This window comes from Comamonas sp. A7-5, assembly GCF_039581385.1.
Taxonomy (GTDB): Bacteria; Pseudomonadota; Gammaproteobacteria; order Burkholderiales; family Burkholderiaceae_C; genus Comamonas; species Comamonas thiooxydans.
Window position 1 is genome coordinate 340,077 of sequence record NZ_JBCPWO010000003.1, and the last position, 56,203, is coordinate 396,279.

Annotated in this window: 50 protein-coding genes (2 of these 50 only partly in view); 23 read left to right on the forward strand and 27 right to left on the reverse strand. The window is 63.0% G+C overall.

Annotated features, from left to right (window positions below; all coding sequences use genetic code 11):
• The 5 genes from AAIL67_RS07080 to AAIL67_RS07100 all read right to left on the reverse strand — a co-directional run.
• On the reverse strand, positions 1 to 240 hold the 5' end (the start) of the coding sequence (locus tag AAIL67_RS07080) for a UTRA domain-containing protein (RefSeq protein WP_280040683.1). It extends 510 nt beyond the left edge of the window; 240 of the gene's 750 nt are visible here — the first part of the coding sequence; it begins with the start codon at positions 238 to 240; its stop codon lies off the left edge, out of view.
• Between the two features lie 237 nt (positions 241 to 477).
• A complete protein-coding gene (locus AAIL67_RS07085; RefSeq protein WP_063662563.1) occupies positions 478 to 1,263 on the reverse strand; it encodes an amino acid ABC transporter ATP-binding protein in 786 nt (261 codons plus the stop codon).
• A complete protein-coding gene (locus AAIL67_RS07090; protein WP_063662565.1) occupies positions 1,260 to 1,910 on the reverse strand; it encodes an amino acid ABC transporter permease in 651 nt (216 codons plus the stop codon). The genes AAIL67_RS07085 and AAIL67_RS07090 overlap by 4 nt, the downstream gene beginning before the upstream one ends.
• Positions 1,911 to 1,930: 20 nt before the next feature.
• On the reverse strand, positions 1,931 to 2,764 hold the full coding sequence (locus tag AAIL67_RS07095) for a transporter substrate-binding domain-containing protein (RefSeq protein WP_343483663.1): 834 nt from the start codon (positions 2,762 to 2,764) through the stop codon (positions 1,931 to 1,933).
• Positions 2,765 to 2,828: 64 nt separating this feature from the next.
• The gene (locus AAIL67_RS07100) at positions 2,829 to 3,692 is read right to left on the reverse strand and encodes an NAD(P)-dependent oxidoreductase (protein ID WP_343483664.1); all 864 of its coding nucleotides are present in this window, start codon (positions 3,690 to 3,692) and stop codon (positions 2,829 to 2,831) included.
• A 238-nt stretch (positions 3,693 to 3,930) separates the two neighbouring features.
• Between AAIL67_RS07100 and AAIL67_RS07105 the strand changes: the two genes are divergently transcribed.
• Positions 3,931 to 5,124, forward strand: coding sequence for a CoA transferase (locus tag AAIL67_RS07105; RefSeq protein WP_280040688.1), 1,194 nt, complete (start codon positions 3,931 to 3,933; stop codon positions 5,122 to 5,124).
• A gap of 5 nt (positions 5,125 to 5,129) precedes the next feature.
• Positions 5,130 to 5,909 carry an enoyl-CoA hydratase-related protein gene (locus AAIL67_RS07110; RefSeq protein ID WP_063662573.1) on the forward strand — a complete coding sequence of 260 codons (780 nt, stop codon included), beginning with the start codon at positions 5,130 to 5,132 and terminating at the stop codon, positions 5,907 to 5,909.
• A 410-nt stretch (positions 5,910 to 6,319) separates the two neighbouring features.
• Here AAIL67_RS07110 and boxA read toward each other — a convergent pair whose 3' ends face one another.
• The 3 genes from boxA to boxC all read right to left on the reverse strand — a co-directional run bounded on the left by boxA (position 6,320) and on the right by boxC (position 10,855).
• A complete protein-coding gene (gene boxA, locus AAIL67_RS07115; protein ID WP_343483665.1) occupies positions 6,320 to 7,621 on the reverse strand; it encodes a benzoyl-CoA 2,3-epoxidase subunit BoxA in 1,302 nt (433 codons plus the stop codon).
• Positions 7,622 to 7,729: 108 nt separating this feature from the next.
• A complete protein-coding gene (gene boxB, locus AAIL67_RS07120; RefSeq protein ID WP_343483666.1) occupies positions 7,730 to 9,154 on the reverse strand; it encodes a benzoyl-CoA 2,3-epoxidase subunit BoxB in 1,425 nt (474 codons plus the stop codon).
• A gap of 42 nt (positions 9,155 to 9,196) precedes the next feature.
• On the reverse strand, positions 9,197 to 10,855 hold the full coding sequence (gene boxC, locus AAIL67_RS07125) for a 2,3-epoxybenzoyl-CoA dihydrolase (RefSeq protein WP_343483667.1): 1,659 nt from the start codon (positions 10,853 to 10,855) through the stop codon (positions 9,197 to 9,199).
• A gap of 304 nt (positions 10,856 to 11,159) precedes the next feature.
• Between boxC and AAIL67_RS07130 the strand changes: the two genes are divergently transcribed.
• Positions 11,160 to 12,359 (forward strand): threonine ammonia-lyase, encoded by a 1,200-nt coding sequence (locus tag AAIL67_RS07130; RefSeq protein ID WP_039049439.1) that lies wholly within the window; start codon positions 11,160 to 11,162, stop codon positions 12,357 to 12,359.
• 21 nt (positions 12,360 to 12,380) lie between these two features.
• On the opposite strand, the gene AAIL67_RS07135 is transcribed toward AAIL67_RS07130, so the two are convergent.
• Positions 12,381 to 13,151, reverse strand: coding sequence for a slipin family protein (locus AAIL67_RS07135; RefSeq protein WP_003065227.1), 771 nt, complete (start codon positions 13,149 to 13,151; stop codon positions 12,381 to 12,383).
• 303 nt (positions 13,152 to 13,454) lie between these two features.
• Here AAIL67_RS07135 and AAIL67_RS07140 point away from each other — a divergent pair, with 303 nt between their 5' ends.
• On the forward strand, positions 13,455 to 13,592 hold the full coding sequence (locus tag AAIL67_RS07140; protein WP_003059912.1) for a hypothetical protein: 138 nt from the start codon (positions 13,455 to 13,457) through the stop codon (positions 13,590 to 13,592).
• A gap of 321 nt (positions 13,593 to 13,913) precedes the next feature.
• Entirely contained in the window at positions 13,914 to 15,770 is a 1,857-nt protein-coding gene (locus AAIL67_RS07145; RefSeq protein ID WP_063662576.1) for a phosphoenolpyruvate carboxykinase (GTP), read from the forward strand.
• 290 nt (positions 15,771 to 16,060) lie between these two features.
• Here the strand turns inward: AAIL67_RS07145 and AAIL67_RS07150 are convergent, their stop codons facing one another.
• Positions 16,061 to 16,489 (reverse strand): hypothetical protein, encoded by a 429-nt coding sequence (locus AAIL67_RS07150; protein ID WP_003065220.1) that lies wholly within the window; start codon positions 16,487 to 16,489, stop codon positions 16,061 to 16,063.
• Between the two features lie 135 nt (positions 16,490 to 16,624).
• On the opposite strand from AAIL67_RS07150, the gene AAIL67_RS07155 reads away from it, so the two are divergent.
• From AAIL67_RS07155 to AAIL67_RS07165, 3 genes are read left to right on the forward strand one after another with little or no spacing between them, the layout of a single operon-like run.
• Positions 16,625 to 17,605: a LysR family transcriptional regulator gene (locus AAIL67_RS07155; protein ID WP_034351561.1), complete on the forward strand. Its 981-nt coding sequence runs from the start codon at positions 16,625 to 16,627 to the stop codon at positions 17,603 to 17,605.
• Positions 17,606 to 17,618: 13 nt separating this feature from the next.
• Positions 17,619 to 18,497, forward strand: coding sequence for a metallophosphoesterase (locus AAIL67_RS07160; RefSeq protein WP_012836586.1), 879 nt, complete (start codon positions 17,619 to 17,621; stop codon positions 18,495 to 18,497).
• 29 nt (positions 18,498 to 18,526) lie between these two features.
• Positions 18,527 to 18,949 carry a universal stress protein gene (locus tag AAIL67_RS07165; RefSeq protein WP_003065214.1) on the forward strand — a complete coding sequence of 141 codons (423 nt, stop codon included), beginning with the start codon at positions 18,527 to 18,529 and terminating at the stop codon, positions 18,947 to 18,949.
• Between the two features lie 161 nt (positions 18,950 to 19,110).
• On the opposite strand, the gene AAIL67_RS07170 is transcribed toward AAIL67_RS07165, so the two are convergent.
• On the reverse strand, positions 19,111 to 20,025 hold the full coding sequence (locus AAIL67_RS07170; RefSeq protein ID WP_045839301.1) for a LysR family transcriptional regulator ArgP: 915 nt from the start codon (positions 20,023 to 20,025) through the stop codon (positions 19,111 to 19,113).
• Between the two features lie 42 nt (positions 20,026 to 20,067).
• Here AAIL67_RS07170 and AAIL67_RS07175 point away from each other — a divergent pair, with 42 nt between their 5' ends.
• The 6 genes from AAIL67_RS07175 to gorA all read left to right on the forward strand — a co-directional run bounded on the left by AAIL67_RS07175 (position 20,068) and on the right by gorA (position 25,976).
• Entirely contained in the window at positions 20,068 to 21,444 is a 1,377-nt protein-coding gene (locus AAIL67_RS07175; RefSeq protein ID WP_343483668.1) for a D-amino acid dehydrogenase, read from the forward strand.
• A 113-nt stretch (positions 21,445 to 21,557) separates the two neighbouring features.
• A complete protein-coding gene (gene hpaR / locus AAIL67_RS07180) occupies positions 21,558 to 22,049 on the forward strand; it encodes a homoprotocatechuate degradation operon regulator HpaR (protein ID WP_224649404.1) in 492 nt (163 codons plus the stop codon).
• Between the two features lie 26 nt (positions 22,050 to 22,075).
• On the forward strand, positions 22,076 to 22,717 hold the full coding sequence (locus AAIL67_RS07185; protein ID WP_034392918.1) for a 3'-5' exonuclease: 642 nt from the start codon (positions 22,076 to 22,078) through the stop codon (positions 22,715 to 22,717).
• Positions 22,718 to 22,914: 197 nt separating this feature from the next.
• On the forward strand, positions 22,915 to 23,439 hold the full coding sequence (locus AAIL67_RS07190; protein ID WP_034351237.1) for a flavin reductase family protein: 525 nt from the start codon (positions 22,915 to 22,917) through the stop codon (positions 23,437 to 23,439).
• A gap of 131 nt (positions 23,440 to 23,570) precedes the next feature.
• Complete coding sequence (locus AAIL67_RS07195) at positions 23,571 to 24,482, forward strand: TauD/TfdA family dioxygenase (RefSeq protein ID WP_343483741.1); 912 nt, start codon at positions 23,571 to 23,573, stop codon at positions 24,480 to 24,482.
• A 129-nt stretch (positions 24,483 to 24,611) separates the two neighbouring features.
• Positions 24,612 to 25,976: a glutathione-disulfide reductase gene (gene gorA, locus AAIL67_RS07200; RefSeq protein WP_343483669.1), complete on the forward strand. Its 1,365-nt coding sequence runs from the start codon at positions 24,612 to 24,614 to the stop codon at positions 25,974 to 25,976.
• A gap of 123 nt (positions 25,977 to 26,099) precedes the next feature.
• Here gorA and minE read toward each other — a convergent pair whose 3' ends face one another.
• Genes minE through minC form a run of 3 tightly spaced genes read right to left on the reverse strand, consistent with a single transcriptional unit; the run spans position 26,100 to position 27,977 of the window.
• The gene (minE, locus tag AAIL67_RS07205) at positions 26,100 to 26,366 is read right to left on the reverse strand and encodes a cell division topological specificity factor MinE (RefSeq protein WP_003071985.1); all 267 of its coding nucleotides are present in this window, start codon (positions 26,364 to 26,366) and stop codon (positions 26,100 to 26,102) included.
• A gap of 5 nt (positions 26,367 to 26,371) precedes the next feature.
• Positions 26,372 to 27,184: a septum site-determining protein MinD gene (gene minD / locus AAIL67_RS07210; protein ID WP_003069672.1), complete on the reverse strand. Its 813-nt coding sequence runs from the start codon at positions 27,182 to 27,184 to the stop codon at positions 26,372 to 26,374.
• Between the two features lie 58 nt (positions 27,185 to 27,242).
• A complete protein-coding gene (gene minC, locus AAIL67_RS07215) occupies positions 27,243 to 27,977 on the reverse strand; it encodes a septum site-determining protein MinC (protein ID WP_343483670.1) in 735 nt (244 codons plus the stop codon).
• Positions 27,978 to 28,126: 149 nt separating this feature from the next.
• Between minC and AAIL67_RS07220 the strand changes: the two genes are divergently transcribed.
• Positions 28,127 to 28,876 carry an enoyl-CoA hydratase/isomerase family protein gene (locus tag AAIL67_RS07220; RefSeq protein ID WP_343483671.1) on the forward strand — a complete coding sequence of 250 codons (750 nt, stop codon included), beginning with the start codon at positions 28,127 to 28,129 and terminating at the stop codon, positions 28,874 to 28,876.
• A gap of 72 nt (positions 28,877 to 28,948) precedes the next feature.
• Here AAIL67_RS07220 and AAIL67_RS07225 read toward each other — a convergent pair whose 3' ends face one another.
• Positions 28,949 to 31,036, reverse strand: a complete 2,088-nt coding sequence (locus tag AAIL67_RS07225) for an acetoacetate--CoA ligase (RefSeq protein WP_343483672.1) — start codon at positions 31,034 to 31,036, stop codon at positions 28,949 to 28,951.
• A 260-nt stretch (positions 31,037 to 31,296) separates the two neighbouring features.
• Between AAIL67_RS07225 and AAIL67_RS07230 the strand changes: the two genes are divergently transcribed.
• The 4 genes from AAIL67_RS07230 to AAIL67_RS07245 all read left to right on the forward strand — a co-directional run bounded on the left by AAIL67_RS07230 (position 31,297) and on the right by AAIL67_RS07245 (position 37,212).
• Positions 31,297 to 33,207 carry a B12-binding domain-containing radical SAM protein gene (locus tag AAIL67_RS07230; protein ID WP_012836595.1) on the forward strand — a complete coding sequence of 637 codons (1,911 nt, stop codon included), beginning with the start codon at positions 31,297 to 31,299 and terminating at the stop codon, positions 33,205 to 33,207.
• Between the two features lie 232 nt (positions 33,208 to 33,439).
• Positions 33,440 to 34,762, forward strand: coding sequence for a solute carrier family 23 protein (locus AAIL67_RS07235; RefSeq protein ID WP_343483673.1), 1,323 nt, complete (start codon positions 33,440 to 33,442; stop codon positions 34,760 to 34,762).
• Positions 34,763 to 34,999: 237 nt separating this feature from the next.
• Entirely contained in the window at positions 35,000 to 36,514 is a 1,515-nt protein-coding gene (locus AAIL67_RS07240) for an acetyl-CoA hydrolase/transferase family protein (protein ID WP_343483674.1), read from the forward strand.
• Between the two features lie 224 nt (positions 36,515 to 36,738).
• Complete coding sequence (locus AAIL67_RS07245; protein WP_034382695.1) at positions 36,739 to 37,212, forward strand: hotdog fold thioesterase; 474 nt, start codon at positions 36,739 to 36,741, stop codon at positions 37,210 to 37,212.
• 775 nt (positions 37,213 to 37,987) lie between these two features.
• Here AAIL67_RS07245 and AAIL67_RS07250 read toward each other — a convergent pair.
• From AAIL67_RS07250 to AAIL67_RS07280, 7 genes are all read right to left on the reverse strand, one after another.
• Complete coding sequence (locus AAIL67_RS07250) at positions 37,988 to 38,689, reverse strand: ABC transporter ATP-binding protein (RefSeq protein ID WP_343483742.1); 702 nt, start codon at positions 38,687 to 38,689, stop codon at positions 37,988 to 37,990.
• A 127-nt stretch (positions 38,690 to 38,816) separates the two neighbouring features.
• Positions 38,817 to 39,587, reverse strand: a complete 771-nt coding sequence (locus AAIL67_RS07255; protein WP_063662591.1) for an ABC transporter ATP-binding protein — start codon at positions 39,585 to 39,587, stop codon at positions 38,817 to 38,819.
• Positions 39,580 to 40,674 (reverse strand): branched-chain amino acid ABC transporter permease, encoded by a 1,095-nt coding sequence (locus AAIL67_RS07260; protein WP_034351270.1) that lies wholly within the window; start codon positions 40,672 to 40,674, stop codon positions 39,580 to 39,582. The genes AAIL67_RS07255 and AAIL67_RS07260 overlap by 8 nt, the downstream gene beginning before the upstream one ends.
• A 153-nt stretch (positions 40,675 to 40,827) precedes the next feature.
• Entirely contained in the window at positions 40,828 to 41,697 is an 870-nt protein-coding gene (locus AAIL67_RS07265; protein WP_012836600.1) for a branched-chain amino acid ABC transporter permease, read from the reverse strand.
• Between the two features lie 154 nt (positions 41,698 to 41,851).
• Complete coding sequence (locus tag AAIL67_RS07270) at positions 41,852 to 43,015, reverse strand: ABC transporter substrate-binding protein (RefSeq protein ID WP_034406723.1); 1,164 nt, start codon at positions 43,013 to 43,015, stop codon at positions 41,852 to 41,854.
• Positions 43,016 to 43,205: 190 nt separating this feature from the next.
• Positions 43,206 to 44,768: a benzoate-CoA ligase family protein gene (locus AAIL67_RS07275; RefSeq protein ID WP_343483675.1), complete on the reverse strand. Its 1,563-nt coding sequence runs from the start codon at positions 44,766 to 44,768 to the stop codon at positions 43,206 to 43,208.
• Positions 44,769 to 44,771: 3 nt separating this feature from the next.
• A complete protein-coding gene (locus tag AAIL67_RS07280) occupies positions 44,772 to 46,334 on the reverse strand; it encodes a 3,4-dehydroadipyl-CoA semialdehyde dehydrogenase (RefSeq protein ID WP_343483676.1) in 1,563 nt (520 codons plus the stop codon).
• A 167-nt stretch (positions 46,335 to 46,501) separates the two neighbouring features.
• Between AAIL67_RS07280 and AAIL67_RS07285 the strand changes: the two genes are divergently transcribed.
• Entirely contained in the window at positions 46,502 to 47,404 is a 903-nt protein-coding gene (locus tag AAIL67_RS07285) for a helix-turn-helix transcriptional regulator (RefSeq protein ID WP_034351280.1), read from the forward strand.
• Positions 47,405 to 47,410: 6 nt separating this feature from the next.
• Here AAIL67_RS07285 and AAIL67_RS07290 read toward each other — a convergent pair whose 3' ends face one another.
• From AAIL67_RS07290 to AAIL67_RS07305, 4 genes are all read right to left on the reverse strand, one after another.
• Positions 47,411 to 49,087 (reverse strand): acyl-CoA dehydrogenase family protein, encoded by a 1,677-nt coding sequence (locus AAIL67_RS07290; protein ID WP_343483677.1) that lies wholly within the window; start codon positions 49,085 to 49,087, stop codon positions 47,411 to 47,413.
• Positions 49,088 to 49,181: 94 nt separating this feature from the next.
• The gene (locus tag AAIL67_RS07295) at positions 49,182 to 50,015 is read right to left on the reverse strand and encodes a M48 family metallopeptidase (protein ID WP_343483678.1); all 834 of its coding nucleotides are present in this window, start codon (positions 50,013 to 50,015) and stop codon (positions 49,182 to 49,184) included.
• A 37-nt stretch (positions 50,016 to 50,052) separates the two neighbouring features.
• On the reverse strand, positions 50,053 to 50,925 hold the full coding sequence (locus AAIL67_RS07300) for an EamA family transporter (protein ID WP_082877296.1): 873 nt from the start codon (positions 50,923 to 50,925) through the stop codon (positions 50,053 to 50,055).
• Positions 50,926 to 51,034: 109 nt separating this feature from the next.
• Positions 51,035 to 51,730 (reverse strand): AraC family transcriptional regulator, encoded by a 696-nt coding sequence (locus AAIL67_RS07305; protein WP_063662601.1) that lies wholly within the window; start codon positions 51,728 to 51,730, stop codon positions 51,035 to 51,037.
• Positions 51,731 to 51,832: 102 nt separating this feature from the next.
• On the opposite strand from AAIL67_RS07305, the gene AAIL67_RS07310 reads away from it, so the two are divergent.
• The 3 genes from AAIL67_RS07310 (at position 51,833) to AAIL67_RS07320 (ending at position 55,285) form a co-directional block, all read left to right on the forward strand.
• Complete coding sequence (locus AAIL67_RS07310) at positions 51,833 to 53,191, forward strand: MFS transporter (protein ID WP_343483679.1); 1,359 nt, start codon at positions 51,833 to 51,835, stop codon at positions 53,189 to 53,191.
• Positions 53,192 to 53,315: 124 nt separating this feature from the next.
• Positions 53,316 to 54,065 carry a response regulator transcription factor gene (locus tag AAIL67_RS07315; protein WP_034382708.1) on the forward strand — a complete coding sequence of 250 codons (750 nt, stop codon included), beginning with the start codon at positions 53,316 to 53,318 and terminating at the stop codon, positions 54,063 to 54,065.
• Positions 54,065 to 55,285: an ATP-binding protein gene (locus AAIL67_RS07320; RefSeq protein ID WP_034406734.1), complete on the forward strand. Its 1,221-nt coding sequence runs from the start codon at positions 54,065 to 54,067 to the stop codon at positions 55,283 to 55,285. The genes AAIL67_RS07315 and AAIL67_RS07320 overlap by 1 nt, the downstream gene beginning before the upstream one ends.
• A gap of 52 nt (positions 55,286 to 55,337) precedes the next feature.
• Here AAIL67_RS07320 and AAIL67_RS07325 read toward each other — a convergent pair whose 3' ends face one another.
• A protein-coding gene (locus AAIL67_RS07325; RefSeq protein WP_343483680.1) for a UDP-glucose/GDP-mannose dehydrogenase family protein crosses the window boundary here: on the reverse strand, positions 55,338 to 56,203 show its 3' portion. It continues 472 nt past the right edge of the window; the window shows 866 of its 1,338 coding nt (coding positions 473-1,338); its start codon lies off the right edge, out of view — the gene reads right to left on this strand; its stop codon occupies positions 55,338 to 55,340.

Consider the following 56,203-nt stretch of genomic DNA (forward strand, 5'->3'; position numbering starts at 1 on the left):
CACCTTGGGCGGGGCCACAAAGGTGCCAACGCCATGGACGCGGTTGAGCACGCCAGAGTTGGAAAGCTCGCGCAGCGCGCGGTTGACGGTCAGGCGCGAGGCGCTCAGTGCCGTGCACAGCTCGCTCTCGCTGGGGATCTTGTCCCCGGTGCGGAAGCGGCCGCTGCCGATTCCATCCAATACATACGCCTTGACCTGCTGGTAAAGCGGGGCAGGCTGCATCAACGTCGTATTTTGCATTCGTTAAATTTTACAAAAGCCCAGGGTGCGGGAACTGATCTTCAAAACACGAGATCGGCAACCAAGCCTGCTGGCAGGCTGATGGTTAGGATCAACGCTGCAGCGTTGAGTTCGTAAACACGTTCTTAGAGCGCAAGCATAGCCTTGCCCCGGTGTCATGGCTATGAACGGGGCTCACCAACTGGGCCTGGGCGCGGATCAACTCAGGTTCAAGGTGGCGCGCGCAGGGAAGGCGCTTCAGGCCTGTGTCAGCAATTCGCCGGATTGGCGCACAAAGGTGCGGATGCGCTCGTCGCAGATATGGCCGAAGAATTCGCGGGGCGTGGTGTCCACGCGAATCCGGCCTTGCTCCATGAACACGATGCGGCTACCTACGTCGCGGGCAAAGGCCAGCTCGTGCGTGACGATGATCATGGTCATGCCTTCCTGGGCCAGGCTTTTGACCACGTCCAGCACCTCGGCCACTAGCTCCGGGTCCAGTGCGGAAGTGGGCTCGTCCAGCAGCAGCAGGTCGGGCTTCATGGCCAGTGCACGGGCAATGCCCACGCGCTGCTGCTGCCCGCCGGACAGCTGCTGCGGCTTTTTGTGTCCGTGGGCTTCGAGCTTCACTCGCTGGAGCAGGGCCTGGGCCTCGCGGCGCGCCACGTCCATGGGTACGCCTAGCACCTTGTGCGGGCCCACGGCCACGTTGTCGATGGCGCTCAGGTGTGGGAACAGATGAAAGCGCTGGAACACCATGCCGATGGCGCGGCGCCGGAAGGCCAGCTCCTTGGCCGAAGCCGCCACCTGCCGGCTACCGCGCAGACTGTGCACCATGCTCTGTCCGTTGACGACGATATCGCCCGAGCTGGGGTCCTCGATGCGGTTGATGCAGCGCAGCAGTGTTGATTTGCCAGCGCCGCTGGGGCCGAGCAGCATTACGATCTCTCCGGCGTCCACACGCAGATCGGTGCTGTGCAGGATCTTGGCTGCGCCAAAGCTCTTGGTCAGGTCCGTGATGCGGACTAGTTCTTGTGTGCTCATGTCAGTCGCTTTTCAACGTACGAAGAGAGTTGCGTCAGCAGTGCGATGATCACGAGGTAGAACACGGCCAGCAGCGCATAGAGTTCAAAGGGGGCGAACTTGTCCGCAATCACCACCTGCGCGGCGCGCGTGACCTCGAAGACGGAAATCACGGACAGCAGTGAGGAGGTCTTGACCAGGGTGATCATCTCGTTGGTCAGGCCGGGCAGCACACGCTTCCAGCTCTGCGGCAGCAGGATGTGGGCCAGCGTCTGGCCGCGGCTCATGCCGATGGCTTTGGCGGCCTCGTTCTGGCCGGTGTCGATGGACTGTATGCCCGCGCGGATGATCTCGCTGATATAGCCGCCAGCGTTGAAGGTCAGCGCAACCACTCCGCCCCAGAAGGGCGAGATGGCAATGCCGATGGTGGGCAGGGCGAAATAGATCAGAAAGATCTGCACCAGCGCTGGCGTGCCGCGTACAAAGAACACATAGAAGGCCACGGGCGTGGACAGCCAGCGGTTGCCCGAAACGCTGAGCAGGCCACAGACAATGCCCAGCAGCGTGCCGGCTACCAGGGCCAGCAGCGAGATTTCGATCGTCACCACCACACCTTTGAGCAGGTGCGGAAACGAGTAGGCGATAAGAGACCAGTCGAAATTTGACATCGCGTTCTCGCTTCGCGTTTTCACCGCAGCTGTGTAGGCACGGTGTCCGGCACTTGCTGTTTGGAGCCAAACCACTTGACTTGCAACTGCTCCAACTTGCCGCTGCGTTTGAGTTCGGCGATATGGTCGTTGGCAAACTTCAGCAGTGCAGTGTCCTCCTTGCGGATGGCCATGCCCAGATAGGCTTCGACATCCTGAATGCCGTCGACGATCTTGAAGCGGCCCGGACGCTCGGCCACCACGGCCTGCAGCACCGGTAGTGCGCCGGAGACCGCATCAATGCGGCCATTGCTCAGTTCCAGATAGGTCTCAGGGAAGGCGTCATACAGCTTGAAGGCGGAAAAGCCCTTCTTGCCGGATGCGACCAGCTTGGCCTCGTACTGCTTGGCCACTCGGTCACCGATGCTGCCCAGCTGCGTGGCCACCACTTTGCCTGCGACGTCTTCCGCACGCTTGATGCGCTCGTCGTTGCTGCGCACCAGAAACACCACCGAGCCGATGGCCACGGGTTGGGTGAAGTTGACCTTCTTCTGGCGGTCGGCTGTGATGGTCATACCTGAGAGCACGGCATCGAACTTTCTCTCCAGCAGGGCCGGAAGAATGCCGGCCCAGGCGGTGTCCACGGTCTTGAGCTTCACGCCCAGCGCGTCTGCCATGCTTTTGACGATGTCCACGTCAAAGCCGACGGTGTCGCCGTTCTGGAAGAACTCGAACGGTCGGTAGGCGACCTCCATGCCGATGACCATTTCCCCGCGCGCCTTGATGGTGTCGAGCGCGTCGGCGTGGGCTGGCGAGGCGATGGCCATCAGCGTGGCCAGAGTGGTCGAGAGCAGGGCAGACAGAAGCTTTTTCATGGAGGATCTCATGCGGTTGTGGAGCGTTGAAAGAAAGTGGGGTGGGTGCCTGTGCTGTGTTGCGTCAGGGGTTGCGGGCTTCTGTCACGGCGATGATGGAAGCGATGTCGCTTTCCCCATGACCGGTGGCCTGCAGCTCGGCGAAATAGCTTCGGGCAAGGTCCGCTACCGGGAAGTTCAGGCCTTGCCCGGCGATGATGGTGGCGGCGTTGTTCAGGTCCTTGAGAAAAGTGCGGACATGGCCGCCGGGCACAAAGTTGCGCTCCGTCATACGCTTGCCGTGGATCTGCAGAATCTTGCTGTCGGCAAAGCCGCCCGTCAGCGCGGCGCGGAACTGCACGGGGTCCAAGCCCAGGCGCTGCACCAGCAGCATGACTTCGGACACGGCGGCAATCACGGTGGAGCTGATGGTCTGGTTCAGTAGCTTGACCGTCTGGCCCGCACCCGATGGGCCCACATGCGTGAGGCGGCCCATGCATTCCATCGCGGGGCGCAGGCGCTCGATTGCCTGGGCATCCCCACCGGCCATGATGGCTAAGGTGCCCGCTTCCGCGCCGTCCGGCCCGCCAGAGATCGGTGCGTCCACATAGAACAGATTGCGTGTCGCCAGCTGGCGGGCGATGTCCTGTGCGTCCTCGGGGGCGATGGAGCTCAGGTCGACCACGGTCTGGCCGGGCTTGAGCTGGGCCAGCAGCTCGGGTGCCAGCAGCACCTGGCGCACGGCTGTGCCGTTTTCAATCACCACCATCAGTGCATCCACATCGCGTGCCACATCGGCCAGCGTAAGGGAGATCTCCGCACCAAATGCGTGCAGCGGTTGGGCTTTTTCGGGTGTGCGATTCCAGACTGTGACCTGATGCCCCGCTGCGAGTAGGCGCTGCACCATGGGAGTGCCCATCACGCCTGTTCCTATGAATCCTATCTTCATAGTGTTTTGCTCCAATAAAGATAAATACATGTAATGACAAGCAAGGCGAAAAGATCAACTTGTCATTTTCATAAGCGGTATTCATGGCATCCTCAAAGCTAACTCTGTGACTTGATCGCTTGAGAACTTGTCATGACATGCGTATACTACTTGTGGGTCAAATGAAATGTCGACCCCCTCGGGGTTCGCGTTATCCCTGAGAGACCGTACGCCAAATCACTCAGATCAGGTCACCGTCATGTCCCAAACTCTTAGCAGCACATCCGAGCAAACAGATGGCGCGACAGCGCCAGGGCCTCTTGCAGGCCTACGCGTGGTGGACTTCACCCGCGTGCTCTCCGGGCCTTTTTCCACCGCCTTGCTGGCGGATCTGGGCGCGGAAGTCATTAAGGTGGAATCGCCGGTCGGTGACGACTACCGCCATGTCGGCCCTTTCAAGGACGGGGTGAGCACCCTGTTTGCCTTTGCCAACCGGGGCAAGAAAAGCGTGGTGCTGGACCTGAAGCGACCCGAGGATGTGGCCATGGCCCAGGCACTGGCCAGGAGTTCGGATATCGTGGTGGAAAACTTCCGGCCTGGCGTGGCGCAGCGCCTGGGCATAGGCCATGAAACCCTGAGGGCGCAGAACCAGCGCTTGATCTATGCCAGCATTTCGGGCTTTGGCCAGGACAGCCCGCTGCGCGACCGGCCCGCCTACGACCTGGTGGTGCAGGCCATGACGGGGCTGATGTCCGTCAATGGCGCGCCCGACGGCCCGCCCACCATCGTGGGCGAGGCGTTCGGCGATCTTGCAGCCGGTCTGTTTGCGTCATGGGCCGTGCTGGCCGCGGTGGTGCAGCGCAGCACCACGGGTCAGGGCTGTCATCTAGATGTGGCCATGTTCGACTCCCTGCTGTCGCTGATGCCGACAGCCACGGGCAGCCATGCGGCCACGGGCAGGGCGCCGTTTCGCTCGGGCAATCGCCATCCGTTTTCAGCGCCTTTCGGAGCCTATGCGGCTAAGGATGGCAATGTGGTCATCGCCGTGCTCAACAACAAGCTCTTCGAGATGCTAGCCGTGCTGATTGGCCGACCCGATCTGGCGCAGGACCAGCGCTTTTCCTGCGACGAACAACGCGGCCTCAACGAATCCTTGCTGCGCCAGGCCATCGAAAACTGGAGCGGCGCGCTGACCGTGGCCGATGTCATCGCCGCGCTGGAAGCACAGGGCATTCCTTGTGCGCCCATCGCCGATGTGGCGACCGCCGTGAACGGCCCACAGGCCCAGGCACGCAGCCTGTTCCGTCCTGGTCAGGTGGGTGGTTTTCAACTCCGCGTTCCGGAGCAGCCTGTGCATTTCTCGACCATGCGCCGTGGTGCGGCAGTGCAGGTTCCCGTGCTGGGCCAGCACAGCGATGCCTTGCTGGGTGCGCTCAGTCCTGTCACGGAGTAAACACCATGAATGCAATGCTGACTTGTGAAATTCAGGGCGCTGTGGCCCTGGTGACCATCAACCGTCCCGATGCAGCGAATGCACTGAGCGCAGGCGTGCGTGCCGAGTTGCGGGCCATCGTGGATGGGCTGTCCTGCAGCCAGGCGGTGTGTGCCGTGGTGCTGACCAGTGCAGGGCGCAAGGTGTTTGCTGCGGGCTCTGACATCCAAGACATGGTGGAGATGACGGCGGCCGAATCCGTGGCACTGTCCGAGTCCATACGCCAGCTCAACGGTGCGCTGTCGGAGCTGCCCCAGCCGGTGATCTGCGCCGTCAACGGCTGGTGTCTGGGAGGGGGGCTGGAGCTGGCCCTGGCCTGCGATATCCGCGTGGCGTCGGAGACCGCGCGCTTTGGCTTTCCCGAGGCCAAGCTGGGCATCATGCCCGGCGGTGGCGGCCTGCCCCGGCTAGTGCGTGCCGTGGGCAGTGCCGTGGCGCGGCATATGCTGCTGACCGGTGAATTCATCAGTGCCGCGCGCGCCTATGAAATCGGTCTGGTCACGCAGCTGGCGAAGCCCGATGCGCTGGTGGACGATACGCTGGCACTGGCGCAGCGCATTGCCACACTGGCGCCGTTGGCGCTTGCCCAGATCAAGCATGCGCTGCGCGTGGCCGAGAGCGCGGATCTGAACTCCGGCATCCATGCCGAGGCGCAGGCCTGCGCCGTCTGCTTTTCAACCGAGGACAAGCGCGAAGGCATGCGTGCATTCCTGGACCGGCGCCCGGCGGTTTTTGCTGCGCGTTAGGCTGCGGCTTTCACAGTGCTGGCAGACATGGGCGCTTCCAGCTCCAAGTGCCTTAGCGCGCAGTTTTAGTATGTCACCAGGGCGCAAGGGATGTGGCCGGCGTACATATGCAGACCTGTGAGACAAAGGACTCCGAGCTCTACAGTGCAGCTTGAACGATAAGGCGCATTGCAATGCATGCAGACATGCTTTCCGCTGAGACCCGGACCACCGAAAGGGCCGTGTTCCTTAGTCGCCAGCGGGGTGTTATGAAACCACTGGGTGCACGAAGTCCCGCAGCGTGGTTTCGGTGAGCAAATGCGGCCCGGCCTCAATGATCTGGCCGGGTTGAAAGTCGGCGAACTTCATGATCAAAGAAGGCGTCATATGCCGACGCCTGTGATGGTGGGTGAGAGCGCCGCAGGTGCGGATTAATAGGTTTCCAGGTGCAGACGCCCTTCGCGCTTGAGTCTTGCGCCCAGTTCCTCCCAGCCCAGGCCTGCTTGCTGGGCCACGTCGCGCAGGGCCAGCACGACGCCGTCCTCCATGCTTTTGAGACCGCAGACATAGATGTGCGTGTTGTCGTCGCGCAGCAATTCCATGAGATCGGCCGAGCGCTCGCGCATGGCGTCCTGCACATAGCGCCTGGGCTGGCCGGCCACGCGAGAGAAGGCGAAGTTGATGTCGATGAAATCCTTGGGCAGGTTTTGCAGGGGGCCGAAATAGGGCAGCTCCTGAGGCGTGCGCGCACCGAAGAACAGCAGCAGTTTCCCGCTGTCGAACTTGCCGCTCTTGCGCAGGCGGCGGCGCCATTCCGTCATGGCGCGCATGGGCGCGCTGCCTGTGCCGGTGCAGATCATCACGATGTGCGAGCGCGGGTGATTGGGCATGAGAAAGCTGCTGCCGAACGGACCGATGACCTGCACCTTGTCACCCACCTGCAGATCGCAGAGATAGTTGCTGGCCACGCCGCGCACGGGCTGGCCCAGGTGATCCTCGACCACGCGTTTCACGGTCAATGCCAGATTGTTGTAGCCGGGGCGCTCGCCATTGCGGGCACTGGCAATTGAGTACTGGCGCGCCACATGGGGCTTGCCGCCGGCATCCACACCCGGCGGGACAATGCCCAGCGACTGGCCTTCGAGCACAGGGAAAGGCATGGCGCCGAAGTCCAGCACGATATGGTGGGTCTCGTTGTCGAAGCCGGCCTCCGTGCAGTTCAGATTGCCAACCACCGTGGCCGTCACCGCAGCCTTGGGACCATGCAGATTGGTGTAGGCATGGGCGGCAGACCAGGGCGGTGTGGTGGCTCCATAACTGGCTGCGCGAAAGACTTCCGCAGCGCCGCTTTCGGCCAAGCCGGCAGCGGCCGCGATCACGGCCTGGGCCTGGCTCAGATCCTGCACATCGCCGACATTCTCGGCCGTCTGCGCGGCGGCCAGCACATCGGCGGAAAGCTCTTCGGGCAGGCTCTCCCAGCCCAGTTGCTCGGCCACGCTGTAGGGCTTGCTTGCCGACACCAGCCGCCAGTTGTCGATGGAGCCGGTCGGGCAGGGCGAGATGCAGTCCATGCAGCCGTTGCACTTGTCCGCCATGACCACATAGTTGTTGTCGTCATGCGTGATGGCGTCCACGGGGCAGGTCGCCTCGCAGGTATTGCAGCGAATGCAGATTTCGGGGTCGATCAGATGCTGCTTCAGGATGCCGTTTTCAATCAGCGTGATGGTGCTCATTTCGTTCTCCAAACCGTGGCAACCCAACTCAGTGACATCGAGCAAGGGCCGCCCCGCCGCGAGGATGTCGTTCCCCTTGGGGGAAGCGGCTCAGCCGCTCAGGGGGGATCAAAATTTCACATACTCGAAGTCCACGGGCTGGCGATTGATACCCATGACCGGCGGGGCAATCCAGCCGGCAAACTTGCCGGGCTCCAGGCATGGCTTCATCAGTGATGCGACAAAGTTGCGGTCGTCGTCGCTGGCCAGCCACTCGCTCTTCCTGGCCAGCCATTCCGGCTCGCTGACGGGGCGGCCGTCGGGGCTGATGCGCACGCCTGCCAGCGCGCCGATCTGCCGGTTGAAGGCCTTGTGCGGCACCGTCAGGCGGAAGTCGATTCCGGCCTTTTCCATCACCTTGTTCCAGCGGCCCACACCGGCATTGCTGTCCTTGATGTAGTCGTCGCGCAGCACCTCGTTCAAGGCGTTGAGCATGGGCACTTCCTTCTCCTGCAACTTGCCGTCCACCACCTCCAGAACCTTGTAGTTCTGGTCGTGCAACCTGTGGTCGTCCTCGCGCTTTCCCTCTTCGTAACGGCCCTTGAGGCCCGAGCTGTAGAAGGTGGCGGCATTGCTCGACTGGTCGGCACCAAACAGGTCGATGGTCACGCTGTAGTGAAAGTTCAGATAGCGCTGAATCGTGGGCAGGTCGATGACGCCCGCGCTGCGCAGCTTGTTCACATCGTCGGTCTTGAGTTCGTTCATGACTTGGCAGGTTCGGGCCAGCACGCGCGAGACGCCGGACTCGCCGACAAACATGTGGTGCGCCTCTTCGGTCAGCATGAATTTGGTGGTGCGCGCCAGCGGGTCGAACGCGGATTCGGCCAGCGCTGCGAGCTGGAATTTTCCGTCTCTGTCGGTGAAGTAGGTGAACATGAAGAACGCCAGCCAGTCCGGCGTTTTTTCGTTGAAGGCGCCCAGAATGCGAGGGTTGTTTTCATCGCCGCTCTGGCGCTCCAGCAGTGCCTCGGCTTCCTCGCGTCCGTCACGTCCGAAATGCTTGTGCAGCAGGTAGACCATGGCCCAGAGATGGCGGCCTTCTTCCACATTGACCTGGAACAGATTGCGCAGGTCGTACATGGACGGTGCGGTCAGGCCAAGGTGGCGCTGCTGCTCCACCGATGCGGGCTCGGTATCGCCTTGCGTGACGATGATGCGACGCAGGTTGGCGCGGTGCTCACCGGGCACGTCCTGCCAGGCTTTCTCGCCCTTGTGATCGCCAAAGTGAATGCTGCGTTCCTGATCCGCCGGGTTCAGGAAGATGCCCCAGCGATAGTCACGCATCTTGACGTAGCCGAACTGCGCCCAGCCCTGCGGATCCACGCTCACCGCGGTGCGCAGATAGACATCGTAGTTGGTCGATCCTTCGGGGCCCACGTCGTCCCACCAGCGGATGAAATTAGGCTGCCAGCTCTCCAGGGCACGCTGCAACGTGCGGTCGCCGCTGAGGTCCACGTTGTTGGGAATCTTCTGGCTGTAGTCGATGCTGCTCATGGGGTGTCTCCTGTGATGTTTTGCCGATTCAGGGCCGTTGGCTCATACCCTGTTGAAATCGAAGCCGGCTTTCTGTCCGGTGCCGTAGAGCTTCAGCGCCCCTTTTTCGCCCACCGCGTTGGGGCGGTTGAAGATCCAGTTCTGCCAGGCCGACAGACGCCCGAAGATGCGCGTGACCATGTTTTCCTGGCTGGCAAAACGCAGGTTCGCTTCCAGACCCGTGAGCGCATCGGGCGACATCGCGGCGCGCTCTTCCATGGCGATGCGGATCTCGTCTTCCCAGTCGATATCGTCAAGCGCGGCGGTGACCAGTCCAAGCTGTTGCGCGGCATCGCCGTTGAGCGGCTTGCCCACCGCTGCGCGAGCGGCTTCCAGAGGCCCGGACTCCTCATAGAAGCGACGCTGCAGACGGCTTTGATCGTTGACCAGCGGCAGCAGGCCGAAGTTGAAGGCATCGAGCTCGATGACGGGCTCGCGCTCGGGCTCGTCGGGCAGCACCAGCATGTAGGCGCGGTCGGCGCAGAAGACCAACTCGGCCAGCATGCCGACAAAGCAGGAGCCGGGCTCGATCAGGGCGAACAGCGAGCGCGACGACACATCGAGGCGTGCAAAGGTACGGCGCAGCAGGCCTGTGGTTTGCTGCACCAGCCAGTGATCCTTGTGCGCAATCAAAGACTGGTCCGCCGCCAGCACGGCGCGCGCATCGCCCTCGGTCTTGAGAATCCAGGTGCCCACATCGAGCTCGTTGGTGCGCAGATGCAGTATGGCGTCGTCGAGCTCGCGGCCCATGGCCAGCGGCCACCAGGCGGCGCCTGCGCTTTCTATGGCTTCAATGCTGCCGGGCTGTTCGCCACGGGGAGCCTTGACCGTGATGGTGGCACTGCGCTTGCTGCGATCGATTTGCACGCTGACGTGGCGATAGTGCAGGCCGTCCGGGCTTTGCTCGCGCTGCAGCCTGGCAAGCTGTACGCCTTTGGCGGAAGCCGGGCGCGGGCTGCTTTCGCCCAGGGCCGTGGCACGTTGCTGCACCACTTCGGCAAACTGCGCGGGCTTGGCAATCGCGTCCACCAGCCGCCAGTCCACGGCGCGCTGGCCGCGCACGCCTTCCACGCTGGTGCAGAAGATGTCGGCCAGGTCGTGACGCACATGGCGCTTGTCGGTCACGCGCGTCAGCCCGCCCGTGCCAGGCAGCACGCCCAGCAGCGGAACCTCGGGCAGTGACACGGAAGAAGAGCGGTCGTCGATCAGCACGATGTCATCGCAGGCCAGAGCCAGCTCGTAGCCGCCGCCCGCACAGGCGCCGTTGACGGCGGCGACGAACTTGAGCCCGTCGTGCCTGGAGCTGTCTTCCATGCCGTTGCGCGTCTCGTTGGTGAACTTGCAGAAGTTCACCTTCCAGGCGTGGGACGAGACTCCGAGCATGAAGATATTCGCACCTGAGCAGAAGATGCGTTCCTTGCCGCTGGTCACGATCACGGAGCGCACCTGCGGGTGCTCAAAACGGATGCGGTTGAGCGCATCGTGCAGCTCCACATCCACGCCCAGGTCATAGCTGTTGAGCTTGAGCTTGTAGCCGGGGCGTATGCCTGCGTCCTCGGCGATGTCCAGCTTGAGCCGGGCGATATTGCCATTCACTTCAAACGACCAGTGCCGGTACTGGCTGGGCTCTGTGCGGTAATCGACGTTGGTTTGCTGCTGCATGCTCGGCTCCTGCTGAGATGAAAGATAGTGCAGTTACTGACTCGGTATTGGCACAATTATGCAGATTCATCGAAAAAAAGCACGTTGGTTTAGGCATTATGTTGCATGTTTCGCTGAAACCAAGGGAAATCCTTAGGTGCTCACAGTTCGCAGAACGGCGCCGGATTTGAAGTGTTTTGGCGGCTATTCCCTTGCTAGGAAAGGGCGAGTAGCTAGCAATTACTGAGCAAATGATCCGGATGGCTTTGATTCGCAAACCCAGCACTGGCGCGGGGTGATGAGCTGCTTGCAAAATGGATCCACCATGCTGACCTTTGCAGATATCCAAGCCGCCGCTGCGCGCCTGAATGGCGCCGTCCTTCAAACCCCTTTTGTGGAATCACGCACGCTCTCGCAGATCACGGGGGCACAGGTCTACCTCAAATTCGAGAACCTGCAGTTCACTGCATCCTTCAAGGAGCGTGGCGCGCTCAACAAGCTGCTCATGCTCAGCGATGCCGAGCGCGCACGCGGCGTGGTCGCCATGAGTGCGGGCAACCATGCCCAGGGCGTGGCCTATCACGCGCAAAGGTTGGGTCTGCGTGCCGTCATCGTCATGCCGCGCTTCACTCCCGGCGTGAAGGTGGAGCGCACGCGCGGCTTCGGTGCCGAGGTAGTGCTGCATGGCGACACATTGGCCGAGGCGCGAGCCCATGCCTACCAGCTGGCGCAGGAGCAGCAGCTGACCTTTGTCCATCCCTATGACGATGAAGCGATTGCTGCGGGCCAGGGCACGCTGGCGCTGGAAATCCTGCAGGCACAGCCCGATCTGGATGCGCTGGTGATTGCCATTGGCGGCGGCGGTCTGATTGCGGGCATTGCCACGGCGGCCAAGGCCATCAAGCCCGAGATGGAGATCGTGGGGGTGCAGACTCAGCGCTTTCCTTCCATGGTCAATGCGCTGCGCCACACCGATCTTCCGATGGGGACCTCGACGATCGCCGAGGGCATTGCGGTAACCCAGCCAGGCATCATCACCCAGGAGGTGGTGCAGCGCTGTGTGGACGACTTGTTGCTGGTGGACGAAGGAGATATAGAGCAGGCCGTGCTCATGCTGCTGGAGATCGAGAAGACCTTGGTCGAAGGCGCAGGGGCGGCGGGCCTGGCGGCCTTGCTGCGCTATCCCGCTCGCTTCAAGGGCCGGAAAATAGGTCTGGTGCTGTCGGGCGGCAATATCGATCCCATGCTGCTGGCTGCCATCATCGAGCGCGGCATGGTGCGCTCCGGTCGTCTGGCGCGTGTGCGTGTCAGCGCGCGCGACGTACCCGGCGTGCTGGCCCAGATCACGGCCACGGTGGCCGGAGCTGGCGCGAATATCGAGGAAGTCCATCACCAGCGTGCCTTCACCATGCTGGCTGCGCAGAATGTGGAGATCGAGTTCGTGCTGCAGACACGCGGCCACGCCCATGTGAGCGAGGTGCTGGAGCAACTGCGCCGCGCAGGCATGGAGGCGGCCCTGGTGTGAGGCTTGAGCCGCAGGCCTTGCTCAGGCCTGCAGGGGCGTGATCTTCTTGATCAGCGGGGTCACCAGGTCCATGGGCAAGGGGAACACCACGGTGGTGTTCCTGTCCGCGCCAATCACGGTCAGCGTCTCCAGGTAGCGCAGCAAGATGGCCTGAGGCTCCTGCGCCAGAACTTTCGCTGCCTGAGACAGTTTTTCCGAAGCCTGCAATTCGCCTTCGGCGTGAATCACCTTGGCGCGGCGTTCTCGCTCGGCCTCGGCCTGGCGCGCGATCGCCCGGATCATGGATTCGGTCAGATCGACCTGCTTGATCTCCACGTTCGAGACCTTGATGCCCCAGGTGTCGGTTTGCGCATCCAGCGCCTGCTGGATATCCAGGTTCAGCGATTCGCGCTCTGCCAGCATTTCGTCGAGCTGATGCTTGCCCAGTACGGAGCGCAGCATGGTTTGCGCGAGCTGACTGGTGGCCTCCAGATAATTGACCACCTGGATCACCGCCTTTTCCGCATCCACCACGCGCAGATAGATCACGGCATTGACCTTGACCGAGACGTTGTCGCGCGAGATCACATCCTGCGCGGGGACCTCCAGGACCACGGTGCGAAGATCGACCCGTACCACCTGCTGGATGGCAGGAATGATGAAGATCAGTCCCGGCCCCTTGACCTTCCAGAAGCGCCCCAGCGTGAAGACCACGCCGCGCTCATACTCGCGAAAAATCCGGATCGACGCCGTCCCCAGGCCAATCACCAGCATCAGCAGGATCAGCCAGAACAGGAAAGAAGCGCTAACCATAGAAGCCATCCTTTCAGCGAGGGACTTCGGCGCTGCGATCTGACGTTGGACGGTGCACATCGATTTCTTAATCGGCGCCGGGTCGTCCGCAAGCCCAGCATATGCTGTTGCACTCCGAGTGCGAACTTATCTGCGCATGGTCGACATCGAAGAAGTGCTGTTCGCCATTGGCGGACATGGGATGCGGGTCTGAGCGCCAAGAGCGGCTATGGCTTTCCCTGAGCCATGTCGCCAGGGCTGTGCCTAGAATGGCTGCAGAGCTTGCTTGTTTCACCGCCTGCTTTCAGGAGGAGCATTGATCACATGTCAGATGATTCCGCAGTGAACCACGAGGCACAGGACGCGGCCGAAGCCGTTGTGCCCTATATTCCCATCATCATTCCCGCCGCTGGCGCCGTGATGATGTTCCTGCTGGCCTTTATTGCCGTGAACATGGCCTAGGCATTCCAACCTTCTCGAGCCCAACCCCGCGACGCGGGGTTTTTTTACGTCTGTGCAGGTTATGAATGAATGTGACATGCATATTCTGATGCACAAAATGCATATATATTGCCCGTGATTTGCTGACAAATTCAAGGCCCCTACCTAAAATCGATCTCCCGCTGCTATTCAAAACAAGGTTGTTTTGACTATTTCAGACGGATTTCAGGCGCCAACAAGCGCTAGGGAAAGCAGGCGAGACACCTTCAAAAGCCTTTTTTCAAAGACGCAGCCGAGGATGCTTCTTTGAAAAACTGGTTTTTTAATTGAAGGACTTCCCCCATGAACGCCGCTGTGCAAAGCCTGAACATCCAGGCTCCCGACTACGTCAAGAACCCCAAGCTCATTGCCTGGGTCGCCGAAATGGCCGCGCTGTGCAAGCCTGCCCAGATCCACTGGTGCGACGGCTCGCAAGCCGAATATGACGCGCTGTGCCAGCAGCTGGTGGATGCCGGCACCTTCAAGCCCCTGGCCAAGCGTCCTGGCTCCTTCCTGGCCTGGACCGATCCTTCGGACGTGGCTCGCGTGGAAGACCGCACCTATATCTGCTCCGCCAAAAAGGAAGACGCAGGCCCCACCAACAACTGGATGGAACCTGCGGAAATGCGCGCCACGCTGAACCCGCTGTTCGACGGCTGCATGGCTGGCCGCACCATGTACGTGGTGCCTTTCTCCATGGGCCCGCTGGGTTCGCCCATCGCCCACGTGGGTATCGAGCTGTCCGACAGCCCCTATGTGGCCGTCAACATGAAGATCATGACCCGCATGGGCAAGGCCGTGTATGACGTGATCGGCACCAGCGGCGAGTTCGTGCCCTGCGTGCACACCATCGGCGCACCTCTGGCCGCAGGCCAGAAGGACGAGACCACCTGGCCTTGCAGCAAGACCAAGTACATCGTTCACTATCCTGAAACCCGCGAAATCTGGTCTTACGGCTCGGGCTACGGCGGCAATGCGCTGCTGGGCAAGAAGTGCTTTGCGCTGCGTATCGCCTCCACCATGGGCCGTGACCAGGGCTGGCTGGCCGAGCACATGCTGATCCTGGGCGTTACCAACCCCGAAGGCAAGAAGTACCACGTGGCTGCGGCCTTCCCCTCGGCCTGCGGCAAGACCAATTTCTCCATGCTGGTGCCGCCCAAGGCCTTCGACGGCTGGAAGGTCACGACCATCGGTGACGACATCGCCTGGATCAAGCCCCAGGCCGACGGCTCGCTGCGCGCCATCAACCCCGAGGCCGGTTACTTCGGCGTGGCTCCCGGCACCAATATGCTCACGAACCCGAACTGCATGTTGAGCCTGGACAAGAACGTGATCTTCACCAATGTGGCCCTGACCGATGACGGCGACGTGTGGTGGGAAGGCATGGAAAAGGACCAGGGCAAGCTGCCCGATCACCTGATCGACTGGCAAGGCAAGGACTGGACGCCCCAGATCGCCAAGGAAACCGGCGCCAAGGCCGCCCACCCCAATGCCCGCTTCACCGTGGCTGCGACCAACAACCCCGCGCTGGACGAAGCCTGGGACGATCCCGCCGGCGTGAAGATCGATGCCATGATCTTCGGCGGCCGCCGCTCCACCACCGTGCCTCTGGTGACCGAAGCCCGCGACTGGACCGAGGGCGTGTACATGGCTGCGACCATGGGCTCTGAAACCACGGCCGCCGCCTTTGGCGCGCAAGGCGTGGTACGCCGTGATCCCTTCGCCATGCTGCCTTTTGCCGGCTACAACATGAGCGACTATTTCCAGCACTGGCTGGATTTGGGCGCCAAGATCGAAGGCCAGGGCGCAACCCTGCCCAAGATCTTCACCACCAACTGGTTCCGCAAGAATGCCGAAGGCAAGTTCGTCTGGCCCGGCTACGGTGAAAACATGCGCGTGCTGAAGTGGATGATCGACCGTCTGGAAGGCCAGGCTCAGGGTCAGGAAACCGCCTTTGGCATTGCTCCCCAGTACGCCGAAATCAACTGGAGCGGTCTGGACTTCGATGCTGCCCAGTTCGACAGCGTGACCAATATCGACAAGGCGGCCTGGGCCGAGGAAATGAAGCTGCACGGCGAGCATTTCGACAAACTGGCCTACAACCTGCCCAAGGCCATGCTGGATACCAAGGCTGAGCTGGAAAAGCGCTTGAGCGCTTGATTCTCCCCCTGAGCCGCTGCGCGGCTTCCCCCTCTCTCTCTACGCGCTTCGCGCTATGGGAGGGGGACGACACCAGCGCGGCGGGGCGGCCCTTGCACGGTGTCCCTGACTGAGACTGTGCACATTAAAAAAGCCCTGCTGATTTTTTTCAGCAGGGCTTTTTGTTTGCTTTTATTTTTGTAGCTGTAAGCGTTTTCTGAATCTGGGATAGAGGCTTGTTTGGCTCTATTCCCCCATGCAAAAAGCCGCTGGCCTTGTGGGCAGCGGCTTTTTTCGGAGAGGCGCGGAGCTTAGCGGCTCTGGCGATCCATGGCACGGGCCAGATCGGCCATCAGGCGGGCATCTTGCAGCGCGGCGTTCCAGACGCGTTCATCGGCAGCAGCTTGCTGGCGGCTCTTGACCCAGGCGCGGTAGCCGGTGCGCACCAGATTGATGGCACGGCGTGCGGGAGTGGAGAAGAGGGCAATGCTGGCAAAAGCCATGGCCCACAGAACCATCCAGGCAGCCATCATATGACCGTCGCTCCAGGTTTCGGTTGCCTGGAAGACGCCGGCGGCCAGGGCGGCCAGCACCACAGCCAGCACCATCCAGTACGACCTGGACTGGGATTGCGCCTCGTGCTCGGCGGCAATGGCGGCCATGCGTTCATCGCTGGCTTGATAGATACGCACCACACCAGGGTGCTCGACACAGTAGGAGTTGTAAATAAAGTTGCTCATGGCAGTTAACCCTTTGACCCACGCTTTTGGCGAATTGCCCGGGGAATAGGTGTAACTATAGGGATTACCCTAGGTGTGTTCAAATTTATATTTTGAATCTGTAGCATTCACGGCAGTGATGTATTGGGTGATGCCATGTCTTTGAACTTTCGTTCTCTGGATCTCAATCTGCTGCGCGTCTTCGATGAGGTCATGTCCGAGCGCAGTCTCACGCGTGCGGCGCACAAGCTCAGCATCACCCAGCCGGCGGTCAGCAATGCCATGCGCCGGCTGCGCGAGGTCCTGGGCGACGAGCTGCTGGTGCGCCAGGGACAGGGCGTGGAGCCTACGCCGCGTGCCCAGGCCCTGTGGCCGGTGATACGCGAGGCCTTGCAGCATCTGGAGGGTGCACTCGCACCCGATGAGTTCGATCCCGAGACGGCCGCCACCACGTTCGTGATCGCCATGGCCGATGCCACGGCTGCCACGCTGATTCCGCCGCTGTACCCGATTCTGGCGCGCGAGGCACCGGGCCTGGGCATACGCCTGCTGCCGCTGACCACGCGCGATCCAAGGCCCTTGCTCGATGATGGCGAGGCCGATATGGCCGTGGGCTATTTCCCCGCCGTACTGGCCGACCTGACGGCGCGTGCCCAGGCTGGCGGGCTGGTGGCGTTTGACAGCCGCCGTCTGTATGAGGGCGAGTACCTGTGCGTGATGCGCAAAGGCCATCCGCTGGCGCATGTTCCGCTGACGCTGGACAACTATTGCGCGGCACGCCATATGCTGGTCAGCTTTTCGGGCCGCTCCTTCGGCTTCATCGACGAGGCCCTGGCCTCGCTGGGACGTTCGCGCGAAGTGGTGCTCACCGTCAACCAGTTCTTCACCGCGGCGCGCGTGGTACTCAACTCCGATCTGCTGACCATCTTGCCGCGCCATTTTGTGCCCGTGACCGGCATGAGCGACCAGCTGGAGCTGCGCGATCTGCCCTTCGATGTCACGCCCGTGCATGTGGATGCACTGTGGCGTCGGCGCGGCCCGCACCCGCAGGCCTATGACTGGCTGCTGAAAACGCTGACGCGCTCGGCCGAGATCACCTTTGCCAACGGTTCGGCCCAGGTCACTCACCATGGTTGACTAAACTAGCCACATGAAGATCCAGCTGCTGTCCGACCTGCACCTCGAAGTCCACCCCCAATTCGTGGCCCAGCCAGCCGCGGGCGCCGATGTGCTGGTGCTGGCCGGCGACATCGGCTCCTACCAGAGCAGCACCCAGGTCGACGGCGAGAACTTCGGGCTGGAGCGTTTCTCGCCGCTGCCGCAATACGCCAACTGGCCCACACCCGTGCTGTTCGTGCCCGGCAATCACGAATACGACATGCAGGACTTCGACGAGGCAAGGCTGCGCCTGCAGCGTGTGTGCGACAGGCTGGGTCTGATCTGGCTCGATCGTGAAACCGTGGTCATGGACGGGGTGCGTTTCATCGGCACCACGCTGTGGAGCGACTTCGACGCCATGGCCATGCATGAAGGCGTGAGCGATGCCACGCGCTTGCACAAACTGCGCGAGAAGGCCTTTCGCGCCGCCAATTTCTATCTGCAAAAGACAGGTGGCAGTCGCCAGGGCGAGCCGTTTCTGGCCGCGCCCATGCGCGAGGAAAGCCTGCTCTGCCAGGACTGGCTGCGCGCTGCGCTGCAGCAGCCTTTTGACGGACCCACGGTGGCCGTGACCCACTTTGCGCCCAGCCTGCGCAGTGCCGATCCGCGCTACGGCCTGGTACCCGGCACGGCCGGTTTCTGCAATGTGATGGACGACTTTCTGCCCCATGCCCAGCTCTGGCTGCACGGTCATCTGCATTGCGCCAGCGACTACATCGCATGCGGCCAGCGCGAGGACGGCAGCGAATGGCAATGCCGTGTGGTGGCCAATCCCCTGGGCTATGCCCGCAAGGGAGAGCAGGATGACTTTCTGCCGGCATCGACAATTGACTTGAGCCAAGTCAAGATGCTGACTGTCCCCAGCCCTTAGGCTTGAGACATCAACAAGGAGAAATTGGTATGAAGATCTTGCTCGCCGTGGACGGCAGTGCCTATACCCAGAAAATGCTGGCCTATCTGACCTCGCATCAGGAGATGCTGGGCACGGGCCATGAGTACACCATCATCACTGTGCAGCCGCTGCTGCCGCCTCGTGCACGCGCTGCGCTGGGCAAGGAAGTGGTGGAGCAGTACTACGACGAAGAATCCGCCAAGATCCTGCAGCCCGTGCTGGAGTTCCTGAAGGGGCGTGGTGTCGAGGCGCAAAGCATCGCCAAGGTCGGCCCCATTGCCGACACCATCATCCATGCCGCCCAGGACGGCAAGTTCGACCTGATCGCCATGGGCACGCACGGCCACGGCGCGCTGGGCCGTCTGGTCATGGGTTCGGTCAGCTCGCAGGTGCTGGCGGGCTGCACCATCCCCGTGCTGCTGATTCGCTGATTTTCATAGCTGCTTGCGCTTGATTTACATGCGTATCAGGCGGAAATCAGCTTCAAATCAAGGTTAGATGAGCGTCCACAGCTACAAAAACCAAAGTACCTCCGTTTGACATCAAGCTCTCAAGGCCGCGCTGCAAAGCACGGCCTTTTTTCTTGTCTGCATCAAACCGCTTGCAGCACTTGGCGGGCCTTGCCCAGCAAGGCCTGGCTGACACGGGCCAGCACGCGTGACTCCAGATTCCAGCAATGCCAGAACAGCGCGATGGACAGCGCATGGCCTGTTGCCACGTCGATCAGTTCACCGGCATCCAGCGCGGGCTGCACCAGCAACTGCGGCAGCACGCCCACGCCCCAGCCGGCACGCACGGCGCGCACCTGCGCCTCGCAGCTGGGCAGCAGAATCTGATGCTGCAGCGACACATTGCGCAGACCCAGGCAACGCGCCACAAATTCGGCCTGCATATCGTCCTTGCGGTTGAAGGACAGATAGGGCAGCTGGTTGAAGTTCTTGCGCGTCAGCCCCTGCGGCAGTCTTTGCCCGGCAAACTCGCGCGAGGCCACGGCCACATAGCGCATGGCGCCCAGAGGCTGCACGGTGCAGCCGCGCATGGCCTGACTCAGCGTGGTGACGCAGCCCATGACCTGGCCCGAGCGCAGCAGCTCCTGCGTGAAGTCCTGATCGTCGACCACCACCTCCAGCGGCAGGCCGCTCTTCACCAGCTCGTCCAGAGCCGTCATGGCCCAGGTGGCAATGCTGTCGGCATTGATGGCGATGGAGACGATTTCTCCGGCCAGACTTTGCCCGGTCTGCGGTGCCAGTTCCTGCAACTCATGAGCGAGATCGGCGCGCAGCAGGCGCAGCTGCTTGGCATGCTTGAGCAGCAGCCGCCCGGCGCTGGTGGGCTTGACGGGACGCGTGCGCTCCACCAGTACCGAGCCCACCTGGGCTTCCAGTGCACGCAGGCGCTGGGACACGGCCGACTGGGTGATGTGCAGCCTTTGCGCCGCGCGCTCGAAGCCGCCTTCTTCCACGATGGCGGCCAGGCATTCCAGTGCAACAGGGTCCCAGGAGCTCATGGCAACTTCATTAGCATTTCTGATGAAACTGCTGAAAATTTAATGCTGCTTTTGTTTGCCCGCAAGAGTGCAGACACTGGCCGCATGAAGATCATCGTCCTGGGCGCCGGCATCATCGGCATCAGCACCGCCTGGCATCTGCGCGAGCGCGGTCATCAAGTCACCGTGGTGGACCGCCAGAGCGGTCCGGCCCTGGAGACCAGCTATGCCAATGGCGGCCAGATCTCGGTCAGTTACTGCGAGCCCTGGGCCAATCGACAGGCACCCTGGAAGGCGCTCAAATGGATGTTCGACAAAGAGGCTCCTCTGCTGCTGCGGCCCCAGGCCGACAGCGCGCAATGGCGCTGGTGCCTGCAGTTCCTGGCCCAGTGCAATGACCGCGCCTTTGCGCGCAATGTGCAGCAGATCGTGGCGCTGGGCGCCTACAGCCATCTGGCGCTCAAGGACATGGTCCAGAAGACCGGTATCGAGTTCGAGCGGCTGGAGCGCGGCATTGCCCATTTCTACAGCAGCCCGCAGGCGTTTGCCGAGGCCGCCGAAGGCGTGGAGCTGATGCGGCAATACGGCGTGCAGCGTCGTCTGGTCAGCCGCGACGAGCTGCTTGCCATCGAGCCTGCATTCACGCCCTATGCCGCGCAGATTGCGGGCGGCACCTTCACTGCCACCGATGAGTCCGGTGATGCGCGTCTGTTCACCGAAAAGCTGGCCGGTCTCTGTGCCCAGGCCGGTGTGCAGTTCCTCTACGGCCACGACATCCTGAGCCTGCAGCCGGCGCGCAGGGGCAGGCCTGCCCAGGTGCAGATTCGCGACGGCAGCGATGGCGCCCCGCGCATGCTGAGCGCGGATGCCGTGGTGGTCGCCTGCGGCTCCTACACGCCGCTACTGCTCAGGCCTCTGGGCGTGAAGGTTCCCATCTATCCGGGCAAGGGCTATAGCGCTACCTTGCCGCTGCTGCAGCCCGAAAAAGCCCCCATGGTCTCCACCATCGATGACAGCCGCAAGGTGGCCATGAGCCGTTTGGGCAACCGACTGCGGGTAGCCGGCACCATAGAGCTGGGAGGCTTCGATTTGAGTCTGGACACGCCCACGGCCAGGGCGCGCTGCGAGATGCTGGTCAGGCGCGTGGAGGAGCTGATGCCCGGCGTCTGCGACACGCGCCTGCCCGAGCAGGGTGGCGATCCGCAGTTCTGGTGCGGTCTGCGGCCCGCCACGCCCAGCAATATTCCCTGCATCGGGGCCACGCAGGCAAGAGGCATCTGGGTCAATGCCGGGCATGGCACCCTGGGCTGGACGCATGGAGCAGGCTCGGGCAAGGCCATGGCGGCGCTGATGAGCGGCGAGCGCCCGGCACTGGATTTCCGGTTCTGGGATGAGCCGGCACCCGAGGTCGCTCGCGGCGCGCGGATTGCATCCGCCTGAGACAGGGCATAGGACTGCAGGACGAGTACGGGCTGGCTGACTCTTTTGCCCGGATTGACGGTATCGCTGCGTGGGGCTCTTACATACAATTACGCCAGCAACTCGTCCATGCCATGATCCAGCACGACATCACTCCTGCCCTTGAAACCTCACGTTCCTTTGCGCGTTCATTGCCCATGGCTTTGCTCAAGGCCCGCGAGGCGGTCATGGTGCGCTTTCGTCCCTCGCTGCGTGCGCACGGCCTGACCGAGCAGCAATGGCGCGTGCTGCGCGTCATGTGGGTGGCCGACAAGCGTTTGCGTCCCATGGAACTGTCGCAGCTGACCTTCATCAGCATGCCCAGCCTCTCGCGCCTGCTCAAGACGCTGGAAGGACGCCTGCTCATCAAGCGCGGCCGCCATGTAGCCGATCTGCGGGGTTCCGAGTTCGCCCTCACGCCAGCCGGCCAGGAGATGGTGGCCCAGATCGTGCCGCATTTCGAGACCATCTACACCGAGATCGAGGAGCAACTGGGCAGCGCCGAGAGCGAGCAGCTGTTCCGCATCCTCGAGCATGTGGTGCAGAGCCTGGGTCTGCCCGGCGAAGACGAGCTGGGCCAGGACTGAGGCGCCGGCCACGGCACAATGCAGTGATGAGTGCTGCGATTGCCGTCATCGACTTCGAAACCACGGGCATGACGCCCGCCCAGGGTGCCAGGGCCACCGAGGTAGCCATCGTGCTGCTGGAGCAGGGCCGCGTGGTGGACCGTTTCCAGAGCCTGATGCAGACCGGGGCCTGGGTCTCGCCCTTCATCACCGAACTCACCGGCATCACCAATGCCATGCTGCGCACGGCGCCGCCCGCCGCCGAGGTGATGCGCGATGCGGCCCGCTTTGTGGGCGCTGCGCCCATGGTGGCCCACAACGCATCGTTCGACAGCAAGTTCTGGCAGGCCGAGCTGGCGCTGGCGGGCGAAGCGGCACCCCAGCTGTTTGCCTGCACCGTGCTGCTGTCGCGCCGCATCTACCCGCAGGCGCCCAGTCACAGCCTGGGCAATCTGGCGCGCTACCTGCACTTGCCTTCCACGGGCCGTGCCCACCGGGCGCTGGCGGATGCCGAGATGGCGGCGGCCCTGCTGGCCCGCATGCAGCAGGATCTGTGCGATCGCCATGCCTTGCCCTGGCCCGAGCATGAGCTGCTGATGCAGCTGCAACGCTGCAGCAAAGCCAAGGTCGGCGGCTGGCTGGCGCAGCAGGCCGGCCAAGGGCTGCTGGCAGCTCAGACCCAGGATTGATGAAGCTTTAGGCCTGCAGGCCTGTGTATTACTGAGTGAGAAGCTATCAAAATTGATGATTCTGGCCTTAAGCCCTTACGGATTGTGACCGGCAAGGTTCAAGTTGATAATTGATCAAGTCCTGCAGATGCTCTTTGGGTCTGCTGATCTTGAACCGTGGCGCACCGTTGTGGTCGCTGACCTGAGCTCTGAATTTCGTGAACTCCGCCTTGCCTACCTCCGTCTTGCGTTCGGCCTTGCCTTTCTCGCAGCGCGAATTTCGCGATGCGCTGGGGCAATTTGCCACCGGCGTGACCATCATCACGGCGCGCAGTGCAGAGGGCCATGCGGTGGGCTCCACGGTCAGCTCCTTCAACGCACTGTCGCTGGCGCCCTCGCTGGTGCTGTGGAGCCTGGGTCTGAAGGCCAACTCACTGCCCGTGTTCCGTCACTGCACGCATTACGCGATCCATGTGCTGGCGGCTTCGCAAAAGCCGCTGGCCGAGCTGTTTGCACGCAAGGGCGCGGATCGTTTCAGCCATACCCAGCACCATGACTCCGAGCATGGCGTGCCGCTGCTCGAGGGCTGCAGCGCGGTCTTCGAGTGCCGCAATCTGCGCCAGCATGAGGAGGGCGACCATCTGCTCTTCATCGGCGAGGTGGAGCGCTGCGAGCACCATGCCGACCGCGCGCCGCTGCTCTACCACTCGGGCCATATGCACGCCCACGGCTTCGTCAGGTAGGGCCGGCTGCCGACTGGGAACCCTACCTAGTCGGCTTGAACGATACCGATCTCCAAGGCCCGCCCTAGATTGTCCCCAGGCCTGCTGTGTCAGGCCCGAGGACAGTGGTTGCAACGCTTTGGAGACACATGATGATCGATTGCGAAGACAGGCCGGCCCATACCCAGCGCAAGGTGGCCGCGGCAAGCAGGACGGGGATCGAGCTCAGGCGCATCTCCCCCGCCATCGGCGTGGAGGTTTCGGGCATAGACCTGCGCCAGCCCATGAGCGAGGAGCAGGCGCGCGAGCTGCGCCAGGCGCTGGTGGCGCACAAGGTGCTGGTGTTTCGCGAGCAGAACATCACGCCTGCCCAGCATGTGGCGTTTGCGCGCTGCTTCGGCGAGCTGGAGCTGCATCCGGTATTTCCCCATCACCCCGACCATGCCGAGCTGGTGCTGCTGGGCGGCAACAGCAAGATCCCAGGCACCGAGAACGTCTATCACACCGATGTCTCCTGGCGTGAGACGCCTTCCATGGCCTCGGTGCTGCGCTGCGTGGAATGCCCCGAGGTCGGCGGCGACACGGTCTGGATCAATATGGAGCAGGCCTACGAGCAGCTGCCCGAGACGCGCAAGCAGCAGATTGCCGGCCTGTACGCCGTGCATGACATCCTGCCTTCGTTCGGTGCGCGCATGACGCCCGCAGAGCAGGCCCAGGCACGCGGTAAATACCCGCCCGTGGTGCACCCGGTGGTGCGCACCCACCCCGAAAGCGGCCAGAAGATTCTCTACGTCAACGAGACCTTCGTCACGCATTTCGCCAACTTCAGCTCGAACTTCGACAGCTTCCGCTCGGCCAACGAAATTCATGCCCAGCAACAGGATCTGATGAACTATCTGCTGCGCCAGCCTACGATTCTGGAATACCAGATGCGTCTGCACTGGGAGCCCAACACCATCGCCATGTGGGACAACCGCTCTACCCAGCATTACGCGATTCAGGACTACTTCCCGGCCGTGCGCCGCATGCATCGCGCCACGGTCGTGGGCGACAAACCGTTCTGAGCCGCCCGCCAATCAAACTGGGTCGTGCAGGTGGTTTAACGCTGCGTTAAACCACCTGCGGCAGTCTTGTCTTGTAGAGTTCAAAGCAGCAAGCATCTGCTTTGAGCCTCCCAAACAGCGAGACAGAACATGCAGCAACAAGACTTTGATTACGATTTTCTGGTCATAGGCGGTGGCTCGGGCGGCGTGCGCGCCAGCCGTGTGGCTGCCGGTCTGGGGGCCCGTGTGGCTGTGGTGGAAGCTGCCCAATTGGGCGGTACCTGCGTCAACGTGGGCTGCATCCCCAAGAAGCTGCTCAGCCATGCCGCGCACTTCAGCCAACTGGCCGAGGAGGCCCGGGGCTTTGGCTGGCAGCTGGAGCGGGCGCGCTTCGACTGGCCCACGCTGATTGCCAACAAGGACCGCGAAATCGAGCGCCTGAACGGTGTCTACGGCCGCATGCTGGCCGGGGCAGGCATTACCCTTATCCATGGCCGTGCGGCGCTCTCGGGGCCGCATAGCGTGCTGGTGAACGGCCAGACCATCCATGCCCGCCATATCCTGATTGCAACGGGCGGAACGCCCAGCCTGCCCGATATTCCTGGCGTGGAGCATGCCATCAGCTCTGACGAGGCCTTCCATCTGCCGCATCTGCCCAGGCGGGTGGTGGTCGTGGGCGGAGGCTATATCGCCGTGGAGTTCGCCTCCATCTTCAACGGCCTGGGGGCCGAGACCACGCTGCTGCACCGTCGCCAGCAGCTGCTGCGCGGCTTTGATGCCGACCTGGGTCTGCACCTGGGCCAGGAGATGGCCCAGCTGGGCGTGAACTTCCGTTGGGAGGATGAGATTCAGGCCATCGACAAGCAGGCGGACGGCCTGCACCTGCAGCTCAAGAGCGGCGAGCAGCTGGCGGTGGACTGCGTGATGTATGCCACGGGTCGTGTGCCCCTGATCGAAGGCCTGGGGCTGGAGGCCGCGGGTGTCAAGGTCAACGACAAGGGCGCCATCGAGGTGGATCAGTATTTCTGCAGCAACGTGCCCTCCATCCATGCCGTGGGCGATGTGGTCGATCGCATGGCCCTGACGCCCGTGGCGCTGGCCGAGGGGACGGTGCTCGCCCATCATCTGTTCGGCCAGGGCGGCAGGAGCGCTCCCGACTACGAGCTGGTGCCGACGGCGGTGTTTTCCCATCCGCAGGTGGGCACCGTGGGCCTGTCGGAGGAAGTGGCGCGCGAGCGCTTCGGCGCGGTGCAGGTTTTCCAGTCCGGCTTCAGGCCGCTGACCAACCGCATGGGGGCCGAGCCCGAGAACGTCTTCCTCAAGCTCATCGTCTCCAAGGCCGACCAGCGCGTGCGCGGCGTGCATATGGTGGGCGAGGGCGCGGGCGAACTGATGCAGGGCTTTGCCGTGGCGCTGCAATGCGGCGCGACCAAGCAGCAGTTCGATGCGACCATAGGCATACACCCGACCGTGGCCGAGGAGCTGGTGACCATGCGGGAGCCGGTGCGGGAATGAGACACGACACCCCGCGCGTTCGCACTGCAGGGCGCGCAGGGCGACACCGCAATGAAAAATGGGCCTTTTCAGGCCCATTTCCTTGTCCATCAAGCGCTATACGCTTGAAAGAGCGAGTCGACTTCAGCCGCGTGCGGCGTCCGGCAGCTCGATCTTGACTTCCAGAACCTCAAGGTTTTCCTGGCGCTCCAGTTGTACCTTGATGTCATTGGGGTTGATGTCCACATACTTGGAAATCACGGCCATCAGCTCTTTTTGCAGGGCCGGGAGATAGTCGGGCTTGCCGCTTTCGCCGCCCACGCGCTCGCGCGCGAGAATGATTTGCAGACGCTCCTTGGCGACCGAAGCGGACTTCTTCTTCTCCCCGAGCAGAAACGACAACATGGACATCAGGCTTACCTCCCGCCAAACATGCGCTTGAAGAAGCCGGGCTTGACGGCTTCGGTAAAGCGCATGGGTTTTTCTTCGCCCAGGAATCGGGCCACCACATCCTGATAGGCCTCGGCCACATCCGTGCCTTGCATGTGCACGGCGGGAATGCCCTGGTTGGAGGCCTGGAGCACGGTTTCGGATTCGGGGATCACGCCGATCAGCTCGATGCGCAGAATGTCCTGGATATCCTCCAGCGACAGCATCTGGCCGTCTTCCACACGATTGGGGTTGTAGCGCGTGATCAGCAGATGCTCCTTGATACGCTCGCCCTTGACCGCACGCTCCGTCTTGGAGCTGAGCATGCCCAAGATACGGTCCGAGTCTCGCACCGACGAGACTTCGGGGTTGGTCACCACCAGGGCCTCTTCGGCATAGTGCATGGCCATCAGTGCGCCGCTTTCAATGCCGGCGGGCGAGTCGCAGATGATGAACTCGAAGTCCATGGCGGACAGATCGTCCAGCACCTTCTTCACGCCTTCCTGCGTGAGGGCTTCCTTGTCTCGGGTCTGCGAAGCGGCCAGCACGAACAGGTTTTCGCACTGCTTGTCCTTGATCAGGGCCTGGTTCAGATTGGCTTCGCCCTGGATGACATTGATGAGGTCATAGACCACGCGGCGTTCGCAGCCCATGATCAGATCGAGATTGCGCAGACCCACATCGAAGTCAATCACTGCGGTCTTGTGGCCGCGCAGTGCGAGGCCGGATGCGAAGCTGGCGCTGGTGGTGGTCTTGCCGACACCGCCTTTGCCAGAGGTCACGACGACGATTTTGGCCATGTTTGCACGATTCCTTTAAGACAAATGGGGCAGGTTGATAGGGTGTCCGGTGTGTCTCTCATACCGGCTCGATAACGATTCTTTCTCCCTCCAGGCGCACCTTGGCAGCTTTGCCGGCGACGTCCTTGGGGAGATCGGTTTCAATTGTGCGGTAGATACCTGCGATGGAAAGCAGTTGCGCCTCCATGCAAGTGCTAAAAATTCTTGCGCTGGTGTTGCCGCTGGCCCCGGCCACGGCGCGGCCGCGCAGCGGCGCATAGACATGGACGTTGCCGTCGGCAATCACCTCGGCACCATAGCTGACCATGTCCAGAACCACAATGTCGGTGCCTTTGGCATAGACGCGCTGTCCCGAGCGCAGCGGCCGGTCCACGATGACGGCATCGGCCAGCGGAGCAGGCACCTCGACCTCCACTTCGCGAATGATTTCGTGGATTTCCGGCTGGGTGCGGCGCGTCGGCATGGCATCGGGGGCTGCGCTCAGACCAAGGGCCTTGGCTGCTTCCATCTGGGCCTCGCTGCCGCTGCGCACGGCAACGGGCACTGTGCGGTGGTTGCGCAGGGCCTCGATCAGGGCCGGGAAGTCGATTTCTTCCTCTGCTTCGCGCACCTGGCTGAGGTCGATCAGCACAGGGTCGTTGTCGAAGAAGTCCGGGTCGTCGGCAAGACGGCGGGCCAGATCCTGGGCCAGCGCCTGCATGTCGGTGCTGCGAAGTACCACGGAAAGCACCGGCAGTTGTGCGCTCTTGAGGTCAAAGCTGGGGCGCTCGGCGCCGGTCGATTCAACAGACATGGATGGGATCAGCGCACATCAGGTGCTCTATGAGGACGACAAAGTGTACCTGCCTACCGGTAAAAGATATGGTCACCGAGTGTTTGCACTGCAACACTTGATGCACCTCAGAGGCCTGTGTCTGTGCAGGTCTGGATGAAAATACAGTCATGTCTCCAGAGCTTTTGATCCAGGGCGCCTGTGCCAGCATCACCTTGCGCCGTCCCGAAGTTGCCAACAAACTGCTGCCCGAAGACCTGATCGTGCTGCGCCGTCAGATCGACGAGGTCAATGCCAGCCCCGCGGTGCTGGTGCTGACGCTGCAGGCGGTGGGCAAGCATTTCTGCAGCGGTTATGACATTGGCGAGATCGCCAACAGCCAGAACGAGGGCAGCTCCTTCGGCGAGATGGTGGATGCCATCGAGAACTGCCGTCCCGTCACCATTGCCGCGATTCAGGGCGGCGTGTTCGGCGGTGCCACCGATATGGCACTGGCCTGCGACTTCCGCGTGGGCGGGGCCAACAGCCAGATGTTCATGCCCGCCGCGCGGCTGGGCCTGCATTTCTACCTCTCGGGCCTGGAGCGCTATGTGACCCGCCTGGGCGTGGATACGGCCAAGCGCCTGTTCCTGAGCTGCGAGAAGCTGCAGGCCCAGGCCATGAAGGACTGCGGCTTTCTGACCGATCTGGTGGACGGCACCGATATCGGCGAGCGCGTGATGCAGCTGCAGACCACGTTGGCCGGCATGGCGCCGCTGGCCTTGCTGGGAATGAAGAAACATCTCAACGCCATTGCCCGTGGCGTGCATGACAAGGCGGGCGTCGATGCCGCCGTGCAGGCCACCATCGCCTCAGCCGATCTGAAGGAAGGCGGCGCGGCCTGGCGCGAAAAGAGAACTGCCCGCTTTCAGGGGCACTGATCCCCAAGAAGGGACGGTAATCCTTTGCAAGGCGGCGGAGGCCACTCAGGCCCTCGCACCGCGCCTGCTGTGTCAGGACACTGTGCCTGCTCCTGCCCGGGCCAGATATTCCCTGGCAAAGCCCTCGTACCAGTCCAGGCAGCCTGGGTTGGCCATGGCGTCCTTGTTGACCACCTTGGCCAGCGGCTGGCCCAGCAGCAGCTTCTTGATGGGCAGCTCCTGCTTTTTGCCGCTGAGCGTGCGCGGTATCTCGGCCACGGCAAAGATATCGTCGGGCACAAAGCGGGGCGACAGCGCCGAGCGGATGGCCTTGTTGATGCGCTCGCGCAGCGCCGCATCGAGCTCCACGCCCGGACGCAGGGCCACAAACAGCGGCATATAGCTGTCCTTGCCCAGATATTCGAGATCCACCACCATGCTGTCCAGCACCTCGGGCAGGGCCTCGACGGCGCTGTAGATCTCGCTGGTGCCCATGCGCAGGCCATGGCGGTTGATGGTGGCGTCGCTGCGGCCGTAGATGATGCAGCCGCCCTCGCCAAGCAGCTTGATCCAGTCGCCATGACGCCAGACCGGCCCCATTTCGGCGTCACCATCGCCGCCGCCCGGTTGGCGGCCATGGCCGGCCGGGTACATATCGAAGTAACTCGACAAATAGCGCTTGCCGTCCGCATCGCCCCAGAGAAACAGCGGCATGGAGGGAATGGGCTGGGTGCAGACCAGCTCGCCGACCTCGTCCATCACGGGCTGGCCTTGCTCGTTCCAGGCCTCGACGGCGGCGCCCAACTGGCGGCACTGCATGACGCCGGGCACCAGGGGCAGATCGCGGTTGCCGCCGATGAAGGCCCCCGCGAAGTCGGTGCCGCCCGAGAGGTTGTTCCACCAAATGTCAGGGCGCCCAAGCTTGGCAAACTGCTCCGTCCCCCACTGCTGTACCTCGGCGGACAGCGGCGAGCCCGTGCTGCCCAGCCCGCGTATGCGCGACAGGTCGCCGCAGCTGGACAGCTCAAGACCGGCTTTCATGCAGTTGGCATAGAAGGCCGCGCCCGAGCCAAAGCTGGTCACGCCGGTCTCGGCCGCAAAGCGCCACAGCGTGCCCCAGTCGGGCTTGTCCTTGCTGCCGCCGGGGCTGCCGTCAAAGATCACGCAGCTCGTGCCGCCCAGCAGGCCCGAGACCTGGGCATTCCACATCACCCAGCCCGTGGAGCTGTACCAGTGGTAGCGCTCGCCCCAGCTATTGGGCTCGTAGCTGCAGCCGATGTCGTTGTGCAAGGCCTTGAGCTGCAAGGCCACCAGCACCATGCCGCCATGGCCGTGGACTATGGGCTTGGGCAGGCCCGTGGTGCCGCTGGAGTAGACGATCCACAGTGGGTGATCGAAGGGCAGCCACTCTGGCGTGAAGGCTGCCGTCTCCGCATCATTTTGCGAGGTAACGCTGATGTAGTCTGCGGTGTCAGCTATCTTTATCGAAGTATCCAGATTGGGCACCAGCACCACGTGCTGCACGCTGGGCAGGCCCTGGCGCAGCTCCTGCAGGACCTCGCGGCGGTCTATGTCCTTGCCTGCGTAATGCACGCCGTCCACGGCGATCAGCGCCTTGGGCGCTATCTGCTTGAAGCGGTCGAGCACGGCATGGGTGCCCATGTCGGGCGCGCAGATGCTCCAGATGGCGCCCAGGCTGGCGCAGGCCAGAAAGGCGACCATGGCCTCGGGAATATTGGGCAGATAGGCCGCGACGCGGTCGCCCTTGGCAACGCCCTGGGCACGCAGATGCAGGGCCAGGGCCGCCACCTGGCCCTGCAGCTCGGGCCAGCTCAGCTCGCGCTGCAGACCCTGCTCGTTGCGGCTGATGACGGCCGGCATGCCGGCGGCATGGGCCGGCTGGACATGGCGCAGCACCTGCTGCACATAGTTCACCTGCGCGCCCGGGAACCACTGCGCGCCGGGCATGGTGTTCCTGGCCAGCACCGCGCTGTGCGGCGTGGGCGACTGCAGATCGAAGTAATCCCAGATGCTTTGCCAGAAGGTGTCGAGATCGCTGGTCGACCAGCGCCACAGCGCGTCATAGTCGGCAAAGCTCAGGCCGCGCGTTTCATGCAGCCAGTTCTGGTACAGCCGGATCTGAGGGATATAGGGAGCGGGGTGTTGCGGTGCGGAAGACATGGGTCCAGCCTAGCGCTGCAGCCCTTGCAAGTCATTGGTGGTGGCCCCGTCAGATGTCACCTGTGCAGCAGCGCGGTCGGCTGTATGGGCGCACACGAGCACAGCTGAGCGGTCAAACCGACACGACTTACGCAAATCAGGTTCGAGCAGGAACTGCGCCGTAGGGACGCAGCCTTGGTGCATCCATGTTTGCGTAGGTCCTCATCGATAATCGGGGCCTGTCTACACCGTCAACGGCGCATGCCGGCGACCCGCACCCCATGTCCGCTTTGCCCACCCGCGTGCTGGCCGTCATTCCGCCGATGACGCAGCTCAACACTCCCTACCCCTCCACGGCCTACCTGACCGGCTTTCTGCGCTCGCGCGGCATCACCGCCATGCAGGAAGACCTGGCACTGGCCCTGGTGCTGCAGCTGCTCTCGCCCGATGGCCTGCGCGCCGTGGCCGAGCGCATCCAGAGTCTGCCTGCCAGGCAGCACACGCCTGCCGTCCAGTCCTTTGTCGCGCAGCAGGAGCGCTATCTGGCCACGATCGCGCCCACGATTGCGTTTTTGCAGGGGCGAGACTCCACGCTGGCCCATCGCATCGTGGGGCGCCACTTTCTGCCCGAAGGCCCGCGCTTTGCCACGCTCGATGTGTATGAGGACGAGGAAGGCGGCGATCCGCTGGGCTGGGCCTTTGGCGCCCTGGGCCTGCAAGACAAGGCCAAGCATCTGGCCACGCTATACCTCAACGATCTGGCCGATGTGCTGCGCGATGCCGTGGACGAGCGCTTCGAGTTCGTGCGCTATGCCGAGTCGCTGGCCGGCAGCCAGCCCAGCTTCGATCCGCTGGCCAGCGCACTGGCGGCAGAGCCGAATCTGGTGGACGAGGTGCTGGAGCGCCTGACGCTGGAGGCCGTGGAGCGCCACCAGCCCACGGTGGTGCTGCTGTCCGTGCCCTTTCCGGGCTCGGCCTATGCGGCGTTTCGTATTGCCCAGACCATCAAGCGGCGCTTCCCGCAGATCGCCACCGTGCTGGGCGGCGGCTTTGTCAACACCGAGCTGCGCGAGCTGGCCGAGCCGCGCGTGTTCGACTACTTCGACTTCGTGACGCTGGATGCGGGCGAACGCCCGCTGCTGGCGCTGCTCGAGCATCTGCGCGGCGAGCGCGGCAGATCGCGTCTGGTGCGCAGCTTTGTGCGCGGCGACGACGGCAAGGTGCAGTACGTGAACATGATGGAGTCCGATATCGCGTTTGCCGAGGTCGGAACGCCCACCTGGGACGGCCTGCCGCTGGACCGATACCTGTCGCTGCTGGACATGCTCAACCCCATGCACCGGCTCTGGAGCGACGGGCGCTGGAACAAGCTCACCGTAGCCCATGGCTGCTACTGGAAGAAGTGCAGCTTCTGCGATGTGAGCCTGGACTATATCGGTCGCTACGAGGGCGCCAGCGCCGCCGTGCTGGCCGACCGCATCGAGGCCATCGTCGCCGAGACCGGCCAGACCGGTTTTCACTTTGTCGACGAGGCCGCGCCGCCCAAGGCGCTCAAGGCGCTGTCGCAGGAGCTGATTGCGCGCAACGCCGGCATCTCCTGGTGGGGCAATGTGCGCTTTGAGAAGACCTTCACGCCCGAGCTGGCCGAGCTGATGGCCGACAGCGGCTGTATCGCCATCTCCGGCGGTCTGGAAGTAGCGTCCGACCGGCTGCTGGCGCTGATGAAAAAAGGCGTGACCGTGGACCAGGTGGCACGCGTGACCAAGGCGTTCTCGGAGGCCGGTATCCTGGTCCATGCCTATCTGATGTACGGCTTTCCGACGCAGACCGTGCAGGACACGGTGGACGCGCTCGAGTATGTGCGCCAGCTGTTCCTCAACGGCTGTATCCAAAGCGGCTTCTTTCACCGCTTCAGCTGCACCGTGCACTCGCCCGTGGGCCTCAACCCCGAGGAATACGGCATCGAGCTGCCGCCGCTGCCCGAGGGCAACTTTGCCAAGAACGACCGTCCCTTCATCGACCCCACGGGCGTCGATCACGATGCACTGGGCGCGGCGCTCAAGAAGGCCATCTACAACTTCATGCACGGCATAGCGCTGGAGGAGGATGTGCGCATGTGGTTCCCGTTTAAGGTGCCCAAGCCTACGGTCAAGCGCGATCGCATTGCGCGTGCGCTGCAGCAGAAGCAATGAATTTGATAGCTTCTTGCGCTTTCTGATCAATCACTTCATATCTATTTATCAATGAAATCATCGATGGGTTGGCGCTGGAAGCTATGTATTTGATAGTCTGACGTTCTGCCGCCGTTTTCCCGCGTGTGCAAGAGACCACAGTCCCTGGTTTACCAGTGCTTGCACGACCCCAGCGGGCAAGCACTGCTTGCCATAATCTGCTCCGTTTTTGATATCTCCAAGGAGCGATGGGATGGGAATGTTTCAATGGACGGAGCGATCGTCCGATGTCTTGCAGGGCGGTGGCGTCATCGGCCCCGATGAGCGACTGCCCTGGACGCAGACCGGTTTGATGGGTATCCAGCACGTGATCGCCATGTTCGGCTCCACCGTGCTGGCCCCCATCCTCATGGGGTTCGATCCCAATCTGGCGGTGTTGATGAGCGGCATCGGCACGCTGATCTTCTTTCTCATCACCGGCGGCAAGGTGCCCAGCTATCTGGGCTCTTCCTTTGCCTTCATCGGCGTGGTCAACATCGCCACCGGCTACGTGGCCAGCCAGGGCCCAGCCAACGCCAATATCGGCGTGGCGCTGGGCGGCATCATTGCCTGCGGCTTTGTCTACATGCTGGTCGGTCTGCTGGTGCAGATGGTGGGCACGGCCTGGATCGAACGCTTCATGCCGCCCGTGGTGACGGGCGCCGTGGTGGCCATCATCGGCCTGAACCTGGCCGCGATTCCCATCAAGAACATGGCGTCCAACAACTTCGAGTCCTGGATGCAGGCGCTGACCTTTGTCTCCGTGGCGCTGGTGGCCGTGTTCACACGCGGCATGCTGCAGCGCCTGCTGATTCTGATCGGCCTGATCATTGCCAGCGTGCTCTACGCCGTCTTCACCAACGGCCTGGGCTGGGGCAAGCCGGTGGACCTGAGCGGAGTGCTCAATGCCGCCTGGTTCGGCATTCCCAGCTTCCATGCGCCGGTGTTCACCAGCAATGCCATGCTGCTGATCGTGCCCGTGGTCATCATCCTGGTGGCCGAGAACCTGGGCCATATCAAGGCCGTGACCGCCATGACGGGCAAGAACCTGGACCAGTACATGGGTCGTGCCTTCATCGGTGACGGCGTAGCCACCATGGTCTCCGGCGCAGCCGGCGGCACGGGCGTGACCACCTATGCCGAAAACATCGGCGTGATGGCGGCGACCCGCATCTACTCCACGGCCGTGTTCTTTGTGGCGGCCTTGCTGGCCGTGCTGCTGGGCTTCTCGCCCAAGTTCGGTGCGCTGATCCAGGCCATTCCCCTGCCCGTGATGGGCGGTGTCTCCATCGTGGTGTTCGGCCTGATCGCCATTGCCGGCGCCAAGATCTGGGTGGACAACAAGGTGGACTTCTCCGACACCAAGAATCTGATCGTGGCTGCCATCACCCTGATCCTGGGCACCGGGGAATTCACGCTGAGGTTCGGCGAATTCGCGCTGGGCGGCATCGGCTGCGCCACTTTTGGCGCCATCATCCTGTATGCGCTGCTGACCATGGGCGAGCGCAAATCTGAAACCAAGGTACAGACCAAGTGAGTGCCAACATGTAATCGGGGGAACATTCCCCTGACAGCAGCGCGGGGCCTTTGCCGAGAATCCCGGTGTTAATGTTCCGCGCTGGTAACATTTCTCTCTGGAGATATGCCGCCCTACCCGGGCGGTTTTTTTTGGAGGTGCCAGCCTGAGCGCCGAGCATGAGCCGCAAGAATGCCAGCGCGTTGGCGCCGGTCAGGCTCGCGTGCCGGGCCGAGGCCTCTGAGTTTGGAGCATGCAATGTCCATCGCAGATCGCGTACGTTACCCAGAATTCCTCTCGCGCGTCATGACGGCCGAAGAGGCCGCCACCCTGATTCCCCACGGTGTCAATGTCGGCATGAGCGGCTTTACCGGAGCCGGTTATCCCAAGGCCTTGCCACAGGCCATAGCGGCCCGTGCCAAGGTCGAGCATGCCCAGGGCAAGCCCTACAAGATCAATGTCTGGACCGGCGCGTCCACCGCCGCCGAATGCGACGGCGTGATGGCCGAAGCCCATGCACTGGGTCAGCGCCTGCCCTTCAACACCGATCCCATCGCGCGCAAGGCCGTGAACTCGGGTGAGATCGACTTCATCGACATGCACCTGTCCCATGTGGCGCAGCATGCCTGGTTCGGCTTTCTGGGCCATATGAACATCGCCGTGATCGAGGTGCTGGGCGTGACCGCCGACGGCCTGCTGATACCGTCGACTGCCGTGGGCAACAACAAGACCTGGCTGGAGATCGCCGACAAGGTGATTCTGGAAGTCAACACCAAGCCGCCCGCCCGGATGGAGGGCATGCACGACATCTACTACGGCACGGCCATCCCGCCGCGCCGCATGCCCATCAACATGACGCATGCCGATGACCGCATCGGCGATGCCTACCTGAAGGTGGACCCCGCCAAGGTCGTGGCCGTGGTCGAGACCCACAAGGGCGACCGCGACAATGTGTTTGCCACACCGGACGAGAACTCCCAGAAAATAGCCGGCTACATCATCGACTTTCTGGCCCACGAGATGAAGATGGGCCGCCTGCCAAAGGAAATGCTGCCTATCCAGTCGGGTGTGGGCAATGTGGCCAATGCCGTGCTGGCAGGCTTGCTGACCGGCCCGTTCGAGAACCTGCTGGGCTTTACCGAAGTGCTGCAGGACGGCATGCTGGATCTGCTGCGCGCGGGCAAGATGAGCAAGGCCTCGGCCACCTCCATCTCGCTGTCTGCTGCGGCTTACAAGGACTTCGAGGACAACATCGACTTCTACCGCGAGCGCATCATCCTGCGCCCGCAGGAAATCTCGAACCACCCCGAGCTGGTGCGCCGCCTGGGCATCATCGCCATGAACTCGATGATCGAGGCCGACATCTACGGCAACATCAACTCCACCCACGTCATGGGCACAGGCATGATGAACGGCATCGGCGGCTCGGGCGACTTTGCTCGCAACGGCTATCTGTCCTTCTTTGTCACGCCTTCGGTGGCCAAGGACGGCAAGATCAGCTGCATCGTGCCCATGTGCTCGCATGTGGACCACACCGAGCATGACACCCAGATCATCGTCACCGAGCAAGGCCTGGCCGATCTGCGCGGCCTGTCGCCCAAGCAGCGTGCGCAAGTCATCATCGACAGGTGTGCCCATCCGGACTACCGCGCCCAGCTGCAGGATTATTTCGACCGCTCGCGCCAGCAGGGTGCACAGCACACGCCGCATATCCTGACCGAGGCACTGTCCTGGCATCAGCGCTTCATGGACAAGGGCGATATGCGGGGCTGAGTTACCCCCTGAGCCGCTTTGCGGCTTCCCCCCAGGGGGACGACACCCTCGCTGCGGGGCGGTGGGGCCGCCTAGGCCCTTGCTTGGTGTCTCTGACTCGGGGTGTGGGTGGGCTGACCGCTGCGAGCTAGTCCGCTTGGTGCTGGCGCCTGCTGCTCCAAGTCCTTAGCATCGAAGGACGCTCTGCAAGGAGCGTCCTTTTTTCATGCACCACAAGGACTGGTATGGCGATCTGGACCCGAGAGCTCGATCTGAAAGCGCTGAACGCAGGCAGCGCAAACACTGCAATTTCCCACCTGGGCATTGAGTTCACCGAATACGGCGACGACTATGTGCGCGCACGCATCCATGTGGATGAACGCACCTGCCAGCCCTATGGCATTTTGCACGGCGGTGTCAGCGTGGTGCTGGCCGAGACGCTGGGGTCGATGGCCGCGGCCTGCAGCATTCCCGAAGGCTACCGCTGCGTGGGCCTGGGCGTGACTGCCAATCATGTGCGAGCAGGCCGCAAGGGCAGCTGGATCACCGCCACGGCGCGGCCCACGCACCTGGGGCGCACCACGCATGTCTGGGCGGTGGAGCTGCGTGATGAAGAGGGCAAGCTGACCTGCAACTGCAGTCTGACGATGGCGATCCTGCCGCCAGAGGCGGCGAAGAATGTGCGACTGGATGCGGCTTCGTTGGGTGGGGTGCAGTAGGGCTGTGTGGTTTTTCGGGAGCTACTGGTTTGAGCGACATGTCTGATTTACAGACAGAGGGCGGGTCTCGGCCCGCCAGCCGAGGTGCTTTCTTTTGCTTCGCCAAAAGACAAGTACCCAAAGAAAAGGCGACCCGCTTGTCTGCGTCCCTGTGCTTCGCTCCGGGCAAACCTGTGTCACGCAATTCAGACTGCGGTGCGGCAAAACTCGCTGCGTGCTGGCGCACTCCGCTCAAACACGTTGCCGCAAGTCAGAGCACGAAGCATTGGCACTCTTCGGTGCCAATGCCCGCAGCCTGAACTGCGTGCCGCAGGCGCAGCCAGACGGGTGAAAGCGGGATCGGACGGCCCGAGAGAGTTATGACGGAATTGGCTTCTAGCGCTTATGCAGATTTCGGTAGCTGCTATCAGTTTGGTAAAGAATCTCTGGCATTGCCCCTTGTGCCAACGCCTGCGACAGCGGCCTCTTGTGGCGCGCAGTTGCACCGCAGAGTGCAACTGCATCGTCATCACTTTTACGGCAACGTGTTTGAACGGAGCGCGTTAGCGCGCAGTGAGTTTTGCCGTACAGCGACAAGAGGTTGACGGCGCAGGTTGCCCGCAGCGAAGCGGAGGGACGTGGGCAGTAGGGGCGGTGTTCTTTGCTTACTTTCTTGGGGGCGGCCCCCCGCCACCAGCAAGAAAGTAAGTCGGCAAGGCGGGCCGAGACCCGCCCTCTGTCTCATACCAAAGAGAAGAACTCTGCCATGGAAGAAAGGCGCAAAACCTTTCCCCGTTCAAACTCCCAGCAACGCTGACAACTTCTCCGGCTGCTGCAGCAGATCCACGGACTGAGCCTGCAAGGCCAGTCGGCCTTTTTCCATCACCACGGCTTTGTCGGTATGGGCCAGCACCTTCTTGTAGTCTCGGTCCACGATCAGCGTGGAGATGCCGGTTTCCCGAATCTGGGCAATCACGCGCCAGATTTCGGCCACCACCAGCGGAGCCAGTCCTTCGGTGGCCTCGTCGAGAATCATGAGGCGCGGATTGGTCATCAGTGCGCGGCCGATGGAGACCATCTGCTGCTCGCCGCCCGAGAGTTGATCGCCGCCGTTGGACAGTCGCTCCTTGAGGCGTGGAAAGGTTTCCAGAACGCGCTCGTAGGTCCAGCCCCGGCTGCCGTCCAGGCCGGCTCTGGCGCTCATCAAGAGGTTTTCCTTGACGGAGAGATTGGGGAATACGCCGCGCCCTTCGGGGACATAGCCAATGCCAAGATGCGCCATTTTCTCGGGGGCGGAATTCGTCACCTCCTTGCCGTCGGCAAACACCCGGCCCGAACGTGCCGCCACATAGCCCATCAGCGTGCGGATCAGCGTGGTCTTGCCCATGCCGTTGCGGCCCAGCAGGCCCACGGCTTGGCCTTGGGGCAGATCCAGCGAGATGCCGTGCAGGATATGGCTGTCGCCGTAAAAGCTGTGCACTTCCTGCAGGCTGAACATGGCATGGTTCGAAGCCCCGGAAAGTGGGCGCGTGCCTGTGCCAGAGGCAGCAAGCAAGGGCTGCCCCGCAGCGATGGTGCCGTCCCCCGAGGGGGAAGCGGCAGAGCCGCTCAGGGGGGGCTTTGTTTCAAGCATGCTCTTCTTCTCCCAGATAGGCGGTGCGCACGACCGGGTCGTTGCGAATCTGATCGGGCGTGCCCGTGGCCACCACGCTGCCGTTGACCATGACGGTGATGCGATCGGCAATGCGAAAAACGGCATCCATATCGTGCTCCACCAGCAGCACGGCATGCGCGGATTTGAGCTCCTGCAGCAGCTCCAGCATGCGTTCTGTCTCTTCGGCGCCCATGCCTGCCAGAGGTTCGTCAAGCAGCAGCACGCGGGGTGCTGTGGCCAGACACATGGCGACCTCCAGCTGGCGCTTGGCGCCGTGGCTGAGGCTGCCGGCGATGCGCTCGGCATGCTGGGCAAGACCTGCGCGCTGCAGCGCAGATTGCGCCCGCTGCATGCTGGCTGCGCAATGCTGGGCCGATTCCCAGATGCGCCAGGGCCTTGGTAGGGCCTGGGCCTGGGCCGTGAGGCGACAGTTCTCCAGCACCGTGAACTCGGGAAAGATGGTGGTGCGCTGATAGCTGCGCCCGATGCCGGCCTTGGCGCGCTGCGGCTGCGGCATCTGCGTGACGTCCCGGCCTTCAAGCGAAATGCTGCCGCTGCTGGCCGCTATCTCGCCCGAGAGCATGTTGATCAGCGTGGACTTGCCTGCGCCGTTGGTGCCGATGACGGCATGGACCTCGCCCTGGTGCAGATCCAGGTCCACATTGTTCACGGCCACCAGCCCGCCAAAGCGCCGCGTCAGGCCGCGCACCGACATCTGGGGAGCATTTTCCGCATCAGCCATGATCTGCTCCTTGCTGGCCAGCGCTTGCCGACTGAGACTTCTGCGCTGCAGCCTTCTTCTGCCATTTGTCGTTGATGCCCACCAGACCCTTGGGCAGCAGCGCGACCAGCGCGATGATGGCGATGCCCAGCGTCAGCTGCCAGTGATCTGCTGCATTGCCAACGATGGCATGCGTGCTCAGCAGCTCCTTGAGCAGCACAAAGGTGATGGTGCCCAGCACGGCACCGCGCAGCGAGCCCACGCCACCCAGAATCAGCATCAGCAGTACCTCGCCGGAGTGGTGCCAGGCCAGCAGCTCTGGGTTGACCACGGCATCGCGTGCAGCCAGCAGAAAGCCCGCCAGACCCGCCAGCGCACCGGCAATCACAAAGCCGGCGAGCTTGTAGCCGTAGGTGGCAAAGCCGGCAGCGCGCATGCGCTGCTCGTTGACGCGAATGCCGGCCAGCGCATGGCCGAAGCGGGAGTGGCGCAGCATGGCGATGAAGGCATAGACCAGCACCAGCGCGGCCAGTACCACGAAGTACTGCGTGCTGCTGCTTTCCATGTCCAGTGCGCCTATGGCCGGGCGCTGCATCAGATAGATGCCGTCGCTGCCGCCGAAATAGCCCACGTCGTGCACGACAAAGAAAGCCAGCTGCGCGAATGCCAGCGTGACCATGATGAAGTACACGCCCTTGGTGCGCAGACTCAGGGCGCCCACCACCAGCGCATACAGGCCCGAGACACCGACGGCGGCGCCGAGCATGACGAGAAAGTTGCTGCCGTCCTGGCCGGCGGCCTTCACCGCCGCATAGGCACCGAGCCCGAAGTAGGCCGCATGGCCCAGGCTGACCAGCCCTGCGCCGCCCACCAGGATATGCAGGCTCAGCGCAAAGATGGACAGGATCATGATCTTGACCACCAGATCGGAGAGATAGGCCGACCAGAAGGGCTGTGCGGCAGCCAGCAGCGCTGCAGCAGCCAGCGGCAGCACCACAGCTACCCACACGCTTTTGGCGCGAATGGGGCGGCTCTGGTTGGTGACGGCCGGTGCTTCTGCATAGGCCTGATTGGATTGCGGCAGCGGCGTATAGGAGGTATCGCTCATATCAGTGATCCTTGACACTGCTTGCAGAACTGGCGTGAGCCAAGCAGGGGACATGGGGCAAGGGCCTGGCCGGCCGCACCGAAGCGAAGGTGTTGTCCCCCTCCCGCGTCGCGAGAGAGGGGGAAGGCGCGAAGCGACTCAGGGGGAGCTTCATCATCTCTTGCCCATCAGGCCTTCAGGGCGCCATACAAGGATCACGGCCATGAGCAGATAGATGCTCATGCCGCTGAGTTCCTGGAAGAACACCTTGCCGAAGGTATCCACAAAGCCCACCAGCAGCGAGGCAATCAGCGCGCCGGTGATCGAGCCTATGCCGCCGATGACCACCACCACAAAGCAGATGATGAGCACGCTGGAGCCCATATTGGGATAGACCGAACTCATGGGCGCCGCGATCATTCCGGCCAGGGCCGCCAGGGCCACGCCCACGGCAAAGACGATGCGGTACAGGCGCTTGATGTTGATGCCCAGGCCGCGCACCATGTCGCGGTTGCTGGCACCGGCACGAATCATCATGCCCAGACGCGTGCGGTTGACGGTGTAGTACATCAGCAGCGCCACCAGCAGGCAGGCAGCGGCTGCAAACACGTTGTACCAGGGGTACTGCATCATGCCCATCAAAGGGAAGCTGCCGGCCAGCCAGGCAGGCTTTTCCACGCCATGCACATCGTTGCCCACGAGGATGGCGCGCAGGCCTTCAAACACCAGAATCAGGCCATAGGTCATCAGCACCTGCTGCAGGTGATCGCGTTCGTAGAGAAAACTGAAGAATGCCCATTCGAGAAAATAGCCCAGCACCACGGCCAGCACCACGCCGGCCAGCAGCATGATGATGAAATGCTGGCCCAGGTACGGTGCGAGCGAGAACGCCACATAGGCACCAATCATGTAGAAGCTGCCATGGGCGAGGTTGATCACCCCCATGATGCCGAAGATCAGCGTCAGGCCAGAGGCCAGCAGAAACAGAAGCAGTCCGTACTGAACAGAGTTCAGACACTGCACCAGAAAAGTGGCGAGATCCACGGCAATCCTTGTTGAAGCAGGAGGCTGCAAAGCGAGGCATACAGCCCGGCGAATCGTCGATTCGCGCTGGAGACGAGGCGCTCTGTCGCAGGCGGCACCGAAGGTGCGGCAGGACAGAGCAACCAGGTATCGAGGGCGGTATGGCTCGCGTCTATTACATGCGGCAGCCGCGGGCCGGGTCCGCCAGAGCCTTCACCGCCACGCTGATCTTCTTGTTCTCCTTGCCGTCAACCTTGCGCAGATAGATGTCCTGCACGGGATTGTGTGCCTTGCTCAAGGTGAAGTCGCCGCGCGGGCTGGCAATAGTGGCTTTCTCGATGGCTGTACGGAAGACGTCTTTCTTGCTGATGTCGCCACCGGCGGCCTTCAGGCCCACGGCCAGCATCTGTGCGGCGTCATAGCCTTGCACGGCATAGACATCGGGCTGCAGCTTGTAGTTCTTGGCGTAATTGGTGCGGAAGGCCTGATCGCGCGCCGTACCCAGTTCGTCGGCATAGTGCAGCGTGGTCAGCATGCCCTGGGCGGCCTCGCCCTGAGCGTCCAGCGTGCCGTCGGTCAGAAAGCCCGGTCCGTAGAGCGGAATGGTTTTGGACAGGCCAGAGGCGTGATAGTCCTTGACGAATTTCACGGCACCTGCGCCCGCGAAGAAGGAGAACACGGCATCGGGCTTGGCCGCTGCGATCTCGGTCAGCAGAGCCTGGAATTCGACGTTGGGAAACGGCAGCGTCAGCTGCTTGCTGACCTTGCCGCCGCTTTTCTCGAAGCCTTCCTTGAAGCCGTTGACGGCCTCTTCACCGGCAGCGTACTTCCAGGTCAGGGTCATGGCATTTTTCTTGCCTTCCTTGGCTGCGACCACGCCCATGGGGTAGGCCGTCTGCCAGTTGGAGAAGGAGCTGCGGAAGATATTGGGAGCGCACATGGGGCCGGTGACTGCATCGGCTCCCGCATTGGGCACGATGAGCACGGTGCCGCTTTCCTTGGCGGCCTTGGCCATGGCCATGGCCACGCCGGAGTGCACGGTGCCGACGATCACATCGACCTTGTCGCGCTTGATGAGGCGGTTGACGTTGTCCGTTGCCTTGGCGGGATCTGACTCATCGTCGACCTTGAAGTATTCGATCTCGCGCCCGCCCAGCTTGCCGCCTTGCTCGGCTACCTGCATGCGAAAGCCGTTCTCGATCGCCACGCCCAGGGCTGCATAAGTGCCGCTGAAAGGCAGCATGAAGCCGACCTTGATCTTCTCCTGCGCGATGGCGCTGCTGCCGCTTGCGGCGGCAGCCAGTGCGATTGCGCTCCATATTGCCCATTGCTTGCTCATGCTTGTCTCCTGCTGGTTGATGGACGAATGCCGGCTTACTCTCAGATCAACGGTTATGACTGGCTGTGGTGCTGGGGTTGGCACTGATGCACGAGCGCACTCTAACAACTTTAGGTTTAAAGCAATACCAGCGATTGCCCTAGTTTGTGACTACTGTTTTGATAGCTTCTTGCAACCTTGCGATAAGCAATTAGCGCGGCTTGGATTCCAGCTCACGCAAACGAAAGCGCTGGATCTTTCCTGTCGCGGTCTTTGGCAGCTCATCGACAAATTCAATGAAGCGCGGGTATTTGTAGGCGGCCAGCCGATTCTTCACAAAGGCCTTGAGTTCGGCCTCGCTGGCGCTCTGGCCGGGCTTGCACACCACATAGGATTTGGTCTTGGTCAGGCCCTGTTCGTCGGTCACGCCGATCACGGCCGCCTCCAGTACGGCAGGGTGCTGCTGCAGCGTGGACTCGACCTCGAAGGGCGAGACATAGATGCCGCTGACCTTGAGCATGTCGTCGCTGCGGCCTGCATAGGTGTAGTAGCCGTCTGCATCGCGCACATATTTGTCGCCGCTCTTGAGCCAGACGCCCTGGAAGGTGTCGCGTGTCTTGTCACGGTTGGCCCAGTACATCAGGGCGGCGCTCGGGCCCTTGATGTAGAGGTCGCCAATCTCGCCATCGGCCACGAGCTGACCGTCCTCGCCGCGCAACTCCACCACATAGCCTGGTACAGGCTTTCCCGTGCTGCCGTAGCGTATGTCGTCCGGGCGGTTGGAGATGAAGATGTGCAGCATTTCGGTGGAGCCGATGCCGTCCACGATATCGGCGCCGAAGCGGGCCTTGAAGCGCTGGGCAATCTCGGCCGGCAGGGCCTCGCCCGCCGAGGAGCACATGCGCAGGCTGACCTGCTCGCGTGCAGGCAGAGCGGGGTGAGCCAGCATGCCCGCAAAGCCCGTCGGCGCGCCGAAAAACACCGTGGGCTGGTGCTCGGTCCAGCGCCTGAAGGTGGCTTCCGGCGTGGGACGCTCGGCCATCAGCACCACGCTGGCTCCCACGCTCAAGGGGAATGTCAGGGCATTGCCAAGGCCGTAGGCGAAGTAGAGCTTGGCGGCGGAAAAGCAGACATCGTCTTCGCTCAGGCCCAGCACCGGCTTGCCATACAGCTCGGCCGTCCAGTAGGGGTTGGCGTGGGTATGCACCGCGCCCTTGGGTTTGCCGGTGGAGCCCGAGGAATACAGCCAGAAGCCGGGGTCGTCGCCCATGGTTCTGGCGGCATGAGCGAGCGGCGTTTGCTGCTGCAGCCAGGGCTGCAGCGGCTCGAAGGCCGGCGGCAGGCCTTGCGGTGCTTCATCGGGCCTGGCGACCCAGATATGGTTGACCTCATGCTGCGCCTGCTCCAGGGCCTGCTGCACCACGGCAACCAGCGCGCCATTGGTCACGATCGCCTGAGCACGGCAATGCTCGAGCATATAGGCATAGTCGGCGGCCGTGAGCAAGGTATTCACCGCCACCGGCACCACGCCTGCGTACATGGCGCCGAGAAACGAGACCACCCACTCGCGCATATCGTGCATGACCAGCAGCACGCGCTCCTCGCGATGGATGCCGGCAGCGAGCAGGCCATGGGCCAGGCGGCGCGCCTGCTCCTGCAGCTGGGCATAGCTGAGCGTGCCCTGGTCATCGGTGTAGGCGTTCTTGTCTCCCCGCAGCTGGTTGAGATCGAACAGATGCTGGGCGAAGTTGAAGGGCTGAGTGAAGTCGGTCATGGCTCATGCTCCCGTCGTTTCGGCCAGCGCCTTCAGAACCTGTGGTGCGGCTTGTATGGCGCTTTTGCGATGATAGAAGTCCAGTGCCCGCAAGCCGCCGAGTTCGGAGCCGCCGCCGGCGCGGCCTGGACCGCCATGCAGGGACTGGGGCATGACATTGCCGTGGCCGGTATGCAGCCTGGCGACAGCAGGGGTTACTACATGCACGCGGCCATGGCTGGCTGCGAGATCGGTGGCGGCTGCGGCCAGTGCCTTGTCGTCATCGCCATAGATCGAGCAGACCAGCGAGCCCTGTCCGCGATGTGCAAGTGCCAGGCCATGTGCCAGGTCACGGTAGGGCATGAGAGTGGCCACGGGGCCAAAGACTTCCATGTCATGCACGAGTGCACTGCCATCGGGGTCCTGTGTTCCCAGCAGCACGGGCTGGGCGCAGGCGGCAATCGCCGGGTCGGCATCGATCAGCGCATTGCGCCGGCCGTCATGCAGGGCCGTGGTGTGCTCCAGCAACCGGCCCAGGCCCTGCTGCACGCTGTCGTACTGCTCGCGGCTGACCAGAGATCCCATGCGCACAGCGTCGTTGCGCGGGTTGCCCACGGCGATCTTTGCCAGTTGTGCACCGATGGCCTGGGCCACACCGTCGTACAGAGCTTGCGGTACCAGCACGCGGCGTATGGCCGTGCATTTCTGGCCGGATTTGACCGTCATTTCGCGCACCACCTCACGCGCCAGCAAGGCGCTGGCTTCGCTGTCCGGGCCATGGCCGGGCAGCAGCAGCGCGCAGTTCACGCTGTCGGCCTCGATATTGCTGCGCACCGAATGGCGGCTGATGGCCGCGTGAGAGCGTATGGTCGCAGCCGTCTCCGCAGACCCTGTGAACGAGACCACATCCATGGGCTGCAGCTGATCGAGCAATCCGGCGGCACTGCCGCAGATGACGGACAGCGCTCCCGGCGGCAATATGCCGGCGTCGATCACATCCTTGACCATGCGCTGGGTCAGCCAGGCGGTGGCCGTGGCCGGCTTGACGATGACGGGGACGCCCGAGAGCAAGGCCGCAGCTGCTTTTTCCCACAGCCCCCAGGCAGGGAAGTTGAAGGCGTTGATGAACAGCGCCACGCCGCGTGTCGGGACCTGGATATGCCGGGACAGAAAAGCGCCGTCCTTGGCCAGCGCCACGGCTTCGCCGTCGCTCAGATGCTTCGCATCGCCGAGCGCCGCGCCCCATCTGGCGTATTGGTTCAGGGTGTAGATGCCGCCGTCCACATCGACAGCGGTGTCGTTTCTGACGGTGCCGCTGTTGGCGGTGGAAATCTCGTAATACGCGTCGCGCCGGCTTTGCAGCAGGGTCGCGATATCGGCCAGCAGTCTGGCGCGCTCCGCATAGCTCAGCGCGCGCAGCGCCTTGCCGCCAGTATCGCGTGCGAAGACAAAGGCGGCGCCCAGATCAAGCCCTGTGGCATCGACACGCACCAGCTCTGCTCCCAGTACCGGGTCGCGTAACAAACTGCCCGGGCCGCTGCCGGTTTGCCAGCGGCCAGCCACATGGTTGGCCAGTAACTCGGTCATGGGGGTCTCCTGAAGTGCTGTTCTGATCAGCATCAAATCCTTGATGAAACATGCAATATTGTGCGTGCAATCAAAAGATAAATACGTGACAATGCAGTGTCAAGCAATATATTGCATGATTCGCGTTAACCCCGACTGTTTATCATTCACGGCCTCTGAGGAGCTTTATGGATCAGTTAGACATGGCATCCGCGTCGGTTGCGGAAGGGGATGAAGCGGGCAAAAGCCCGCTGCTGCAGGCCTTGGGCGAGAGGGTGCGCAATCTGCGTGCGCGTCGCGGTCTCACGCGCCGCGGGCTGGCTTCGGCGGCCGTGGTGTCCGAGCGCCATCTGGCCAATCTCGAATACGGCACGGGCAATGTCTCCATCCTGGTGCTGCAGCAGATCGCGCATGCACTTCAGTGCAGCATGGCCGAGCTGCTGGGCGATGTGACGACGGCCAGTGCCGAATGGCTGTTGCTGCGCGAATTGCTGGAAGGCCGCAGCGAGGCCGATTTGCAGCGCGTGCGACTGGCGGCCGGAGAGATTCTGGGAACGGCGCCCATGGGCGATCCGCACCGGGCTTCGCGCATTGCCCTGATAGGCCTGCGTGGCGCGGGCAAGTCCACGCTGGGGCGTATGCTGGCAGAGCAGCTGAATGTGCCGTTTCTCGAGCTGAACCAGGAGATCGAGCGCGTGGCCGGTTGCAGCGTGCGCGAGATTTATGACCTCTATGGAGCTGGCGCCTATCGTCGTTACGAGCGCCGCGCACTGGAAGAGGCCGTGCAGATCTACAGCGACGTGGTGATTGCCACGCCGGGAGGCATTGTCTCGGACCCCGCGACCTTCAACGAGTTGCTCAGCCACTGCACCACGGTCTGGCTGCAGGCCCAGCCCGATGAGCATATGAGCCGTGTCGTGGCCCAGGGCGACACGCGGCCCATGGCGGCCAACCCCGAGGCCATGGATGATTTGCGCCGGATTCTGGACGGCCGATCGGCCTTTTATTCCAAGGCCGACCATGTGCTGGACACCAGCGGAAAGAGCGTGGCGCAAAGCCTCAAGCAGCTGAAAGTGCTGGTCGCAGCCTGATGGTATTCACAGGGGCAGGGCACGCTCCAGCACGGCGGCGATGTCCAGCCCAGCCGGGTCGAATGCTCCGACCACCATGGCCCCGTTCTGCGCGCCCAGGCGGGTGTGGATGAAGCCATTGGCCATGGGGGCGGGCGCGTGCTTGTGCAGGAGGCAGGCCTGGGCCAGCAGACACAAGTCCTGCACCAGTCGGCGGGCCTGCGGCTCCAGCGCCTCGGGGGAAGCGGACAGGCGTTTGGCCAGCGATTGCGCCGTGGACGTCAACAGGGGCTGGCCGGCAGCCATATCGCCCAGATCCTGCAACAGCAGGCGCGTGGCCTCGGGCTCTCGGCCCATGGCGCGCAGCACATCGAGACACATCACATTTCCAGAGCCTTCCCAGATGGAGTTGACCGGCGCTTCGCGGAACAGGCGCGCGACTATGCTGTCCTGTACATAACCGTTGCCGCCAAAGACCTCCATGGCTTCGCCCGTGATCTCCACCGAGCGCTTGCAGACCCAGAATTTGGCGGCCGGAGTCATGATGCGCTTCCAGGCGCGGGCCACCAGATCGCCTTCGGCCTCCAGCTCATAGGCCTGAGCCAGATGCATGGCGAGCTGCATGGAGGCTTCGCTTTCGAGGGCCAGGTCCGCGAGCACGGTGGCCATCAGCGGCTGATCCGCGAGATGTTTGCCGAAGGCCGAGCGCTGGCGCGCATAGGCAATCGACTGCACGGTTGCGCTGCGCAAAATGGCCGCGCTGCCCAGCACGCAGTTCAGCCGCGTGTAGCTGGCCATTTCGATGATGGTGGGAATGCCTCGGCCTTCCTCGCCCATGAGAATGCCCCAGGCGTCCTGCAGTTCTACTTCCGAGCTGGAGTTGCTGCGGTTGCCTACCTTGTCCTTGAGGCGCTGCACACGCACGGGATTCTTGCTTCCGTCGGGGCGCCAGCGCGGCACGAAAAAACAGGCATGACCGCCGAGCTCACCGCTTGCCGTGGCCATGCGAGCCACCACCAGATGGGCGTCGCACATGGGGGCCGAGAAAAACCATTTGTGGCCGCGCAGCAGATACTCGCCGCCGCGACCTCCCTCATGCACGGGGCGAGCCACCGTGGTGTTGGCGCGCACGTCCGAGCCGCCCTGTTTCTCCGTCATGCCCATGCCTATCCAGATGGATTTTTTCCGGGCCAACGGCAGATCGCGCGCGTCGTACGCGTGGCTGAACAATTGGGCCTGCAACTGGCTCCATAGCGCTGGCTCTTTTTGCAACACAGGGATGGCTGCAGTGGTCATGGTGGCCGGGCATAGCGTGCCTTGCTCCACCTGGCCGTGCAGGTAAAAGCCGGCGGCCCAGGCGCTCCAGCGACCGCGGCTCTGGCTTTCAAAGGGCAAGGAGACCAGACCCTGCTCGCGATACAGCTCCATGAGGCGATGCCAGCTGGGGTGGAATTCCACGGCATCGAGCACACGCCCGCGCGCGTCGAAGCGCTGCAGCTCGGGGGTATGGCGGTTGGCGAGCTCGGCATGCTCCCAGTTCTGCGCCTGGCCAAGCTGTTGCGCAAAGCGGTTCAGCGCCGGCATAAAGCCCTGTGCCTGCTGTCGCTGCAGTACTTCCTGCAAGGCAGCATCGGCCTGCAGCAGATTGATGTCGGTCAGCTCATCAAACTGGTTGAAGACGTCATGGGTGTCCAGGGCCTGCATGCGATCACTCCTGTGCTGTGCGCTTGTCACAGGTCAATATAGAGCGCCGCATGGCTGACGCAAAGCGGGTTTTCAGCCGCCTTGTCGCCGGTGTTCAGCGCTTGCGTGCCTGCTCGTACAAGCTCATGACGCGCGGCACGTTCCCCTCTAGCTGGCGTATGCGATCGGGGCCGGTCGGGTGCGTGGAGAGAAAGCCTATGCCGCCTTCGCCCGTGGCCTGGCCCATCTTGCGCCACAGGCTCACGGCGGCCTGCGGGTTGAAGCCGGCGCGGGCCGCGAGCTCCAGTCCGACCAGGTCGGCATCGCTTTCGTCGTTGCGGCTGAACTTGAGGCTGAGCAGCTGGCCGCCCAGCCGTGCCGCAGCATTGCCGATATCGCCCAGACCTAGCAGTTGCGCGCCCAGCGATATGCCTATGCTGGTGGCCTGGTTCTTGGCCAGCTGCTCGCGCGAATGCTCGCGCAGGGCGTGGGCCATCTCGTGGCCCATGATCATGGCGATCTCGTCATCCGTGAGCTTGAGCTGGTCGATGATGCCGGTGTAGAAGGCGATCTTGCCGCCGGGCATGCAGAATGCGTTGATCTGCTTGCTACCTATGAGGTTGACCTCCCAGCGCCATTGGCTGGCGCGCGGGTTCCACTGCGCGGCATAGGGAATGAGGCGCTGGGCAATGGTGCGCAGGCGTTGCAGCTGCGGGTTGCCGGCATCTGCCAGGGCCCCCTGGGCCTTGGCTTTTTGCAGCAGCTCCTGGTACTGCTGGGTCGCAGAGTTTTCCAGCGTCTCGGCCGGCACCAGCTGGCGCATCACCGAGGCTTTGCCTACCTCCACCTGGGCCTGGGCCGGCGCGTGCATCAGCGCAGCGCAGACCAGTGCGGGCAGCAGGCAGTTGCGGGTGGCGGGCAGGCGCAGGGATGAGATGAGGGCGTGCATAAGCGCCAAGTCTATGCGAGCTGCAGTTTGCCTCGGGTCAGACGGTTTCTGCAGTCTTGCGCTCTGCCTGCACCACCAGCCACAGACCGCCGATCACGCCGAGCAGACCGATCACGGACCACCAGGCGGGGCGCTCGCCGACCACCAGCAGCGACAGCGCAAAAGCGGTGATCGGCTCGGCCTTGCTCAGTGCCACGCCGGTCGCGGCAGACATGCCGCGCAGGCCCACGGAGAACAGCAGATAGGCAAAGCCCGTGGCGACCATGCCCAGATAGATCACCACGGCCCAGCCGCTGGCGCTGATCTGCAGCGGCCCGCCCAGCCAAGCCGAAACGGGCAGCGACAGCAGGGCCGCGCAGGCAAACACCCAGGCATTGACCGTGGCCACACGCGCTTGCAGCACCAGTGCCTGGTTGACCAGCGCGTAGGCCGCATAGGACAGACCTGCCAGCAGACACAGGGCCATGCCCGCCCATGGCAGATGCTGTCTGTCGGTGGCGGCCAGCGCCATGACAATGCCTCCGCCCACGCCGGTGCAGGTACCAAGCCACCATTGGGAGCTGGGCATGCGCTTTTGCACCACGGCCTGCATCAGGCCGGCCCAGATGGGACCGCTGCCTATGGCCAGCGCCGTACCCAGGGCTACGCCGCTGGCCTTGACGCCGGCAAAGAAGCTGAGGTTGTAGATGGCCATGCAGAGGCCGCAGAACACGATACGCGCCCAGCGCATGGGCTGGCGCGCATGGCCTCGGTCGAGCAGCAGCGCCAGCGCGCCAAAGAACAGCGCGGCCATGACCATGCGTAGGCCGCCCACCCAGTAGGGCGAGAGCTGTGCGGGCGCGAAATGCTGTGCCGTGCCCGTGGTACCCCAGAGCATGGCGGCGGCCAGTACCAGGCCGACAGGACCCAAGGCATTTCGGGACGATGAGGAAGAGATAGCGGAAGTGACAGACATGAGAGAGTCATCATGCGCGGCCCCGGGCCGCCCATCTGTCGAGAAACGCTTGAAGTGCGCCGGCTCAGCGCGGCTCACGCAGTTGACGCGATGTCACGCCGCGCTCGCGCCGCAAGGCATAGGCCAGGGCGCTTGCCGACGCGTAGCCGCAGCGCAAGGCGGTCGCTTCGAGTGCCGTCCCCTGTTTGAGCTGCAGCACGGCAGCATCCAGACGCAGGCCGCGCAGCCAGTCTTGCGGGGTACAGTCCGTCAGCTCTACAAAACGGGCATGGAATTGGGCCACGCTCAGATGCATCAAGCCCGCCAGTCTGGCCGTGGGCCAGCTTTCGTGCAAAGCGGCCTGGACCTGCTGCTGTAGCCGCAGCAGATCCAGTCCACGCCGCTGCAGCAAGGTCGGAGCCTGCAGCACCAGCGCCATCTGCGCGGCGGCTGACAGGCTTGATTGCGGAAAGCGCAGCACCGGGGGCACGGCAAACCGGCGCAGCTTGTCCAGCCCATGGGCCATGGGCGCATCGATCACCAGCACCTGGGTTTGGGGTGCTGCCAGATAGCCGTGGTCGGCACCTGCGGGTATGACCATGCCGCAGGCGCTGTCTACAAAGCTGGGTCTGCCGCCCACCTCCAGCTCCATGCGACCCTGCAGCGCAAACAGAATCTGGGCGTAGTCATGGGCATGGGCCTGATGTTCGCCGCTGTAGCTGCGCACCGAAGCCTGTGCCTGATCAAGCACAGGGCGCGGGGATGCGGTGTCACGGCTCATGGCTAATCTTGCTTACAGAAAGAGACGGCGATCCGGCCAATGGTAGCGCCCTGCGACTGGCGTGGGCAACCGATAATGCCCTCTGCCTCAGAGAACCAGACCATGACCGAGTCGTCCCAAACAAGCACCAGCCCCTCCTCCACAGATGTCGTCATCAAGCCCAAGCGCAGCTGGAGCCAGGCCTTCAAGGTCTATGCGCAGCCCACCAGCCTGCGCATGCTGGCTTTGGGTTTTTCGGCCGGCCTGCCGCTGCTGCTGGTGCTGGGTACCTTGAGCTTCTGGTTGCGCGAGGCCGATATCGATCGCACGACGATCGGCTTCCTGAGTTGGGTGGGTCTGGCCTATGCCTTCAAATGGGTGTGGTCTCCGCTGGTGGACCGCTTGCCCTTGCCGGCACTGACGCGCATGTTGGGCCGCCGCCGCAGCTGGCTGCTGTTTTCGCAGCTGCTGATCGTGGCGGGCTTGCTCGGCATGTCGTTCATGGATCCCAAGCAATCCCTGCAGCCGCTGGTGCTGTGCGCGGTGCTGGTGGCTTTCGGCTCGGCCACGCAGGATATCGCGCTGGATGCCTATCGCATCGAGTCCGCCAAGCTCGACGACCAGGCGGCCCTGGCGGCCACCTACCAGACTGGCTATCGCCTGGCCATGATCTGGGCTGGCGCCGGCGTGCTGTGGGTAGCGGCCCAGGTCCAAGGTGATGTGCAGGGCTATATGGTGCAGGCCTGGCATGTGGCCTACACGGCCATGGCGGCGAGCATGCTGGTGGGCATGATCACGGTGCTGCTATCGCCCGAGCCTGAAGCTCGTCCCATGGCACCGGCACGCAATGCGGCCGAGTGGATCAAGGGCGCGCTGATCGCTCCGTTTGCCGACTTCATAGGCCGCTACCGCTGGCAGGCGTTGCTGCTGCTGGCGCTGATTGGTCTGTATCGCGTGAGCGACGTGGTCATGGGCATCATGGCCAATCCGTTCTATGTGGACATGGGCTATACCAAGGAAGAGGTGGCTGCCGTGACCAAGGTGTTCGGCGTCATCATGACGCTGCTGGGTGGCTTTGTGGGCGGCACCATGGCGGTGCGCTGGGGCGTGATGCGCGTGCTGATGCTGGGCGCCGTGCTGTCGGCCTGTACCAATATGCTGTTTGCCTGGCTGGCTACGCGCGGCCACGATGTCTCGGCGCTGGTCTGGGTGGTCAGCGCCGACAATCTCGCCGGGGGAATCGCCTCGGCGGCCTTCATCGCCTATCTCTCGGGCCTGACCAATGTGCAGTACTCGGCCACGCAATATGCGCTGTTCAGTTCGATGATGCTGCTGGCCCCCAAGTGGCTGGCGGGTTTCTCGGGGGCGTTTGTCGATGCTTATGGTTACGAGGCGTTTTTCCACACCACGGCGTTGATGGGCTTCCCCGTGCTGCTGCTGATTTTCCTGGCATCCAGAGTAAAAATTGGCTCTGACGCTTGATGAGCAAGCACTGACAGCTATTGTTTTTGAGCGACTCGGCGTTTACCCAACTTTACGCACCAGACAAGAGCAGGTCACCTGCGTGCTGCAGCATGGCGTCTTGAAGAAATACCGAGGCGCGAGCATGACTACACTGCCCCCTATGAGCACGCACCAACTTCTGATGATTGAGGACGACGTTCGCCTAGCGCAAATGGTGAGCGATTACCTGGGCAATAACGGCCTGGAAGTGACCCATATGGCTGACGGCAAAAGCGGCCTGGAACAGCTGCAGCCCAGCGATGGTGGCTCGGTCGAGCTGCCCGATCTGGTGATCCTTGACCTGATGCTGCCCGACATGGACGGTCTCGAAGTCTGCCGTCGCATACGTTCCATGCCTGGTGCCCCCGCACAGGTCCCGGTGCTGATGCTGACCGCCAAGGGTGATCCCATGGACCGCATCATCGGTCTGGAGCTGGGCGCCGACGACTATCTGCCCAAGCCTTTCGAGCCGCGCGAGCTGCTGGCCCGCATTCGCGCCATCCTGCGCCGTAAAGGCAGCGAGAGCCAGGCGGCCCCCGCCAATGCCGTCATGCGCTTCGGCAGCCTGGAAATCGATCGTGATGCCCGCACCGTGTCGGTGGGCGAGCAGCAGGCCGATCTCACTTCCTACCAGTTCGACCTGCTCGTGGCACTGGCCGAGCGCGCCGGTCGCGTTCTGACGCGCGACCAGATCATGGAAGCCGTGCGCGGCCGCGAACTGGAGGCCTTCGACCGCTCCATCGACGTGCACATGGGCCGCATCCGCGCCGCCATCGAGGCCGACCCCAAGGCTCCCAAGCGCATTCTCACGGTGCGCGGCGTGGGCTATGTCTTTGCCAAGCAGCAAGACTGATGAAGCTGTTGCACATCTTCTCCCAGCGCCTCTATCTGCGCATCTGGCTGGCCGTGGTGGTCGGCGTGGCCGTGCTCACGCTGTGCGTGGCCTGGGCCTGGAATATTGCCGAAGAGCAGCGCGCCCAGAACAGCACCACGCCTCCCTCGCGCGAGATGGTACTCAAGGGCCCTGAGGGCGAGGTGCTGGTGGAGGGGCGCGGCAACCGCATCTCCGGCTCGCCCGTGGATGGCGTGCGTTTTGAAATTGCCGCCAGGGACGGGCAGGTCTATGAGCTATGGATGGCGCCACGCGAGTGGCGTGAGGGCCGCCCTCCCCCGCGTGACGGTGCCGTCGCCTTCTGGCTGCGGCCGCCGTTCGGCTTTCTGTGGATGCTGGGCCTGGTCGGCGTGGCAGTGGTTGTGGGTGTGTTCCCCATCATTCGCCGTCTGCTCAAGCGTCTGGAAAACCTGCAGCGCGGCGTCAAGCGCTTTGGCGAGGGCGATCTGTCGGTGCGTGTCCCCGAGCATGGTCACGATGAGGTGGCGGATCTGGCGCACCAGTTCAACGCTGCTGCAGCGCGCATAGAGACCTTGATGACGTCTCACAAATCTCTGTTGGCCAATGCCTCGCATGAACTGCGCTCGCCGTTGACGCGCATCCGCATGGGCCTGGAGTTCATGGGTGACGACCCGGCCAGTGCACGCGCCAAGGCCGAGATCCAGCGCAATATTGGCGAGCTTGACCAACTGGTCGACGAGATCCTGCTGGCCAGCCGCCTGGACTCCAGCGAGGTCGATGTGGGCACGGTGGAGTCGGTCGATCTGATCGGTCTGGCGGCCGAGGAATGCGCGCGCATCGATGCCGATCTGGAGATGCAGACCGATGGTCCGCTTGAGGTGCAGGGGATCGCGAAACTGCTGCGCCGTGCCGTGCGCAATCTGCTGGAGAATGCGCGCCGCTACAGCGAGGGCGAGATCACTCTGTCCCTGTCCAAACAGGATGGCATGGCCTTGATCCGTGTCGAGGATCACGGCCCCGGGGTTCCCAAGGCGCAGCGCGAGCGTATCTTCGAGAAGTTCTATCGCCTGCCTGGGGCCAGCGAGCGCTCCGGCGGCGTGGGCCTGGGCCTGTCGCTGGTGCGTTCGATCGCCGAGCGGCATGGCGGCACGGTGCACTGCGAGGCACGCAAAGATGGCGGTAGCGGTGCGAGCTTCGTGATCAGCTTGCCATTGGCCTGAGCAGCAGTCCAAGGAAAAGCCCCGCAGGTTTCTGCCTGCGGGGCTTTTTGTTTCAGCGCGGCTGCTGGGCGGGGCGGCCTATGGAGACATAGCCCAGGCCATGGCTGGCAGGCAGGGCAGGCTCGTAGAGGTTGCGGCCGTCAAAAATCATTCTGTCGTTCAGTGTTGTGGCCAGCAGGTCGAAGTCCGGCGCACGGAAGATCTGCCATTCGGTCACGATGGCCAGACTGTCTGCATCCTGCACGGCAGCCAGGGGGCTATCCACCAGCTCCAGGTCGGCACGCTCGCCGTAGATGCGACGGGCTTCCTTCATGGCAACGGGATCGTAGGCTTTCACCTTGGCACCGGCGGCCCAGAGCGACTCCAGAAGATTGCGGCTGGGCGCTTCGCGCATATCGTCGGTATTGGGCTTGAAAGCCAGGCCCCAGACGGCGATGGTCTTGCCCTCAAGCTGGCCGCTGTAGAAGGCGCTGATGCGCTCGAACAGCACATTGCGCTGGGCATGGTTGCGGTCCTCTACGGCATTGAGCAGCAGAGGCTCAAACTCGACCTCCCTGGCGGTGTGGATCAGCGCCTTCACGTCCTTGGGAAAGCAGCTGCCGCCATAGCCCACGCCTGGGTAGATGAAGTGGTAGCCGATGCGCGGGTCGCTGCCAATGCCGCGGCGCACGGCCTCCACATTGGCACCCAGCTTTTCCGCCAGGTTGGCAATCTCATTCATGAAGCTGATCTTGGTCGCCAGCATGGCATTGGCCGCATATTTGGTCAGCTCGGCGCTTCGGACATCCATCATCACGATCTTGTCGCGATTGCGGTTGAAGGGAGCGTAGAGCTCGCGCAGCTTGGCTTCGGAAGCCGGGTTGCCGGTGCCTATGATGATGCGGTCCGGACGCTGGCAATCGCCCACTGCCGCGCCTT

What these genes read in the sequence shown, in the direction of transcription:
- AAIL67_RS07235 (WP_343483673.1), top strand. Translation starts at nt 33,440, where the DNA reads ATGGGAATGTTTCAATGGACGGAGCGATCGTCCGATGTCTTGCAGGGC.
- boxB (WP_343483666.1), bottom strand. Translation starts at nt 9,154, where the DNA reads ATGAGCAGCATCGACTACAGCCAGAAGATTCCCAACAACGTGGACCTC.
- AAIL67_RS07240 (WP_343483674.1), top strand. Translation starts at nt 35,000, where the DNA reads ATGTCCATCGCAGATCGCGTACGTTACCCAGAATTCCTCTCGCGCGTC.
- AAIL67_RS07150 (WP_003065220.1), bottom strand. Translation starts at nt 16,489, where the DNA reads ATGAGCAACTTTATTTACAACTCCTACTGTGTCGAGCACCCTGGTGTG.
- AAIL67_RS07260 (WP_034351270.1), bottom strand. Translation starts at nt 40,674, where the DNA reads ATGAGCGATACCTCCTATACGCCGCTGCCGCAATCCAATCAGGCCTAT.
- AAIL67_RS07095 (WP_343483663.1), bottom strand. Translation starts at nt 2,764, where the DNA reads ATGAAAAAGCTTCTGTCTGCCCTGCTCTCGACCACTCTGGCCACGCTG.
- AAIL67_RS07100 (WP_343483664.1), bottom strand. Translation starts at nt 3,692, where the DNA reads ATGAAGATAGGATTCATAGGAACAGGCGTGATGGGCACTCCCATGGTG.
- AAIL67_RS07170 (WP_045839301.1), bottom strand. Translation starts at nt 20,025, where the DNA reads ATGAGCTCCTGGGACCCTGTTGCACTGGAATGCCTGGCCGCCATCGTG.
- AAIL67_RS07110 (WP_063662573.1), top strand. Translation starts at nt 5,130, where the DNA reads ATGAATGCAATGCTGACTTGTGAAATTCAGGGCGCTGTGGCCCTGGTG.
- AAIL67_RS07135 (WP_003065227.1), bottom strand. Translation starts at nt 13,151, where the DNA reads ATGGTTAGCGCTTCTTTCCTGTTCTGGCTGATCCTGCTGATGCTGGTG.
- AAIL67_RS07320 (WP_034406734.1), top strand. Translation starts at nt 54,065, where the DNA reads ATGAAGCTGTTGCACATCTTCTCCCAGCGCCTCTATCTGCGCATCTGG.
- AAIL67_RS07290 (WP_343483677.1), bottom strand. Translation starts at nt 49,087, where the DNA reads ATGCAGGCCCTGGACACCCATGACGTCTTCAACCAGTTTGATGAGCTG.
- AAIL67_RS07175 (WP_343483668.1), top strand. Translation starts at nt 20,068, where the DNA reads ATGCTGCTTTTGTTTGCCCGCAAGAGTGCAGACACTGGCCGCATGAAG.
- AAIL67_RS07275 (WP_343483675.1), bottom strand. Translation starts at nt 44,768, where the DNA reads ATGACCGACTTCACTCAGCCCTTCAACTTCGCCCAGCATCTGTTCGAT.
- minE (WP_003071985.1), bottom strand. Translation starts at nt 26,366, where the DNA reads ATGTCCATGTTGTCGTTTCTGCTCGGGGAGAAGAAGAAGTCCGCTTCG.
- AAIL67_RS07230 (WP_012836595.1), top strand. Translation starts at nt 31,297, where the DNA reads ATGTCCGCTTTGCCCACCCGCGTGCTGGCCGTCATTCCGCCGATGACG.
- AAIL67_RS07195 (WP_343483741.1), top strand. Translation starts at nt 23,571, where the DNA reads ATGATCGATTGCGAAGACAGGCCGGCCCATACCCAGCGCAAGGTGGCC.
- gorA (WP_343483669.1), top strand. Translation starts at nt 24,612, where the DNA reads ATGCAGCAACAAGACTTTGATTACGATTTTCTGGTCATAGGCGGTGGC.
- AAIL67_RS07220 (WP_343483671.1), top strand. Translation starts at nt 28,127, where the DNA reads ATGTCTCCAGAGCTTTTGATCCAGGGCGCCTGTGCCAGCATCACCTTG.
- AAIL67_RS07285 (WP_034351280.1), top strand. Translation starts at nt 46,502, where the DNA reads ATGGATCAGTTAGACATGGCATCCGCGTCGGTTGCGGAAGGGGATGAA.
- AAIL67_RS07310 (WP_343483679.1), top strand. Translation starts at nt 51,833, where the DNA reads ATGACCGAGTCGTCCCAAACAAGCACCAGCCCCTCCTCCACAGATGTC.
- AAIL67_RS07160 (WP_012836586.1), top strand. Translation starts at nt 17,619, where the DNA reads ATGAAGATCCAGCTGCTGTCCGACCTGCACCTCGAAGTCCACCCCCAA.
- hpaR (WP_224649404.1), top strand. Translation starts at nt 21,558, where the DNA reads ATGATCCAGCACGACATCACTCCTGCCCTTGAAACCTCACGTTCCTTT.
- AAIL67_RS07305 (WP_063662601.1), bottom strand. Translation starts at nt 51,730, where the DNA reads ATGAGCCGTGACACCGCATCCCCGCGCCCTGTGCTTGATCAGGCACAG.
- AAIL67_RS07295 (WP_343483678.1), bottom strand. Translation starts at nt 50,015, where the DNA reads ATGCACGCCCTCATCTCATCCCTGCGCCTGCCCGCCACCCGCAACTGC.
- AAIL67_RS07145 (WP_063662576.1), top strand. Translation starts at nt 13,914, where the DNA reads ATGAACGCCGCTGTGCAAAGCCTGAACATCCAGGCTCCCGACTACGTC.
- minD (WP_003069672.1), bottom strand. Translation starts at nt 27,184, where the DNA reads ATGGCCAAAATCGTCGTCGTGACCTCTGGCAAAGGCGGTGTCGGCAAG.
- AAIL67_RS07185 (WP_034392918.1), top strand. Translation starts at nt 22,076, where the DNA reads ATGAGTGCTGCGATTGCCGTCATCGACTTCGAAACCACGGGCATGACG.
- boxA (WP_343483665.1), bottom strand. Translation starts at nt 7,621, where the DNA reads ATGAGCACCATCACGCTGATTGAAAACGGCATCCTGAAGCAGCATCTG.
- AAIL67_RS07255 (WP_063662591.1), bottom strand. Translation starts at nt 39,587, where the DNA reads ATGGCTGATGCGGAAAATGCTCCCCAGATGTCGGTGCGCGGCCTGACG.
- AAIL67_RS07090 (WP_063662565.1), bottom strand. Translation starts at nt 1,910, where the DNA reads ATGTCAAATTTCGACTGGTCTCTTATCGCCTACTCGTTTCCGCACCTG.
- boxC (WP_343483667.1), bottom strand. Translation starts at nt 10,855, where the DNA reads ATGCAGCAGCAAACCAACGTCGATTACCGCACAGAGCCCAGCCAGTAC.
- AAIL67_RS07165 (WP_003065214.1), top strand. Translation starts at nt 18,527, where the DNA reads ATGAAGATCTTGCTCGCCGTGGACGGCAGTGCCTATACCCAGAAAATG.
- AAIL67_RS07140 (WP_003059912.1), top strand. Translation starts at nt 13,455, where the DNA reads ATGTCAGATGATTCCGCAGTGAACCACGAGGCACAGGACGCGGCCGAA.
- AAIL67_RS07270 (WP_034406723.1), bottom strand. Translation starts at nt 43,015, where the DNA reads ATGAGCAAGCAATGGGCAATATGGAGCGCAATCGCACTGGCTGCCGCC.
- AAIL67_RS07250 (WP_343483742.1), bottom strand. Translation starts at nt 38,689, where the DNA reads ATGTTCAGCCTGCAGGAAGTGCACAGCTTTTACGGCGACAGCCATATC.
- minC (WP_343483670.1), bottom strand. Translation starts at nt 27,977, where the DNA reads ATGTCTGTTGAATCGACCGGCGCCGAGCGCCCCAGCTTTGACCTCAAG.
- AAIL67_RS07105 (WP_280040688.1), top strand. Translation starts at nt 3,931, where the DNA reads ATGTCCCAAACTCTTAGCAGCACATCCGAGCAAACAGATGGCGCGACA.
- AAIL67_RS07225 (WP_343483672.1), bottom strand. Translation starts at nt 31,036, where the DNA reads ATGTCTTCCGCACCGCAACACCCCGCTCCCTATATCCCTCAGATCCGG.
- AAIL67_RS07130 (WP_039049439.1), top strand. Translation starts at nt 11,160, where the DNA reads ATGCTGACCTTTGCAGATATCCAAGCCGCCGCTGCGCGCCTGAATGGC.
- AAIL67_RS07315 (WP_034382708.1), top strand. Translation starts at nt 53,316, where the DNA reads ATGACTACACTGCCCCCTATGAGCACGCACCAACTTCTGATGATTGAG.
- AAIL67_RS07155 (WP_034351561.1), top strand. Translation starts at nt 16,625, where the DNA reads ATGTCTTTGAACTTTCGTTCTCTGGATCTCAATCTGCTGCGCGTCTTC.
- AAIL67_RS07245 (WP_034382695.1), top strand. Translation starts at nt 36,739, where the DNA reads ATGGCGATCTGGACCCGAGAGCTCGATCTGAAAGCGCTGAACGCAGGC.
- AAIL67_RS07085 (WP_063662563.1), bottom strand. Translation starts at nt 1,263, where the DNA reads ATGAGCACACAAGAACTAGTCCGCATCACGGACCTGACCAAGAGCTTT.
- AAIL67_RS07280 (WP_343483676.1), bottom strand. Translation starts at nt 46,334, where the DNA reads ATGACCGAGTTACTGGCCAACCATGTGGCTGGCCGCTGGCAAACCGGC.